This is a genomic window from Microbacterium sp. CIAB417 (assembly GCF_022788845.1).
In genome coordinates this window covers 965,656-1,022,174 of record NZ_JAHZUT010000002.1, presented here as the reverse complement: position 1 = coordinate 1,022,174, position 56,519 = coordinate 965,656, and the positions used below count along the sequence as shown (strand labels likewise).

The following is a 56,519-nucleotide window of genomic DNA, read 5'->3' as shown; positions in this document are numbered from 1 at the left end:
ACTGTCACCGCGCGACCCACGGCGACCGTCATTGAGAGGCCTGCGGGGCGAGCTCCAGCACCGAGGCGACCTCCGAGACGGAGTTGTCGACGACGGTGGGAGCGACCTCGCCGCCGGATGCGTCGCGCAGGGCCCACTGCGGGTCCTTGAGACCGTGGCCGGTGACGGTGAGCACGACGCGGGCGCCGGCGGGGATCACTCCGGCCTCAGCGCGATCGAGCAGACCCGCGACGGAGATCGCGGATGCGGGCTCGACGAAGACGCCGACCGTCTCGCTCAGCAGCTTCTGCGCGGCGAGGATACGGTCGTCCTCGATGGCGCCGAACCAGCCGTCCGTGGCGTCGCGTGCCTCGAGGGCGAACTGCCAGGAGGCGGGGTTTCCGATGCGGATGGCGCTGGCCACCGTCTCGGGGTTCTTGACGACCTCGCCGCGCACGAGCGGTGCGGAACCTGCCGCCTGGAGCCCGAACATCCGCGGCACCTTGGTGGAGACGCCGCGCTCGGCCTCTTCGGTGTAGCCGCGCGTGTAGGCGGTGTAGTTGCCCGCGTTGCCGACGGGGACGATGTGGAAGTCGGGGGCGTCGCCCAGCTGGGAGACGACTTCGTAGGCGGCCGTCTTCTGACCGTCGATGCGGTCGGGATTGACCGAGTTCACGAGGTGCACCGGGTAGTTCGCGGCGAGCTCGCGCGCGATCTCCAGGCAGTCGTCGAAGTTGCCGCGGATCTGGATGAGCCTGCCGCCGTGGGCGACGGCCTGGCTGAGCTTGCCCATCGCGATCTTGCCCTCGGGCACGAGCACGGCTGCGGTGATGCCCGCGTGCGCCGCGTAGGCCGCGGCCGATGCCGAGGTGTTGCCCGTGGAGGCGCAGATGACGGCCTTGGCGCCGTGCTCCACCGCGCGCGAGAGCGCGACGGTCATGCCGCGGTCCTTGAACGAGCCGGTGGGGTTCATGCCCTCGAACTTGACCCAGACCTCGGCACCGGTGCGGTGCGACAGTGCCGGTGCCGGGATCAGCGGGGTGCCGCCCTCGCCGAGCGTGACCACCGTGGAGGCGTCGGTCACGCCGAGGCGGTCGGCGTACTCGCGGAGGACTCCGCGCCAGAGGTGTGCCATGTCAGTCTCCTTCTACCCGCAGGACCGAGACGACCCGCTCGACGACGTCGCTGTCCGCGAGTCGGTCGACCGTGTCGCTGAGATCCTGCTCGCGTGCTTTGTGCGTTCCGATGACCAGGCGTGCCCGGCCCGAGTCTGCGCCGTCCTCGGCGATGACCGTCTGCTCGACCGTCGCGATCGAGACGTGCCCCTCGCTCAGCGTGCCGGCGATGTGGGCGAGCACGCCCGCCTGGTCGCTGACCTCGAGCGTGATCTGGTAGCGCGTCTGCGCGTGGCCGATCGGCAGGACCGGCAGGTTCGCGCGCGTGGACTCGCCCACCCCCACGCCGCCGGCGATGTGTCGACGGGCCGCGGAGACGACGTCGCCCAGCACGGCGGACGCGGTCTGCACCCCGCCGGCGCCGGCGCCGTAGAACATGAGCGAGCCGGCGGCCTCCGCCTCGACGAAGACCGCGTTGTTGGCCCCGTGGACGCTGGCGAGCGGGTGCGAGCGCGGCACCAGCGCCGGGTAGACCCGGACCGAGATCGCCTCGCCCGTGGGCGAATCCTGGCCGGTCAACCGTTCGCAGACCGCGAGCAGCTTGATGACGTAGCCGGCGTGACGAGCCGCATCCATCATCTGCGTGGTGATGGCGGTGATGCCCTCGCGGTGGACGGACTCGAGCGGGACGGCGGTGTGGAACGCGAGCGAGGCGAGGATCGCGGCCTTCTGCGCGGCGTCGTAACCCTCCACATCCGCGGTCGGGTCCGCCTCGGCGTAGCCGAGCGCCTGCGCCTGCGACAGGACGTCGGCGAACTCCGCTCCCTCGGTGTCCATGCGGTCGAGGATGTAGTTCGTGGTCCCGTTGACGATGCCCATGATGCGCTGCACGCGGTCGCCGGCCAGCGAGTCGCGCAGCGGGCGGATGATGGGGATGGCGCCGGCCGCCGCCGCCTCGTAGTAGACCTGCGCGCCGACCTGATCGGCGGCGTCGAAGATCTCGGAGCCGTAGGTCGCCAGCAGCGCCTTGTTGGCCGTCACGACGTCTGCGCCGGAGTTGATCGCCTGCAGCAGGTGGGTCCTCGCCGGCTCGATGCCGCCGATGAGCTCGATCACGATATCGGCACCGACGATCAGCGACTCGGCGTCGGTCGTGAAGAGCTCCTGCGGCAGGTCCACGTCGCGCGGGGCGTCGACATCGCGCACGGCGATGCCGGCGAGCTGGAGGCTCGCTCCTGCGCGGTCCGCGAGCTCGTCACCGTGCTTGAGCAGGAGCGCTGCGACCTGCGACCCGACAGCACCGGCTCCCAGCAGAGCGACGCGGAGGTGGCGATGGTCGATCATGAATCACCTTTCTGCGCGAGGACGGCATCGCGGGCGAGAAGATCATCGACCGTCTCGCCGTGCACGATGACACGCGCCTCGGCGTCACGCACCGCGACCACCGGGGGCCGCGGCATGTAGTTGTAGTTGCTCGACAGCGAGAAGCAGTAGGCGCCGGTGGCCGGCACTGCGAGCAGGTCGCCGGGGGCGACGTCGGCGGGGAGGTACTCGGCGTTCACGACGATGTCGCCCGACTCGCAGTGCGAGCCGACCACGCGCACGAGGGCGGGAGCCGCGTCGCTGACACGGGAGGCGATGCGGGCGGAGTAGTCGGCGCCGTAGAGCGCGGGACGGGCGTTGTCGCTCATCCCGCCGTCGACGCTGACGTAGGTGCGCACAAGCCCGTCGCCGAGGGCCACGGGCTTGACCGTTCCGACCTCGTACAGCGTGACACCCGCGGTTCCGACGATCGCGCGCCCGGGTTCGAACACCAGGGTCGGCACGGGCACGTCGAGGCGCGCACACGTCGAGGCGACCGCATCCACGATGGCATCCGCGAGATCCTCGATCACGGCGGGCCGCTGGTCACGGGTGTAGGCGATGCCGAAGCCGCCGCCGAGGTTGAGGACGTCGAGACCGCCGAGCTCCGCGTGGAGGGCGACCAGACGCTCGGCGGATGCGGCGAAGCCCTCCGAGCCGAAGATCTGGGAGCCGATGTGGCAGTGCAGCCCGACGAGCTCGACGCCGGGGATGGCGCGCACCAGAGCCGCCGCCTCACGGGCGCCGTCCAGAGAGAAACCGAACTTCTGGTCTTCGTGCGCCGTGGCGAGGAAGTCGTGGGTCTCGGCATGGATGCCCGTGTTGACGCGGATCAGCACCGGCTGCCTGCGGGAGGCGCCGTCGGTCACGGACGCGAGCCGGACGATCTCGTCGACGCTGTCCACGATGATCGTGCCGATGCCGATCTCGACGGCACGTGCCAACTGGCTCGCGGACTTGTTGTTGCCGTGCAGACCCAGCAGCGCAGGCTCCGCGCCCGCGGCCAATGCCACCGCGAGCTCGCCGGGGCTCGCGACGTCGATGCGCAGTCCCTCCTCGAGGACCCACTGCGCGACCGCCGCCGACAGGAAGGCCTTGCCCGCGTAGTAGACGCGCGCCTCGGCTCCGTGGCGGGCCGCGGCCCGCTGGAAGGCCGCCAGTGTGCGGCGGGCCCGGCCGCGCACCTCGTGCTCGTCGAGCACATAGAGAGGGGTGCCGAAGCGTGCGGCGAGCTCGCCCGCATCCACGCCGCCGATCTGCAGTCGACCATCCCGGCGGGAGGCGGATGCGGGCCACACGACGGGCGCGAGGTCGTTCGCGTCATCCGGCACGAGGAGCCACTCTTCGGCGGCGGCGCGGTCGTGCGAGGAGGACACTACGAGACCCAATCGGTGGTGAAGGGCGGCGGGATTCTCAGCGGCGGCGGAGCCGTCACGACACCCGACGCGAGTCCCTTGAAGTCTAGGGCACCGCCCATGCCGCTCCCGCCATGCGTCAGGCGCAGCTGCCCTTCTCCCTCGCACCGGCATCGCTCAGCAACTCGCCCGCGATGTCGAAGTCGGCGGAGAGCCGATCGCCGTGCACGGCGACCCGGCTGAGAGTGAGGCCGCGAGGCAGGTACTGCGCGACGCACACCCGGTACCCGGCCAGCAGAGGATCGGCGACGGAGCCGAACTGCGCCCGCAAGCCGTCCGCGGTCACCTCGGCACCCGCGACGCTCAGCGACACCGGAGTCAGCACGAGCTGCCCGTCCGCGGACGACGGGGTGAGCGCGACGTCCACCGGCACCGCGACACCGAACACCGACAGCTGCGAGGAGGCACGGACGTCGGGCTCGGCGATCGTGAGCCCGTCGATGGACACCGGCGCGGCCTCGGCCAGCAGCGGTTGCAGCTGCTCGGCGTCGAGGGACACCGTCGCCTGACCGGAGCCGAGCGTGAAGGGTGCGCGGATGCCGAGATCGTGGAGAGTCACCGAGACGTCGCCGGTGAACTCTCCGATCGTCACGTCGTCGGCCGAGATGCGCACCTCTCCCACCTGGCCCAGCGCGAGATCCAGCAGCAGCGAGGGGTCGGCGATGTCCACATCGATCTGCTGATCCGCGGCAAGGTCGAGCCGGGAGACGAGCTGCTGCTTGACGGCCTTGGTCACGAGGTCGCGTGCCACCCACTCCCCCGCGAAGAACGCGGCGACGATAAGCAGCAGCACCACCAGCACCGCGACGAGCCACGGCCACCGGCGGCGGCGCGCGGTGCGGGGCGCGTCGTCCTGGTCGTCGAACAGCCCCATCACCTCGCTCATGTCACATCCGCTCGGGGGCGCTGACGCCGAGCAGGTCCAACCCGTTGCGCAGGACCTGACCGGTGGCGTCGTTGAGCCACAACCGTGTGCGGTGCAGATCGGTCACGTCGTCGTCGCCGAGCGGGATCACCCGGCAGTTGTCGTACCAGCGGTGGTAGAGCCCGGCGAGCTCCTCGAGGTAGCGGGCGATGCGGTGCGGTTCGCGCAGGTCGGCGGCGAAGGCGACCAATCGCGGGAACTCCTGCAGCGCGCCCAGCAGAGCCGACTCGGTCTCGTGCGTGAGCAGTTCGGGCGCGAACGCCGTGCGCTCGACCCCGGATGCGGCCGCGTTGCGCGCCACGTTGTGTGTGCGCGCGTGGGCGTACTGCACGTAGAAGACCGGGTTGTCGTTCGTGCGCTTCTGCAGGATCTCCGGATCCAGCGTCAGCGGGGAGTCGGCGGGGTACCGCGCCAGCGAGTAGCGCAGCGCATCCGTCCCCAGCCAGGCCCGCAGATCGTCCAGCTCGATGATGTTGCCCGCGCGCTTGGACAGGCGGGCGCCGTTGATCGAGACGAGCTGACCGATCAGCACCTCGATGTCCTTCTCGGGGTCGTCGCCCGCAGCTCCCGCCAGCGCCTTGAGCCGGTGCACGTAGCCGTGGTGGTCGGCGCCGAGCAGGTAGATCTTGTGGGCGAAACCGCGATCGCCCTTGTTGAGGTAGTAGGCCGCATCCGCCGCGAAGTAGGTGTACTCGCCGTTCGAGCGACGGATGACACGGTCCTTGTCGTCGCCGAAGTCCGTGGTGCGCACCCAGACGGCGTCGTCCTGCTCGAAGACGTGGCCCTGCTCGCGCAGACGCTCGACCGCCTCATCGACCAGACTCGGGGACCCGGCGTGCAGCACCCGCTCGGAGTACCAGACGTCGAAGTGCACGTTGAACTGCTCGAGGGATGCCTGGATCTCGCCGAGCTGCAACGCGTACGCGAGCTCGGTGGTGAATGTCAGCTGCTCCTCGGGCGAGGCGAACAGCACGCCGCCGGGCTCGCCGTTGAAGTCCGCCGCGCGCACGCGCTCAGCCAGGTCCTGGATGTAGGCGCCGACGTAGCCGTCCTCCGGAGCCGGCTCGCCCTTCACCGCGGCGAGCACGGAACGGCCGAAGCGCTCCATCTGGGCGCCCGCGTCGTTGATGTAGAACTCGCGCACGAGGGTGGCGCCGCTGGCCAGCAGCAGCCGGGCGATGGCATCGCCGAGGGCTGCCCAGCGGGTGTGGCCGATGTGAAGCGGGCCGGTCGGGTTCGCGCTGACGAACTCCAGGTTGATCGAGTTGCCGCGCTGGGTGGTGTTGGAGCCGAACGCCGCGCCCGCCTCGACGATCACGCGTGCGAGCGCACCGGCGGCCGCGGCATCCACACGGATGTTGATGAAGCCCGGGCCGGCGATCTCGACGGAGGCGACGCCGGGAACCTCACCGAGAGGGCCTGCGATCTCCGCGGCCAGCTCCCGCGGGTTCGCTCCCACCTGCTTCGCGAGCTTCAGTGCGATGTTCGACGCCCAGTCGCCGTGGTCACGATTCTTCGGACGCTCGAGGACGATGTCCGACACCGCCACCTCGACGCTTGGGCGTCGCGCCTCGACGATCGGGGCGACGACGGCGTGCAGGGCTGCGGAGAGCTGTTCGGGATCCATAGGCGTCCCATTCTACGTTCGTCGGCAGCGACGCCCCCCGGCCGCGCAGGCCGCGCGCTCAGGACATCGACACGAGCGACACGTGATCGTCTACGGTCTCGGGCGCGTCCTTGACCGTCGCGTCCACCTCGAGCCGCTCCAACCCCACATATCCGCCGTGGTAGCTCAGGAACGCGCAGTCCGCCGCATCCCGGCCTGTCCCGATCCGCACGAGAGAGGTTCGCGGGGCGAGCCGAGTGGCATCCACGACGCTCCATTCGCCCTCGACGAGAACCTCCGCGACCGCGTGGAAGTCCATGGGATCGAGGCGCGGCGCGTAGCAGGCGACGTACCGCGCGGGCACATCCATCGCGCGCAGCAGCGCGATGACGAGATGGGCGTAGTCGCGACAGACGCCCTGCCCGCTGGCGAGGGTCGTGACGGCACTGTCGGTGCCGAGACTCATACCCGGGGTGTAGGTGACGCTCGTGGCCACGAACTCGGAGACGGCCTCCACGAGAGCGCGACCGCTCAACCCGCGGAACAGTCGCCGCGCCGTAGCGAAGACCTCGTCGGACTGGGCGTAGCGGCTCGGGCGCAGAGCCGTGATGGTGTCGATCTCCGTCGTCGCAGGCTCCGCCCCGGCGCCCACGACCGCCTCATACCGCACCTGAAGGGGGCCCGCCTCACCCGTCAGGCGGTGCAGGCGGTTGCCGGCCGCGTCCATGAGCTCCCTCGGCCGCAGCTCGCGCCCGTCCTGCATCACGCTCAGCCGCTCGCTCAGAGCCCCCGCCGAGCGTGCCACCGCGATCTGCAGAATGAGGTCGACGGAGGAGCCCAGTTCGAGGTCGAGCTCGGCTCTCACATGGCGCTGCACCGGCCCATCCTCGCACGCCCATCGAGGCCAGAGGCCCGCCGCATCCGGCTCCCGCACCCACGGCGGGCCCTCGCGCCGTACGCTCGTGTCATGACCCGATCCGCTCGGCTTTCGCCGCGCCGCTCGATCGCCGTGCTGGCTGTGCTTGCGGCGGCCATCGCGTGCATCTGCGCACTCGCGTTGACGCGTCCCTGGGCGGCCGGAGCGCTCTCGGTCAGTCGCGCGGACGCGGGTGGCACCGCACCCGCGACGGTGGCGGCGATCTCGCTGCCCGAGCATCCTCGAATCCTCGTCTTCGGCGACTCCTGGACCTATGGTTCAGCCGCCTCCGCGCCCACACTGGGCTACGCATACCTCCTGGGCCCGCTGATGGACGGCGAGTCGAGTGTGAACGGGTCACGCGGCAGTGGATACCTCGTTCCTGGCATCGACGGCGGCACCTTCTCCGAGCGCATCGCCGAGCTGGATGCGTCCGCCCAGCCGGATCTCGTCGTCGTCCAGGGATCGATCAACGATCGAAAGGTCCCGCTCGACGGCTACGACGACGCTGTGCGCACCGCGTGGGACTCGCTCGCCGCGCTGTACCCCGGCGCGCAGATCGTCGTTCTCGGACCGGCTCCCCAGATCCTCCCGGTGGAAGCGGCCACCGCCGAGATCGACGAACGGCTCAGCCTGGCCGCGGCCGCGCGCGGCTGGCCCTACATCTCCCCCGTCCGGGATCAGTGGATCACGCCGGAGAACTACGCGTGGATCATTGACACCGGGGTGGTCGGGCGAAATCACCCCACGACCGAGGGCCATGCGTACCTGGCGCAGAGGCTCGCCGCGGCGATCGAGGGTCTGCGCGGCGACTGAGTCGTCCTGTGCGGGCGGGCATTATGCACCCTTTTGCGGGGCAGGACCACCGAAGCTCTGAGAGCCCGTCCGCTGGCTATCGTGAACGCTGGGGGCACGGCGACCCGCCGCGCCCGTGCCCGGGCGCCGGCCCCATCGTCGCCGTCCGGGAATCCACCTATCGGGCAGGTCCCGGGGCAGGAGTCGTGAACATGGGTATTGGAAGCGGAATCGCGCTGTTCGTGATCGGAGCGATCCTGGCGTTCGCCGTCAACGTCGACCTCGGCGGCTTCGTCAACCTGAGTCTCATCGGGTACATCCTGATGGGCGCGGGCGTTGTCGTCTTTCTGATCAGTCTCATCCTCGTCATGCGTCGCCGTTCGAGCGTGTCCACCTCGCGCACCGCCGTCGACCCCGCCAGCGGTGAGCGTGTCACGACGCGTCGCACCACGGACAACGGCGAACCCCTCGCCTGAGTACGTGTCCGATATCCTCGACGCCGTCCCCGCGGGAACGGGATCACTTCTCGCCGGCCGCTACCGCCTGATCGAGCGCGTCGGCAGCGGCGGCATGGGAACGGTCTACCGCGCCCGAGACGAGCTGCTCGGCCGCGATGTCGCGGTCAAGCTCTTCCACTCGGAGCAGGGGGACGGCGTCGAGGAGCGTCGGAAGGTCGGCGAGGCGACCATGCTCGCCTCGCTGTCGCATCCGTGCCTGGTCACCCTCTTCGACGCGTGCATCGGATCGCAGCCGCCGAACTATCTGGTCATGGAGTACATCGCCGGCCCCACCCTGCGTCAGCGCCTCGTGGAGGGACCGCTGCAGCTCGACGAGGCGGCCGCGATGGCGAGCGATCTCGCCGCGGCGCTGGAGGCCGTGCATGCAGCGGGTATCGTGCACCGCGACGTGAAGCCGTCCAACGTCATGCTCCGCGCGCGGGGCCGCGGGGCGGCGGGCCGTCTCGGCTATCAGGCCGTGCTGGCGGACTTCGGCGTCGCCCACCTCGTGGACTCCACCAGGCTCACGACCCCCGGCGATGTCATCGGCACGGCGGCCTACCTCGCACCGGAGCAGGTGCGCGGTCACGCGCCGGTTCCCGCATCCGACGTCTACTCGCTCGGTCTGCTTCTCATCGAGGCCATCACGGGCCGCCATCCCTTCGCCGATGCGCCGGCTGCCAGCATGCTGTTGGCTCGGCTCAGTCGTCAGCCCGACGTGCCGACGGGAATCGGCTACGCGTGGCGCTCCCTGCTCACCGCGATGACGGTGCACGATCCCGCCTCCCGACCGAGCGCGGGTGAGGTGCTCGAGCGGGCCCGCGCCCTTTCCGCATCGCCGGCGACCGCCACGTCGCTCCCCCTGGATGAGGCGCTGCTCGTCGCGACCTCACCGATCGCCCTCGCGACTGCCCCGGCGCAGATCACCGAACCGCTCGCCGACCCGACTCCGGTCTCGCCACCGCGCCGGCCCCGACGCCGTCGCCGCGGGCTCGTGGCACTCACGGCGGCTGCCGGCGTTCTCTTGGCCGGGGCCGCCGCGGTGGGCATCACGAGCGTGCTCGCTCCGGCACCGGTGGCCGAGGAGTCCGTCGTCCCCGCGCAGGTGAACACCGTCCCCGCCGACGACGGATCGGACCAGACACCCGCAGAGACGGTGGATTCCGGGGACCAGAGCGTGCAGCCGACCGATACCGGCACTCCGCAGCCGGGGCCGGTCACCGATCCGCAGCCGCGGCCGGCGTCGGAGAACGGGTCGAATCGCGGCCCGGGCAACAACAACGGCAACGGAAACGGCAACGGAAACGGCAACGGCAAGAAGCCCTGACGACGTAGGAACGCCACATTCCGACGTCGTCCCGCCGTCCTCGATACCGGGGACCGATGAGGCGAGACGCCGTGCTCGACACTGGGTGAGAGACGAGGAGTCCCATGCCCTACGACATCGACGAGCTACTGCGTCCCCCCTCCGCCACCGCCGCGCTCGCTCTCGAGGCGGCCGAACGGTGGTGTTCCCCCGTCGTGCTGCGGCACAGCCTGCGCTCCTGGGCGTGGGCGCGTGCTCTCGCGGATGCGGAGGGTGTGCACTACGACGCGGAGCTGCTGTTCACGGCTGCCGCGCTGCACGACATCGGTGTGGCCGAGCCCTTCGACGCGCACCGGACGGCGTTCGAGGGCGCCGGAGGCGCCGCGGCGTGGGTGTTCGCGACAGGCGCGGGTTGGCCGGCCGAGCGCCGTGTCCGGCTGCAGGAGGTCATCGAACGCCACATGTGGGTCGAGGTCGATCCGGCCGTGGACATCGAGGGCCACCTGCTGGAGGTGGCCACGAGCCTGGACGTCGCCGGCGTGGGCGCGTCCAGGTGGGATCCGCGGCTGCTGCGCGCGGTGACCGAGCGACTGCCTCGAGCGGAATTCGCGGCTGAGTTCGACACGGCGATCCGCGATCAAGCCCGGCGCAAGCCCGCGTCGGCTGCGGCGCGACTTGCGCAGAGCGGCCGCATCGCCGACGGCGAGCGCGCCTGGCTCTCCCTCGTGCGCTGACCCGGCGGACGAGGGCCCGGTCCGCCGGTGGTCACCCCGCGTGCGCGAACGGGCGCGAGGCATCGATGATGCGCCGGAGCGACACCGCCGCTTCCCACCGATCAAGCGCCCTCGCATCCGACGAATGCCGGATGCGGCGGCGATAGGCGGCGAGCGCCGCATCCGCTGCTCGGAGTCGTTCAGCGAACGCTGCATGCTCGATGGGAGTCGACGTATGCTCCGCGCACGCCGCGACGGCCTCGGCCAGCGCACGGCGCTGCCGATTCCCGAGTTCGGTCTCGACGGTCAGTCGCGTGAGGCTCTCGGCCAGCTCGCCCGTCGCCGCGGCGACGGCGCGCAACGCGTCGAGGCGCCGTCGCCCCGTCTCCACATCCGCACGGGCACGCCGCGCCCGGGGATTGCCGCGTTGGGACCTGACGGCCTCGGCCACCTCGGCCGCCACGGCATCGGCCGTCGCCGTCAGCTCGGCGATCCGATGCCGCAGCCGCTCGGCGTCCACCGCGCGCTCGCCCAGCGCCTGAGCCGCCTCCCGGAGAACCTCACCGATCTCATCGCGCAGTGCGTTCAGGCGTGCGGTCGCTCGCCCGATGTAGAGCGGCGGCACGACCACGAGATTGACCACGAGACCGACGACGACGCCGAAGGCGGTGGTGATCAGGTACGACGATGAATAGCTCTGGACGTCGGCGTTACCCACGAGCAGGACGAACAGACCGGCGATGGGGATCCAATCCCGGCCGCTGCCGAGCACGCTCAGCCCGGCGCAGACCGTTCCCGCACCGGTCACCACCGCGACCGCCACAAGGCTGGGCGCTCCGGCGATCAGCAGAGCGATGCCGACGAAGCCCCACGCGATTCCCACGGCGAGTCCCGCGAGCGTCTCGAGCCCCGCTCGCACCGAGCCTGCCAGCGTGGAGTACATGCTGATGAGCACACCCAGCGGCGCGTAGTACGAGTACTCGCTGTCGGTGAACGGCACGAAAGGCGCCAGCGTCCAGGCGATCGCGGCGGCGCCCGCCACCTTCGACGCGAGAAGTAGACGCGGAGGATCCACCAGTTCGGACAGCCGACGGCGCAGAGCGAGCGCGGGGCGAGGCATCCCCCGACCGTACGTAGGCGCCATGACCGTCGGAGGGGCCTTGACGGCACCGGGCAGACCCCGCACGCGCCCGGGCACGCGGTACCAGGACCCGCGCCGGTCGACAACCCCGTCGTCGCCGGCCATGCCCGGTCGCCGGGTGGGGCGCACCCGAGCGATGACCTACCGAGGCCCCTACAAGGTCCGTGTCGAAGAGAAGCCCGACCCGCAGATCGAGCATCCCAATGATGCGATCGTGCGAGTGGAACGCGCGGCGATCTGCCGGTCGGACCTCCACCTCTTCCACGGCATGCTCCCGGACACGCGCATCGGGCACACGTTCGGACACGAGTTCATCGGACGGGTCGAAGAGGTGGGCGCGTCAGTGCGCAACATCTCGGTCGGCGACCGGGTCATGGTGCCGTTCAACATCTGCTGCGACACCTGCTTCTTCTGCGCTCACGGCCTCTTCTCCAACTGCCACAACGTGAACGCCAACGCGACGGCCGTCGGCGGCATCTACAAGGACGTCGTCGTCGCCCTCAAGAAGCTCACCGACGGCCTCGGCGCCGACGTCGTCATCGACGCTGTCGGCGCCGAGGCGGACGGGCATCTCGTGCAGCACGTGAGCTCTGCGAAGCTCAAATTGCAGGGCGGCTCCCCCATCGCGCTGAACTGACCTGGCCTACATGGCCGTCGTCCCCGCAATCCAGCGTGCTGAGCATTCCATCCGCTGCGCCGAGCCGCGCGCCCGCCGCCGGCCTTCGCGTCCCCCAAGCGGCCGACAGACAGCTCACTCCCGGCAGCGTAACGTCGCAGGAATCGGGGAGGTCGGGTGGATTCGAGGCAGCGGGACGCAACGACGACCACGCGCCCACCGGGGTGGCGCGAGATCACAGCCGGGATCGTCTGGGCCTCGATCGGTTTGTGCGTCTTCGCGCTCTGGCAGCTGTTCGCCCGGGAGTTCGGCGGCGCCGTCGGCACGGCTCTGCATTCCCCACTCTCCCGGGAGAGTCGCGTCCCGGCCTTCTGGGGCTTCGTCGTCGTCGCGGCGGTGCTGCTGGTGTGCGCCGTCGGCGCCCTCGCAGCACGCCGCTGGCTGGCCCTGCCGATCGCTCTCCTGCTCGCTTTCGGCGCGGTAACGATCGCGTCGGGCATGTATCCGCAGGTTGCGCCGTTCGTCTTCGGGCGTGAAGAAGGCCCCGATCCGCGAAAGGATCGAGGCCTCTCGTACGCCGTGCCCCCGGAGGGATTCGAACCCCCGACCTACGGTACCGGAAACCGGCGCTCTATCCCCTGAGCTACGGAGGCGTACCGATCGAGACTATCACCGCCGGCTCCGGCCCCGTGACGACGGGTCAGGGATATCCGCGCGTCCACAGACCGTAGACGGCGAAGAACTGCAGGACCACGAGGGCGATCAGGATGCCGTTGCGTGTGCGCTTGGAGGCGGAGAGTCGTTCGTGCGCGAGGAGCGGAGACATCGGCATGAGCAGACGGAACGTGCTGGCCTGCGGCAGGAAGACGCCGAAGATGTAGAGCCCGTAGCTGAGCCCGTACGCCGCGACCACGATTCCGAGCTTGCGCACCGGCCGCGACCAGATCAGCATCGCGAAGCCGACCATCAGCGCGATCACCAGCAGCCACCCGAAGACGCTCAGGTACTCGCCCATGAATCGGAACCACGGGGTGAGGGGCAGGAAATCGCCGTTGCCGACGAACGGGCGCCACCAGGCTGTCTCCGTGAGCACGTAGGCGTGCGGGGTTCCGGTCGCCGCATCCGCGATCCACGACCAGGCGAGTCCGGCGAGCGCGGTGACGCCGCCCGCGACGAGCAGTCCGACGACTTCGCCACGAGGGAACGGATCGACCTTCCGGCGCCACCAGCGCACGAGGAAGACGATGCCGAGCGCCAGCGCAAGCGCGAGAGCGCCGGGTCGCGTGAACGCCGCGACCAGCGCGATCGGAGTGATCCACACGTACTTGCGCTTCACAGCCAGCAGGAGCGCGGCGAAGGTCAGAGTGAGCACGAGAGACTCCGCGTACGCGATGACGAACACGAACGACAGCGGCGCGAAGGAGAAGAAGATGACGGCCCACTTCGCCTGGCGTGGCGAGGTGACTGCCCGCAGCAGCAGGAACAGCAGCACGGTGGCGGTAGCGCTGAAGAAGATGCTGAGTCCGATGCCGGCCGCGCGCCAGTCCGAGCCGACGATGTCGCCCACCACACGTTCCAGCCACGGGTAGATCGGCAGGAAGGCCCAGTCGTTCTCGAGCACGTTGCCGTTGGGGCCGATGGGGATGACGGGCGGATACCCGATCAGCGAGATGCGGCCGTACCTGTCCGCGTCCCACCCCGTCAGGAAGGCGGCGAACGTGACGACAGGTCGGTCCTGCGCGCCGAAGCCCCACCCTGCGGCCGTGGACACCAGGTACCAGAAGAGCAGGAACGCCAGGTTCATCCCGCGGGCGATCGCCCAGTAGCCCAGAACCTGCGCGAGCTCGATCCGTCGGACCGCGCGCACGCTCGGATCGGGGCGGGACGCATCCTCGACCCAGCCTCGGGCAGCCTTCACCGCGCGCCGCCACCGCGGCGTACGCGTGCTCTCCGAATCGGCATGCAGTTGCGAACCGGTCACCGTCACGACTTTCCTCTCCCCGCGTGGCGCGAGCGATCCTAGGCGAAGCGGCTATGCCGGCCCCCACAGGATGCTCCCATCTTCGAGCGCGGAGCAAAAGCCTGGGAACTCAGGATGCGTCGCCGGTAAGCTTCAGCCCGATCACGCAGCCGACCAGCCCGGCGATCAGCAGCAGTCTCACGATCGTGAACGGTTCAGCGCCGGTGACCATCGCCCAGATCACCGTGAGCGCGGCTCCGATGCCGACCCACACGGCGTATGCCGTACCGGTGGGGATCTCCCGCATGGCTAACGCCAGACCGCCCATGCTCAACAAGAGCGCCACGGCGAACACGATGCTGGGCAGAGGCTTCGACAGCCCCTCGGACCGGCCGAGCGCGCTGGCCCAGACGGCCTCCAGCACTCCCGAGACGATGAGGACGATCCACGACATGACGTGCCTTCCGGCCAGTCTTGTCGCTCACCGGGTACTGATCCCTCGTCCGGGAGTCCGGTCGGGACTCAGGGCGAGCCTACCCGTGCCGTCTGAGCAGGGGCTCAGAGCAAGAAGAGGGCGTCGAGCAGACCGGGATTGTGTGCGTGGACGAGCACCCCGAACACCACCGCGTCGAACAGGAGGTGCACCGTGACGACGTAGGCGAGCGAACGGGTGCGCAAGAAGATGTAGCCCTGCAGCAGCGCGAACGGGATCGTGAGGACCGGCCCCCAGGCGCGGTAGCCGAGCTCCCACAGGAAGGAGACGAAGACGATCGCCTGCACGAGGTTGGCGGTCAGATCCGGCAGATGCCGGCGCAGGAGCGCGAAGACGGTGCAGATGAAGAACAATTCGTCCCAGATCCCGACCGCTCCGACTCCGACGAAGAGGCGGGCGATGAGATCGGGCGCGTCGACGACGGGCCAGTTCTGATAGACGCCGGAGCTGATGAAGTAGAAGGGCAGGATGAGCCAGCCGAGCATGAGCACCGCGACCAGCCATATCCACTGGAACCGCGTCCAGCGCCCGCCCCCGCGCCACGGGAAGCGGATCGCGCGGTCGCGGTAGACGAACCGCGACACGAGATACGGCACCGCGACCGCTCCCCCCAGCGCGAGGGTGAATCGCACCATCGCGGCGTCATCGAGCTCCGCAGCCAGCGGGATGGCGCTGACGATCAGCATCCCCGCCGCGATGAGCGATAGATCGCGCAGCAGCGACGCTTCGCGCCCGTGACGCCGATCCGCCCACCAGGCCGTCACAAGCCCCGCAGCGAGCAGGGTCCACCCCAGCCACGGAGTGAGCAGCACGAAGAACGCCGGTGCGGCGAGCGCCACCAGCAGCGAGGCCGTGAGCGGCCACGCCCGCAGCGGAGTGCGACCGACCGTGTCCGCGGCGGGCACCTCAGCCGCCCGATCGCCGGTAGGCGAGGTCGCGGATCGCGCGCCCGACTCGCTCGCCCTTGCGCTCGAAGGCCGTGACGACACGGCCCTCGAAGCGCGGCGCCCAGTCCCCCTCGAACGCGCGGTCGAACGTCGTCGCCTCATCGAGCACGGCGCGCATCTGCAGCGCGTAGTCCTCCCAGTCGGTGGCCAGGCGCAGTATGCCGCCGGGGCGGAGCGCGCGCGAGAGCGTGGGCACGACATCGGGCTTCACTAAGCGTCGCTTCGTGTGCTTCTTCTTGTGCCACGGGTCGGGGAAGAAGATCCACACCTCATCGACTGACCCCGCCGGCAGCAGGTGTTCCAGCACCTCGGGGGCGTTCGCCTCGACCAAGCGCAGGTTGCCCACACCGGCGCGATCGGCGTCGAGCATCGTGCGCGCGAGTCCCGCGCGGAAGACCTCCACCGCGAGGAAGTCGGTATCGGGTCGCGTGGTCGCCGCGTGCACGATGGCGTGACCCTGCCCCGAGCCGATCTCGACGATCAGCGGGGCCTGCCTGCCCCACACCGCCGCCACGTCGATGTGCGCGTCAGCGGCGACGGACGTGGCGGCGTTGTCTCGCGGGACCGGAAGCATCAGGTGAGGCCCGAGCTCGGACCAGGCGCGCTCCTGAGCCTCGGACATCCTCCCGCTGCGGCGCACGAACGAGACGGGGCGATCGCGGAAGACGCCGGATGCGGGATCGGTCATCCTCCCAGGATACGAAGGGCCTCAGGCGGTCACGAAGTCGATGAGCTCTTCGACGCGCCCCAGCAGCGCCGGTTCCAGGTCGCGATAGCTGTGGACGCTCGCGAGGATCCGCTGCCACGCGCGTGCGAGATCGGCCTTGTCGCGCGCCGGCCAGCCGAGTCCCCGACAGACGCCGGTCTTCCAGTCGATCCCCCTCGGCACCTCCGGCCAGGCCGTAATCCCGACCGCGCGCGGTGTGACGCACTGCCACACATCGATGAACGGGTGCCCCACGATGCGCACGTGGGCACCGTGCCGGCCGCGCGCGACATCCGCCGCGATCCTCGACTCCTTCGATCCCGCGACGAGGTGGTCGACGAGCACGCCGTATCGACGTTCGGCCGTGGGCGGCTCCGCCTCGAGGAGGTCCGAGAGCAGGTCGATCCCCTCGAGGTACTCGACCACCACGCCCTCCACCCGCAGATCGTCCCCCCACACCTTCTCGACGAGCTCGGCGTCGTGCTTGCCCTCGACGAGGATGCGGCTCGGGCGGGCGATGCGCGCGCGCTGATCGGCGACCGCGAACGATCCGGATGCGGTGCGCGCGCGCCCGCCGGTGGCCCGGGCGACGGGGGGCGCGATGAGTCGGACGGCTACCCCGTCGATCAGGAAGCCCGGGCCCAGCGAGAACATGCGTCGCCTGCCGGTGCGATCCTCCAGCTGGACGAGTCCGCCTTCGACCGCCGTGACCGCGCCGCAGAATCCGTCCTCGGCGACCTCCACCACCGTGTCGCGCTCGGCGGCGACCTCGGCGAGGGTCTTCGCGTTCCGCTCGCGCCAGCCGGCGGCGAGCACATCCGTGGGGTACCGATCATCCATAACGCCGAGCAGCGTAACCAGCGCGAGCATGCACATCCGGCAGCGACCCGCATCCATGGCGTACACAGACTCGCCCTTAATAGACTCGGACGAGGGCGGAGTCCGCCCCCGAGGGAGGCCATCGATGCGACCGCGCTGGGCATATGCACTGGTGGCCGCGCTGGCCGCCGTCTTCCTGGTCGCGGCCCCGGCTGCCGCAACGCCGCCGGTGGAGCTCGGCGCGTCGTACGTGAATGACCAAGCGGGGGTCCTCGGCGACGCGGAGCGCGCCCAGGTCGAGGACCGCCTCGAACGCCTCGCCGAGACCGACAACCTGAACCTGTGGGTCGTCTACGTCGACCGCTTCAGCAACCCGTCGGATGCCGAGGACTGGGCGACCCGGACCGCAGAGCAGGGCGGCCTCGGGCCCAACCAGTACCTGCTGGCCATCGCCGTCGACGCCCGCCAGTACTGGATCTCCAGCGACACCTCGGGCCCGCTGAGCGAGAGCCAGATCACCGCCGTCGATCAGGACTGGGTGTATCCGGCCCTGCGCAACGGTGACTGGGCGGGCGCCGCCATCGCTGCCGCCGACGGGATGTCCGCGGCCCGCAGCGGCGCGGGAGGCGGTGGCGACTCCGGCGGCGGCGGTGTGCCCGGCTCGGGTTCGTCCGGTTCGGGTTCCGGCTCCGGCGGTGCGGTGGGCATCGTGATCATCGTCGTGTCCGTTCTGGCGCTGGTGGCCGTGGGCGCATACTTCGTCATCCGCGCGGCTCGGCGGCGCGCCGCATCCCGTCCCGCGGAGAGCACCGAGGATCTCGGCAAGCGCGCGGCCGCGGCTCTCGTCGCCACCGACGACGCCCTGCGAGAGGCGGAACAGGAGCACGGGTTCGCCGCCGCGCAGTTCGGCGAAGAGGCCACGAGAAGTCTGCGCGACGCTCTGACGACGGCACGCGCGGAGTTGGAGCAGGCCTTCACCGTGCGTCAGCAGCTCGACGATGAGATCCCCGACACCGACGAGCAGGTGCGCGCCTGGCACGAGCAGACGCTGCAGCTCGCGTCGACCGCCGGCGCACGAGTGCAGGCCCAGCTGGACGCCTTCGCCGACCTCCGACGCATCGAACAGGATCTTCCGGCCACCCGGGAACGCCTCCGCTCGGCGCCGGCCGAGGCGACTACCGCCCTTCAGAACGCCGAGGAGCGTTTCGCCCAGCTCGCGGCCACCTACCCGGCCGCGGCCCTGAGCACCATCGCCGACAACACGGCACAGGCAGCGGACCGGCTCGCTCTCGCCGATGGCCAACTGTCTGCGGCGGATGCCGCGGCCGCCACCGGTGACACGGGCAAAGCCGCCGTCGCCCTGCGTACCGCCGAACAGGCCATCGCGCAGGCGCGACAGCTGGCGGATGCGGTCGGCGCGCACGGTGACCGCATCGCCGGCGCCGCCGCCGAGATCCCCGCGCTGCGCGCCGAACTCGCACGGGACATCGCCGCCGCCGAGACCCTGCCCGACCCCGACGGTCGGCTCGCAGCCGCATCCGCCGCCGCTCGCGCGCAGCTCGACGCGCCGGCCGAAGACCCCGTGGCAGCGCTCGCGGCGCTGCAGCGGGTCGACGAGGAACTCGACGCACTCCTTCGCTCCGCACGCGACGCGGCGGCGCGCGCCGAGCACGCTCGCCAGGTGCTGCCGCCGACGCTTGCACACGCGCAGGCGCAGATCGGTGCCGCCGAGGACTTCATCTCCGCCAGACGCGGTGCGATCGGTGCCACCGCCCGCACGCGTCTCGCCGACGCCCGCGCATCGTTCGCCCTGGCCGAGCAGCAGGCTCAGGCAGCGCCCGAGCAGGCGCTGGATGCGGCTTCGCGCGCCGCGCGCCTCGCGTCCGACGCCATCTCCGCCGCCCAGTCGGACGTCTCCGGCTTCTCCGGAGGATCCGGCGGCGGGGGCGACTTCGGCGCGCTCCTCGGCGGCATCCTGATCGGCTCCGCACTGGGAGGCGGTCGCCGACGCGGCGGCGGCTTCGGAGGCTTCGGGGGCGGCAGCTTCGGGGGCGGCAGCTTCGGGGGCGGCGGCTCGCGCGGTGGCTTCGGCGGAAGCTTCGGCGGCGGGGGCTCCCGCGGCGGCAGCGGCGGCAGATTCTGACGGACTTCACGAACCACGACGAAAGGAAACACGATGGCCAAGCAGTCCATCTTCGGACGCATCTCGACCCTCGTCCGGGCGAACATCAACGCGATGATCGACCAGGCCGAGGACCCGCAGAAGATGCTCGACCAGCTCGTCCGCGACTACACCAACAACATCGCCGACGCAGAAGCGGCGATCGCCGAGACGATCGGAAATCTGCGCCTTCTCGAGCGCGACCACCAGGAGGACGTGCAGGCGGCGGCCGAGTGGGGCAGCAAGGCGCTCGCGGCCAGTCGTCGCGCCGACGAGATGCGCCGCGCCGGCAACACGACCGACGCCGACAAGTTCGACAACCTCGCCAAGATCGCCCTGCAGCGCCAGATCTCCGAAGAGAACGAGGCCAAGGCATCCGCGCCGCAGATCGCTGCGCAGACCGAGGTCGTCGACAAGCTGAAGGACGGCCTCAACGGCATGAAGCAGAAGCTCGAGCAGCTTCGTTCCAAGCGCAGCGAGCTCCTCGCCCGCGCGAAGGTCGCCGAGGCCCAGAACAAGGTGCACGACGCCATCAAGAGCGTCAACGTCCTCGACCCCACGAGCGAGCTCGGCCGCTTCGAAGACAAGATCCGTCGCCAGGAGGCACTGGCCGCCGGCAAGGCGGAGCTCGCCGCATCCAGCCTCGACGCCCAGTTCGAGAGCCTCGAGGACGTCGGTGAGCTGACCGAGGTCGAGGCGCGCCTGGCCGCGCTGAAGGCGGGCGGGTCCACGCAGGGCGCGCTCGGCGCCGGCGCGACGAGCGACGAACTCAGCCAGCAGCAGCAGCTGCCCCAGCAGCACCAGCAGTGAGAAGACGGAGGGGCCGCGCGGAGCGCGGCCCCTCCCCCATCCGGGAGTCGAGATGACACGGTTCCTCATCACACCCGTGTGGCAGGGTTCACCCTCCGCACGCGCGATGCAGCTCGTGGACGGTGCGGAAGCCATCGCGGGCGATCTGCCGCGCGCGGCATGCACGAACGTGCCGGTTCCGCTCGGTGCGGGAGAGGCGCTCGACACGGGCGTGCACCGCTACAGCGCGCTGCGCCAGGTGCAGCACGATCTGCGTGACGCCCTCGCCGCGTCCGACGAGCGCGCGCTCACGGTCGGTGGCGACTGCGCCGTCGGCGTCGCCGCCGTCGAGCGTTCGGCGCGCGCCGGGCGGATCGCGGTCGTCTGGGTCGATGCGCATCCGGATCTGCATACGCCGGAGTCCTCTGCCTCTCACGCGTTCGGCGGGATGGCGCTGCGCGCCGCGCTCGGCGACGGTGCGCCCGATCTCGCGCTGCCCCCGGGCACCGTCGCGCCGGCCGATGTGGTCCTCGTCGCCGCGCGTGCCATGGACGACGCCGAGCAGGAGTACATCGCCGCGCACGGCCTCACCGTGATCGATGCGGCCGCACTTTCCGATCCCGCCGTCCTCGCGCGGACCGTCCAGCAGCTCGGCGTCGATGCCGTGCACGTGCATGTCGATGTCGACGCGCTCGACCCCGCAGAGATGCCCGGCGTCAAGGACTCCGAGCCCTTCGGCGCCTCGCTGGCCGAACTGGTCGCGGCTCTGAAGGCGCTGCGCGACGCGGTGCCGCTGGCCGGCGCCTCGCTCGCCGGGTTCGCCCCCGCATCCCCCGCCGCCGCGACCGACGACATGGGTACACTCCTGCGACTGGTCGGGGCCCTCGCGTGAGTGCCGCGAGGCCGCCCGCCGGGTGGCGGCAGCGGGCCGACCGCGCGGTCGCACGATCACGCGCCCTGGAGCGCTGGATCCCGTCCTTCCTCCTGGACTCGCCCGTCAGCGCACTGGGTTACGCCTATGGATGTGCGGTGGGGTGGGTCTGGGGAACGCTGTGGAGCCGCGGGCGTATCGAGCGACACGGCCGTCTGTTCGTGTTCCGCGGGATGCCGTCGTGGGCGTTCCCGCGCGGCGGGGTGTGCGTGGGGCATTGCTTCCTCACCGGCGACGGCCGCATCGACGACCGGCTGATCGCGCACGAGTCCGTGCACGAGCGGCAGTGGCGCCGGTTCGGGATCCTGATGCCGATCCTGTACAGCATCGCCGGGCGCGACCCGCTGCGGAACCGCTTCGAGATCGAAGCCGGTCTCGCCGACGGTAACTACATCCCGCGCTGACCCGCTTCCGTTCAACAGGAGATATCCGTCCCACAGGAGGATTCCAGGCCGATCGTCCTGTCGAGGGGATTTCTCCTGCGCAGCGGACGCGCCGGAGACGGCGCGCTCAGGCGGTAGCGAGCCCGAAGCGGGCAGGCGTGTGGATGCGGGTGGCATCGATCCCGCGGCGCTCCACGAGGTGGTCGAAGATGTCGGCGGTACCGAGGTATCCCCCGAGCAGAGTGACCGCCGTGCCGCATCCGTCGTCGTCGCACAGCATCTCGTCGGCCCAGGCCACGACCGCCCGGCTCAGCGCCTCGCCCGGCGCGCACGAGCGTCCGGTACCCGGAGCGCCGGAGCGGCTGTCGCGGGTCAACCACGTGATCGTCATGCGGGCCGGGACACGGATCTCGGCGATGTGCGCCGCGTCCGGAACCTCGACGAAGACCCGACCGGTCGAACACATCGGCAGCGTCGCGAGCAGCATCTCGAGGTCGTCCAGGGACGACTCGTCAGCGGTCACCAGGTGCTGCGCGCGGGCGTGCTTGGACGCACGGCACGCGTTCGCGTTGTGGACGTCGTTCTCGGGCATGATGAGGCGAGTATACGCCCGTCAAGGAAGGTATGCCTCACCTTGGGCGGATCGCTACGCGATCAGGATGCGGCGCAGCTCAGCGAGCTCGGCGTCGGGGACCCCCGCGGCGGAGAGGTACTCGCCGACCGATCCGTACTGTGCCCGCAGCCGACCGAGCAGGGCTCGCATGACCGGCGCCGGCGACGCCGTGGCGAGTTCCTCGGCATGGCGGGCCTCGGGGTGGGCCGCACGCAGCCACGCCACCACTCGACGGTTGCGCGCGACGGGCAAGGATGCGGCGGTGCGGGCGTAGTCGGTGACCACGGCGTTTTCGTCGACACCCGCCGCCGCGAGGATCAGCGCGATCGAGACTCCGGTACGGTCCTTGCCCACCGTGCAGTGCACGAGGACGGGCTGCGCTTCCACCACCGCGCGCACGACGGCGGCGAGCGCGGGGGCGGCGTCGTCGACGAGTCGGTCGTACATCGCTGTCAGACTCACGTCCTCGACGAAGAAGGATGCGACGGACCCGAGGAACAGCGGCACGCGCACGGTCTCCGGCGCATCCGCTCCGAGGAAGGTGGGATCAGTGCGCACCTCGTCGTCGTCGCGCAGATCCACGATGCGCCGCAGGCCGAGCCCCGCGATGCGACGGCGGGTGCCTTCGTCCAGACGGGCGAGGTTGCCGGAGCGGAACAGCACGCCGCTGCGGGTAATCCTCCCGCCCGCGGGGAGCCCGCCGATGTCGCGGAAGTTGACGGCTCCGGCGATGAGACCGCCGGGCTCGCTCATGGTGTCGGCGCGGTGCGCGGCGGCACCGGATACCGCCCGGCGATGGCGAGACGGTTGAACGCGTTGATGGAGACGACGATCCAGCTCACGGCGACGTACTCGGCCTCGGAGAGAACGAACCCCACCCGGTCGTAGACCTCGTCGGAGACCCCCTCCTCGTGGATGAAGGTGAGCGACTCGGTGAGCTCCAGCGCCGCACGCTCGCGGTCGGTGAAGACGCCCGACTCTCGCCACGTCGGCAGCTGCGCGACGGTGTCGACGTCGAGACCCGCCTTCATGCCCCGGTCGAGGTGCACCCGCACGCAGTAGGCGCAGCCGTTGAGCTGCGAGGCGTGCAGCTGCACGAGCTCCTTCAGCCGCGGCTCGACGCCGGCATCCGCCGCGAGCGCGCCCACCTGCTTGGCCATCGCGTCGATCGCCTGATAGACCTCCGGTGCCGCCTTCGACAGGTGCACGCGCCGCTGATCACCCATGCGGCCCACCCTACCCACGCCGGAAGCCCTACGGCGCGGTTCCGGAATGGGACGCGTACGCGCCCACTATCGGAGCGCGCGCCGTAGCATTCGGGGGTGACCGACGACGCTTTCGACGAGTTCTCCTTCCTGCCCGCCCAGGCCGAGAGCCTCGGACTCACGGGGCCGCTGCCCACGGCCGAACGGCGGAATCTGACGCTGCCGGACGGCAGGACGCTCTCCGCCCTCCGTTACGGCGACGAGACCCCGGTCGTGACGTTCCTCCACGGCGCCGGCCTCAATGCGCACACCTGGGACACCACGATCCTCGCGCTGGGGCTTCCCGCGCTCTCCATCGACCTCGCCGGGCACGGCGACTCCTCGTGGCGTGACGACGCGCAGTACGTCGCGCGCACGCTCGCCCAGGATGTGGTGCCCGCCCTCGAGTCGTGGACCCGGGTCCCGCAGGTGCTGGTGGGGCATTCCCTCGGCGCGCTCACCGCGACCGCGGTGGCGGCGGCGCGCGGCGACCTTGTGCGCAGCCTCGTGCTCATCGACCTCACCCCCGGGGTGGATCCCGCCGCAGGCCCCGCGCAGATGCGCGCGTTCTTCTCCGGCCCGACGGACTGGGCCGACCGGGAGGAGCTCGTGGAGCGAGCACTGTCCTTCGGGCTCGGCGGCTCGCGCGAAGCAGCCGCGCGCGGCGTGTACCTGAACTCGCGCGTGCGCCCCGACGGTCGAGTGGAGTGGAAGCACCACTTCGCCCACCTCGCGGCGGCGGCCGCATCCGATACCGGGGCTTCGGCGCCGGACGCCATGCGAGAGCTTCTCGCCGTCAGCGGATGGGACGACCTCGCCGCCGTGCGCGGGCCGATCACCCTCGTGCGCGGCGACGCGGGATACGTCACCGAAGCGAATGCGGAGGAGTTCCGCGTGCGCCGTCCGGATGCCGACGTGATCGTCGTGCCCGCGCACCACAACGTTCACGAGCAGATCCCGGATCGACTCGCGGCCCTGCTGCGTCGGATCGTCGAGGAAGGATGACGCAGTCGAATTGTGACGTGACGCAGCCTCCCCCAGCCCCGGCGGCGATCTAGGCTGGTACACCGCACCGCCCCGTCCTCCCTCCATGCCCCGCGTCCGCGGAAAGGACCACCCATGCATCGCCGAACGCCCCTCGCCCTCGCAGCGCTCGTGGCCGCCGCCGTCCTCTCCCTCTCCGCCTGCACGGCCTCGACGACGCCGACGCCGACGGGCTCCCCGGATGCGGACTCCTCCGTCGTCGTGCGGCTCGCGCTCGAGCCCACGAACCTCGACATCCGTCAGACCTCGGGCTCCGCGCTGGACCAGATCCTCATCGACAACCTGTACCAGGGCCTCGTCGCACGCACGCCGGAGCAGGAGATCGTGCCGGCGCTGGCCAGCGATTGGACCGTCTCGGACGACCGCCTGACCTACACCTTCACGCTGCGCGAGGGCGTCACCTTCCACGACGGTCAGCCGTTGACCCCCGAGGACGTCGTCTCCTCGCTGACGCAGCACCGCGACAACGCGGAATGGGTCGACGCCGCAAACCTCGCGAACGTCACGGGCGTGACGGCCGACGGCCAGAAGATCACGCTGACTCTCTCCCAGCCCGACTCGCAGCTGCTGTGGAACCTCAGCGGCCGCGCCGGCATCATCCTCAAGGAGGGCGACAGCGTCGATTATCAGACGGCAGCCAACGGCACCGGCCCCTTCACGCTCGAGCGCTGGACGCGCGGCGACAACATCACGTTCGCCCGCAACCCCGCCTACTGGGGCACGCCCGCCAAGGCGGCGGAGGTCGTCTTCGACTACATCCCGGACAATCAAGCAGCCCTCAACGCCGCCCTCGCCGGCGAGGTCGACGTGGTGACGGGCTTCGATGCGAACCTGAAGACGCAGATCGAGGCGAACGGCGACTTCTCGCTCGTCGTCGGCGACTCGACCGACAAGGGCACGCTCGCCTTCAACCAGACGTCCGGCCCGCTCGCGGACAAGCGCGTGCGACAGGCCATCCGCCAGGCGATCGATCACGACGCCTTCGTCGAGGCGCTCGGCGCGGGCAAGACGATGTACGGCCCGATCCCGTCCCTCGACCCCGGCTACGAAGACCTGTCGGAGGTCGCTCCGTACGATCCCGACGCCGCCAAGAAGCTCCTCGCTGACGCCGGCGCCTCGGACACGACGCTGACGCTCACGATCCCCTCGTTCTATCCGGCGACGATCTCGCAGCTGCTCGTCTCGGATCTGAATGCCGTCGGCATCACCCTGAAGGTCGACTCGGTGGACTTCCCGACCTGGCTGAACGACGTCTACATGAACCACGACTACGAGTTGAGCTTCGTGCTGCACACCGAGGCGCGCGACTTCATCAACTGGACGAACCCGCAGTACTACTTCACCTACGACAACCCGCAGGTCACCGAGCTCTACGCGCAGGCGCGTGCGGCCACGACCGATGAGGCGGCGGCGGAGCTTCTCGCTCAGGCGGCACGCATCGTCTCCGACGATGCAGGCGCGGACTGGCTGTACAACGGAGCCAGCGTGGTCGCCGTCGGCACGAACGTGTCGGGCTTCCCCTCGGTCAACGTCAACGAGCGGCTCAACGTGACCGAGCTCGGCAAGAGCGACGGGTGATCCGATACGCGCTGATGCGACTGGCCCTGCTCGCTGCGGGGCTGGTCGTGGCCAGCGTGATCATCTTCTTCACCCTGCGCATCCTGCCGGGCGATGTCTCGCAGCTGATCGGCGGCACGAACTCCACGCCGGCGCAGATCGCCGCCATCCGTGACCGGCTGAATCTCGATGCGCCTCTTGCCACGCAGTACCTCGACTGGATCGGCGGGGTGCTGCGCGGCGACCTCGGCACCTCTTTGCTGACCGGAACGCCGGTGTCCGCGGAGCTCGCCGAGAAGGCGCAGGTCACCCTTCCGCTCGGGGGGCTCTCGCTCATCATCGCGCTGCTGTTCGCCGGACCGCTCGGCGTCGTCTCGGCGCTCCGGCGCTCACGGCTGGGCGGCACCGTCATCGGCGTGGGCGCTCAGACGCTGGCGGCGGTCCCCGTGGTCTGGGCCGGGATGATGCTCGTGGTCGTGTTCGCGGTCTGGTGGGGTGTGCTTCCGGCGCAGGGCTTTCCCCGCGACGGCTGGAGCGATCCGGGGGCGGCGCTTCGTTCGCTCGTGCTGCCGGCATTGACGATCGGCATCGTGGAGGGCGCGATGCTTCTGAGATTCGTGCGCAGCGCCACACTGCAGGCCATGGGACAGGAGTACGTGCGCACAGCCGCCTCGCAGGGCCTCACCCGCACGCGAGCACTCGTCCGGCACGGGCTGCCGGGCGTCGGTCTGTCCGTGGTGACGGTGCTGGGACTGCAGGTCGCGGGCATCATCGTGGGCGCCGTGGTGATCGAGCAGCTGTTCTCGCTGCCCGGCGTCGGACGGATGCTGGTGCGCGACGTGTCTGCGCGCGACCTGCCGATGGTGCAGGGCGAGCTGCTCGCTCTCACGGCTTTCGTGCTGGTGGTCGGCTTCATCGTCGATCTCGTGCACCGCGCGATCGATCCGCGTCAGAGGGAGTCTGCGGCATGAGTGCTCCTCGTCGCTCGTGGTGGCGTCGGCTGCTGTCCGAGCCCGCCGGTGTCACCGGCGTGGTCATCGTCCTCACCCTGCTGGCGGTCGCCGCCCTTGCCACGTTATGGACGCCATACGACCCGCAGGCCGCGGATGTGGCCGGTCGGTGGGCGGGCCCAAGTCCGGCGCATCTGCTCGGCACCGATGCGACCGGTCGAGACATCCTGAGCATCCTCATGGCGGGCTCGCGCACGACGGTCGCGGTGGCCGTCGGCGCTGGTGTCATCGCGACGATCGTGGGGCTCTCGCTCGCCACGCTCGGCGCCCTCACCCACCGCTGGGTGCGGGAGTCCGTCGCGGTTCTCGTCGACATGCTCGTCGCCTTCCCGGTGCTCCTGATCGCCATGATGATCTCCGCGGTGTGGGGCGGATCGCTCGCCGTCGTCGTGTGGTCGGTGGGGATCGGCTTCGGTGTCAACATCGCCAGGGTGAGTCGACCGGAGCTGCGTCGGGCGCTGCACAGCGACTTCGTCGTGGCGGCGCGCGCGTCGGGCCTCTCCGGATGGCAGAACCTCACCCGGCACCTGCTGCCCAACGTGGCTCCCGTGTTCATCGTGCAGCTGTCCTGGTCGATGGCGGTCGCGGTGCTCGCCGAGGCGGGGCTCAGCTACCTGGGCTTCGGAGCGCCCGTGACGGATCCGTCGTGGGGGGTGCTGCTGTCGCAGCTCCAGCAGTACCTCACCGTCTATCCGCTCTCGGTCCTCTGGCCCGGTCTCGCGATCACCGCCACCGTCCTCGGGTTCAACCTGCTCGGCGACGGACTCCGCGACGCCACCGACCCGACGCTGCGCACCCGCAGCGGGTCGGCCCGGCGTGCGCGCACCCATCTGCCGGAGGTCGTCGCATGAGCCTGGAGGTGACCGAGCTCGTCATCGAGATCGACGGCGTCCGCGTGGTCGACGGGCTCAGCTTCCACGTGGCCGACGGCGAGCGACTCGGGATCATCGGCGAGTCCGGATCGGGCAAGTCGCTCACGGCGCTCGCGGTCCTGGGGCTGCTTCCCGAGGGAGCGACGGCGAGCGGCAGCATCCTCCTGAACGGCCGCGAGGTGATCGGCGCGCCCGAGCGGGAGCTCGCCCGCATCCGCGGTGACGAGGTGGGAATCGTGTTCCAGGAGCCGCAGAGCGCCTTGAACCCCATCCGCACGGTCGGACGCCAGATCGCCGAGGCACCCCGTATTCACCGGGGCCTCGGCCGCGCAGCACGGCGCGAGGTCGCCGTGGCCGGCGCCCGGCGCGTGGGACTTCCCGAGCCCGAACGCATCGTGGACCGCTACCCGCACCAGCTCTCGGGCGGACAGCGTCAGCGGGTGGCCATCGCCATGGCTCTCGCCCTGGATCCGGGCCTGCTCATCGCCGACGAGCCGACGACCGCGCTCGATGTGACGATCCAGGCGGAGATCCTCGCCCTGCTGCGCACACTCGTGGCGGATGCGGGGATGTCGCTCGTGTTCATCACGCACGACCTCGCGGTGCTGGCGCAGATCGCGACGCACGCCGTCGTGATGGACCGCGGCCGCATCGTCGAACAGGGCCCGGTGTCGACATTGCTGACCGCACCGCGTTCGGCGACGACCCAGGGACTGCTGCGCGACGCGCGGGCGACCCTGTGGCGGCCCGACGGGAAGGAGGAGCGATGACGGCCCTGCTCTCCGGCCGCGGTCTCTCGCGCACCTACCGCGCACCGCGCACCGCGCCTCTCGCGCCGCGAGGGCTGACGCACGCGCTCGACGGGGTCGACATCGATGTGCACGAGGGCGAGTCGCTGGGCGTGATCGGCGAGTCGGGCTCGGGCAAGTCGACGCTCATCCGTCTCCTGCTCGCGCTCGACACCCCCACCTCCGGCACCGTGAGCTTCGAGGGCCGCGACGTCGACCCGACCGCATCCGCGCGCCGGCTGCACTGGCTCCGGCGCCAGACGGGCATCGTCTTCCAGGACCCGTACGCGTCGCTCGACCCTCGGATGCGGGTGGGCCGTATCGTGGGAGAGCCGCTGTGGGCCCTCGGCATCGCGGGCGACCGCGAGAAGCGCGTCACCGAGGTGCTCGAGGACGTCGACCTCCCGGCCGATGCCGCCGCGCGCTACCCGCACGAGTTCTCGGGCGGACAGCGTCAGCGGATCGCTCTCGCCCGCGCCCTCGTGCACCGCCCGCGCCTGCTCGTCGGAGACGAGCCGCTGTCGGCACTCGACGTGACGGTGCGCGCGCAGATCATCCGTCTGATCGACCGTCTGCGCAGCCGCGACGGCCTGAGCCTGCTGATGGTCTCCCACGACATCGGTGTGGTGCAGGCGCTCTGCGATCGCGTCATCGTGTTGAAGGACGGCCGCATGGTGGAGGAGGGCCCGACCTCGCGCGTCCTGCAGCATCCGAGCGCGCAGTACACGCAGCGGCTGCTGGCCTCTGTCCCGACGCTCCCCGAGGCCTGAGCACGTCAGCGCGAGAACAGACCGCGCTTCTTCTTGGGCTTGAGCGACTTCTGCAGGTAGACCGTGCCGAGCCAGCGCCCGAACTTGAACCCGACGCGTCCCATGCGCCCGACCTCGGTGAAGCCGAGCTTCTCGTGGAGGCGGATGGAGCCCTCGGCGCCCTTGTCGCTGATGACCGCGACGAGCTCGCGGATGCCCTTGTTCTCGCAGGCCTCGATCAGCGCCGCCAGGAGAGCGGTTCCCAGCCCCTTGCCCGAGGCCGCCTGACCGAGGTAGATCGAGTCCTCGACCGTGTAGCGGTAGGCGGACTTGCCCGCCCAGGGCTGCACGAGCGCGTATCCCAGGATCTGCCCCGACGGACTCTCCGCGACCAGGAACGGCAGTTCGAGCTTGCGCAGATGATCGAACTTCTCCCGCCACTTCGCCAGCGACCACTTCTTCTCATCGAAGGTCACCACGGAGTTGGTCACGTAGTAGTTGTAGATCTCGCGGATGTCGGGGATGTCGGCCGTCGTCGCCTCGCGGATGCGGAACTCGAAGCCGCGCTCGGGCGGAGCCTGGCGGCGCAGGTGTCGCGGAAGCCGCCGACGGCGCTGGTATTCCTCTTCGAGCATGGCGCCCAGCCTACGCGGGAAGACGCCAATCGATGCCCGTGGCGCCCTGCGCGATCAGCAGCTCGTTGACCCGGGAGAACGGACGCGATCCGAAGAATCCCCTGCTGGCCGACAGCGGCGACGGATGCGGCGACTGGATACTCGGCACGTCGCCGAGGATCGGGGTGAGGCCCGCCGCATCCCGCCCCCAGAGCACCGCGACCAGGGGTCCTCCACGCTCGGCGAGGACGCGGATCGCGTGCTCGGTGACCTTCTCCCAGCCCCAGCCACGGTGGGATGCGGACGCGCCCGGCGCGACGGTCAGCACCCGGTTCAGCAGCATGACGCCCTGCTCGCTCCACGCCGAGAGGTCACCGTGGGCCGCCGGCGGGACGCCCAGGTCGTCGTTGAGCTCGCGGTAGATGTTGGCGAGGCTGCGCGGGATCGGCCGCACATGCGCGTCGACGGCGAACGAGAGACCGATCGGGTGGCCGGGCGTCGGGTACGGGTCCTGCCCCACGATGAGCACTTTGACGCCCTCGAGCGGGCGCTGGAAGGCGCGCAGGACTCGATCTCCGGCGGGCAGGTAGGAGCGTCCGGCAGCCGCCTCCTCACGCAGCCGCTCCCCCAGCGCGGCGATGTCGGCGGCCACCGGGGCGAGGGCTTCGGCCCAGCCCGCATCCATGAGACCGGCCGCGGCGAGCTCGGGCAGCGTCTTGGCCATCGGTCAGGCGGAGCCGGGAAGGCCCTGGTCCTCTTCGATGACCGAACCCTGCCACGACCAGGGGAAGTCGATCCACAGGTCGGTGTTCTTCCAGCTGAAGTCCGGCTGGATGATCGTCGTCGGCTTCGTGTAGATCACGGCCGAGCGCACGTCCGCGCCGCGCTCGACGAGCAGGCGCACGGCGAGATCGAGTGTGCGGCCGCTGTCGGCGACGTCGTCGACCAGGAGCACACGACGCCCGTTCAGGTACGTCATGTCGAGCTCAGGGGGAAGCAGCTCCGGAGCCTCCAGCACGGTGCCGATGCCGGTGTAGAACTCGACGTTGATCGCGCCGCAGTTCTTCACACCGAGTCCGTACGCGATCGCTCCGGCCGGTAGCAGTCCGCCGCGGGCGATCGCGACGACGACCTCGGGCACGAAGTCGGCCGCGATCACGTCGCGGGCGATGTCGCGGCTCGCTTCGCCGAACAGGTCCCAGGTCAGCGTTTCGCGTTCGGGCGCCACGGCGCTCTCCTCGTTCGTCACCGTCCCAGCCTAGAGCGCGGCGCGGTGTAGCGTTTCGCCATGACCGGCACCCGCGCCCCCGGTCGATCGGCGCTCGGCATCACGGCGGGCCTGATCGGCTGGTTCATCCTCGTCGAGATCGTCAGCGGCATCCTGCAGGGCTACTACGTGCCCCTGTTCAGCGACATCGTGGTGCATCTGGGCGTCCACGACGCCGACGTCAACTGGTTCGAGGCCGCGCAGCTGCTGCTGTCGGCACTCGTCGTTCCGGTCATGGCGAAGCTCGGCGACATGTACGGGCACAAGCGCATCCTGTTGGTCGCCACGATCCTCACCGCCGGCGCCACGTGGTGGATCGCCTTCGCGGGCACCTTCTGGAGCTTCCTGATCGCGTGGGCGCTGCAGGGCTTCTACGTGGTCTGGCTGCCGCTCGAGATCGCGCTGATCTTCGAGCGCGGCCGCCGGCAGGGCCGCGGGGTGTCCGCCACCCGCCGAGCAGCCGGTCTTCTCGTGGTGGGACTTCAGGCCGGCGCCATCATGGGTGCGCTGGCGGCCGGGCGTCTGTTCGCAGCCACGGCCGAGAACCTGTCTCTGACCCTCATGCTGCCGGCGATCGCCGTGACGCTGATCGGCGTCGTGATCTGGCTGGGCGTTCCCGAATCCGAGCCGGTTCCCGGACGCCGACTGGATGCGGGGGGCTTCGTCATCCTCGCACTCGCGCTGCTGCTCGTCACCGGCGCCCTCACCTTCCTCCGCATCAACGGCCCCGGCTTCGTCTGGACGTGGCTGCTGCTCGCTGCGGGCATCGCCGCCTTCGTCTGGTTCGTGCGGTTCGAGCTTCGCCAAGAGGATCCCGCCGTCGACATCCGCGTCCTGCGCAGGCCTGAGATGTGGCCGGTACAGGCCACGGCCGCCCTGGTGGGCATCAGCCTGCTCGGCGCGCAAGGTCCGCTGTCGACGTACGCGGGCACCGATGCCTCGCTCGGCTACGGACTGGGCCTCGATGCCACCGGGCGCTCCAATGTGATCGGCGTGTATCTGGTCTCCCTCATCGTCGGCGCCGTGATCTTCTCGATCACCTCTCGGCGAGCCAGCCCGCGCATCGTGCTCATCGGAGCGGCTCTGCTGGTGGGCGTCGGCTACCTGCTGTTCCTCCCGCTGCATCGGGAGCTGTGGCAGGTGCTCATGAGCCTGTCGATCGCGGGCCTCGGCTCGGGCGCGCTCGTGGCCGCACTGCCCGCCGCCGCTGCGGCCGCGGCGCCGCGGGGCCAGACCGGCATCGCCTCCGCGCTGACCAACACGACCAAGACGATCGGCGGCACTTTCGCCTCGGCCGTGTTCGGCGTCGTGCTCGCGGTCGGCGCGGGTGCCGTCGCGAGCTCGACCGCCGCATCCCTCGGCGGTTACATCACGGTGTGGATCGTCTGCGCCGCCGGTGGTTTCGCCGCCGCCGCGGTGCTCGTCGTCGTCCCCAAGGTGGCCTTCGCCGACACCGACACCGAGGCCACGGCGCACGCGGCCGCATCCGGGGGCACGACCGCGCGCTGAGCCCGAGGATCAGTCCGCGCGGCGACGCTCCCGCTCCTCGAGCCTGTCGACCACGGCGGCCGTGACGCGGAGGATCTCCGACCACTCGTCGGGGTCCGTCGTCACGACGTCCCGAGAGCGCGTCATGAGCAGTACATCGTCGATGATCTCGACGTCCCACCCTTCCATCTCGGCCAGGAGGGCCCGCGCGAACGAAAGGTTGTCCTCCTCGAAAGGCTCGCGCTGTGCGGGCCCGGGTTCGGTGGCCAGGGCGCGCGCGTCGCTGTGCGCCGGCCGAAGCACGGTGCGGGGCAGCGGACGGCTAAGACCGATACGGATCCACCCGCCGAACTGGTTGTGGCCATACGCGCTCGTCCCCCAGTCCTGCTCGAAGTCCGACCACTCGATGAGGCGTCCCGCGGGCGTAGCCCGCCGCAGGGCGCGCGTCTGGACGAGCCGACCGCGATAGCTCCGTGTCGGCAGCCCGGCAGGAAACGGTCCGGGGTGGTAGGTGCTCGCGCCCTCCGGGCCTCGCGGTCAGCGCGTCGACGCCGAGCGCCGGTGCGCTCACGCGCTCAGCCCTCGCGCACGCGCAGCGGCTCGCGGGCGACGAGGTGCTGCGCGGACTGCGCGACGGGTCGCACCGTCACGAGGTCGAGGTTCACGTGGCCCGGCGCGCCCAGCGCGTACGCGATGACGTCGGCGACGTCGTCCGGGGTCAGCGGGTTCTCGACGCCGCGGTAGACAGCGTCTGCCGCATCCCGATCGCCGCCGAGCCGGTTCAATGAGAACTCCTCGGTGTAGACCATCCCCGGAGCCACCTCGCTCACGCGGATCGGTTCGCCGTTGAGCTCGAGTCGCAGCGCCTTGACGAGCATGCTCTCGGCCGCCTTCGCGGCGTTGTACCCGCCGCCGCCCTGGTACGCGACCTGCGCGGCCGTCGAGGTCACGAACAGCGTGTCGGCGTGGCCGTCGGATGCGGCCGCCCGCCGCAGCTGGGGCAGCAGCAGCGCGACCAGGCGCTGGGTCGACAGCACGTTGGCCTCGTACATCCATCGCCAGTCGTCGGGATTGCCGTCGGCGACGTCGTCGACGCCCCGCGCGCCGCCGGCGACCTGCACGAGAGCGTGCAGCGGGCCGGATGCGGCGAGCCAGGCGGCGAGCGCCCGCACATCGGCCTCGACGGTCAGATCGGCCGCGTACGCCACGGCGCCGGTGTCGGCCTCCAGGGCGGCGAGCCGCTCGGCGCGACGCGCGACAGCGACCACCTCCCACCCGTCGGCGCGGAGGCGCCGTGCGGTCGCCTCGCCGATCCCCGTGCTCGCACCCGTCACCACTGCTCGTCTGTTCGCCATGCACTCACGCTAGGCCCTCGCGGTGAACCGGGTGTTACACGGCCGGCCCGCGCCGTTGTTACCCCGCGTTTCTCGGACGTTGTCGCCCGCGCCGCGCCCCTCTAGCCTCGTGATGTCCGCGACAGCCGCCGCGGCACCCGCAGACTTAGGAGCACGTGATGTCCGCACCCGAGAACTGGCTCTTCGAGACCAAGCAGATCCACTCCGGCGCCGCACCGGATCCCACCACCAAGGCCCGCGCGACCCCGATCTACCAGACCACGTCGTACGTGTTCGACAACGCCGATCACGCCGCGAACCTCTTCTCGCTGGCCGAGCCTGGCAACGTCTACACCCGCATCATCAACCCCACGCAGAGCGTCGTTGAGGAGCGCGTCGCCGCGCTCGAGGGAGGCACGGCAGCGCTGCTGGTCGCCTCGGGTCAGGCGGCCGAGACGTTCGCCGTGCTGAACATCGCCGGAGCGGGCGACCACATCGTGTCCTCCAGCTCGATCTACGGCGGCACCTACAACCTCTTCAAGTACACGCTCGCCAAGCTGGGCATCACCACGACCTTCGTCGAGAACCAGGACGACCCCGAGGAGTGGCGTCGCGCGGTCCGCCCCAACACCAAGCTGTTCTTCGCCGAGACCGTCGGCAACCCGAAGATCAACGTCCTCGACATCCGCACGGTCTCCGACGTCGCGCACGAGGCCGGCATTCCCCTGATCGTCGACAACACGATCGCCACCCCGTACCTCATCCGTCCCTTCGAGTTCGGCGCCGACATCGTCGTGCACTCCGCGACGAAGTTCCTCGGCGGTCACGGCACGACGATCGGCGGTGTCATCGTCGACGGCGGCCGCTTCCCGTGGTCGCAGCACGTCGACCGCTTCCCCGAGCTCACCGAGCCCGACCCCTCGTACCACGGTCTCAGCTACACGGGTGCGCTGGGCGACGGCGTCGCCTACGTCACCAAGGCCCGCGTGCAGCTGCTGCGCGACCTCGGCGCCGCGATCGCCCCGATCAGCGCCTGGCTGCTGCTGCAGGGCATCGAGACCCTCTCGCTGCGGGTCGAGCGCCACGTGCAGAACGCGCAGGAGATCGCGGAGTGGCTCGAGAACCAGGACGACGTCGCCTCGGTGAACTACTCGGGTCTTCCGACCTCACCCTGGTATGCCGCCGCCAACCAGTACGCCCCGAAGGGCGTCGGCGCGGTGCTCTCGTTCGAGCTCAAGGGCGGCGTGGGCGCCGGACGCGCCTTCGTCGACAACCTCACGCTGTTCAGCCACCTCGCCAACATCGGCGACGTGCGCTCGCTCGTGATCCACCCCGCCTCCACGACGCACTCGCAGCTCACGCCTGAGCAGCAGCTCACGGCCGGTGTCACGCCGGGCCTCGTGCGCCTGTCGGTCGGCCTCGAGAACGTCGCCGACCTCAAGGCGGACCTCGAGAGCGCGCTCGCCGCCGCCCGCCGTGCCTCGGAGGCCGCGCGCGCCTGAACCGCCTGACACGAACGCCCCGGATGCCGCATCCGGGGCGTTCGTGCGTTCCGGCACCGCGGCTGTGACGTAACACGGACGCGGACGCGCGAGGACCCCGGGACAATGGAGGGATGGACTGGCAGACCTCCGAGGACACGGTGCCCAGCGCTCCTGTCACGGAGGCGGACGCCCGGCTCGCCCGCGGCCGGCCGCCGGCCAGCGGGGCGTGGCGCGACGGCGACCCGGCAGGAGACCGCCGGTTCGCGGCCTTCCGCGGCTTCCGCACCGAGAACGGGGCCGTGCTCCCCGTCGCACGCCTGGCGTATGAGACGTGGGGCGAGCTCTCCCCCGCGGGCGACAACGCGATCCTCATCCTGCACGCGCTGACCGGTGACAGCCACGTGCGCGGCGAGGCCGGCAGAGCCCACCCCACCGACGGATGGTGGGACGAGATCGTCGGTCCGGGTGCGGCGATCGACACGGACCGCTGGTTCGTCGTCGCCCCCAACATGCTCGGCGGCTGCCAGGGTTCGACCGGGCCCGCGACCATCGCGCCCGACGGCACCGAATGGGGTGCGCGCTTCCCGTACCTGACGATCCGCGACCAGATCGCGGCCCAGGCGCTGCTGGCGGACGAGCTCGGCATCGGCAGCTGGCGCGCCGTCGTCGGCGGCTCCATGGGCGGCATGCACGCGCTCGAGTGGGGCGCGAGCTACCCCGAGCGGGTCGAGCGCCTGGCGGTTCTCGCGGCTCCCCCGCTGACCACGGCCGACCAGATCGCCCTGAACTCGGTGCAGCTCGAGGCCATCCGCATCGACCCGGGATACGCCGGCGGCGACTACTACGACGCGCCCGCCGGCGAGGGACCCCACCGGGGTCTCGCGCTCGCGCGGCGCATGGCCCTGCTGAACTATCGGAGCCCCACCGAACTGAACCTGCGCTTCCAGCGCTCCTGGCAGTCCGGGGTGAGCCCGCTGGGGCGCGGCGGCCGGTTCGCGGTGGAATCCTACCTCGACTTCCACGGCAACAAGTTCACGCGCCGCTTCGACGCGAACAGCTACCTCACCCTCGTCGAGGCGATGAACTCCCACGACGTCGGACGCGACCGCGGCGGCGTCGAAGACGCCCTGGGACGCATCACCGCCACCACCCTCGTGCTCGGAATCGACAGCGACCGCCTCTTCCCCGTCGAGGGACAGCACCGCATCGCCCACGGCATCCGCCACACGCTCGACGGCGACCGAGCAGTCGTCATCACGAGCGACTACGGCCACGACGGCTTCCTCATCGAGACGGATGCGGTGGCCCACCACCTGGGCCGGCTTCTGGGCGCCTAGGCTCCGCCGTCACTCAGCGGACGTCGAGGAGTGCGCGTAGACGATCGGAACACCCCGGCGACGTTCGACCCCGTACGCGGTGAAGGCGATCGCGAGTCCCGCGGCGGCGAGAGCGGCCCCCACCCAGGGCGGCGCCACGAAGCCCCAGCCCGCGGCGATGACCGCACCGCCCAGAGCGGCGCCGAGGCTGTTGCCGATGTTGAGCGCCGAGTGGTTCAGCGCGGCGGCGATCGACTGGTTGTCGCCCGCCACATCCATGAGTCGCGTCTGAATCGCGGGGCTGAGCGCCGACGAGACGGCACCCACCACGAACACCATGATCGCGAGCGCCCAGATCCAGACGGCGGTCAGGGCGAGAACGGCCAGCGACACGGCCAGCACGGCGAGCCCGAGCAGCAGTGTCCGGCGCAGATTGACGTCGGACAGGTGCCCGCCCAGCAGATTGCCGACCGTCATCCCGAGTCCCATGCCGACGAGCACGAGCGGCACGACCGCCTGCGGCGCATCGGCGACCTCGGTCACGAGCGGGGCCACGTAGCTGTACACCGCGAAGAAGCCGCCGAAGCCGATCGAGCCGATTCCGAGGGTGAACCACACCTGCGGGATGCGGAAGACGCCCAGCTCCGCCCGGAGCGTGCGCCCCGGCCGTCCCGGCGCGCGCGGCACGAAGAGGGTGATGCAGATCGTGGCGAGCGCGAAGATCGCGGCGACGACGCCGAACGCGACGCGCCATCCGAACTGCTGTCCGAGGTAGGTCCCCGCGGGCACTCCGATGACATTCGCTACCGTGAGCCCCGTCAGCACGAAGGCGACTCCCTGTGCGCGCCGGCCGGGACCGAGCACGTCGGCCGCGACCAGCGCACCGATGCCGAAGTACGCACCGTGCGGGAGCCCCGCCAGAAAGCGCGAGACCGCGACGAGCTCGAAGTTCGGTGCGATCACGGTGAGGGCGTTGAACACGGTCAGCGCCAGGGCGAGGACGACCATCACCCGGTGGCGCGGGAACCGCGCGACGAGCCCCGCGATCGTCGGCGCACCGACGACGACGCCGAGCGCGTAGAGGCTGATCAGCCAGCCAGCCTGGGCGATGGCGGCGTCCGGGTCCGCAGCCGACTGACTCGGCAGAAGCGCACCCGCGATGTCGGGCAGCAGCCCCATGACCGTGAACTCGGTCATGCCGATGCCGAAGCTGCCGATGGCGAGAGAGAGGAGCGCCCACATCGCCGCCCCCTTCGTCCGTGTCGAAGAGGTCACCGGAACATGCTAGTCACGCGGACCACGGTCGCCGAATCGTTTCGCCCAACGGACCGCATCCGTACTGCTAGTCGATACAGCTAGAGTCGAGCTCGCGGGTGGATGGTGGGCGCACGCGCTGGACTGCATGCGCGAGCAATGTGGGCATGTCTGCGACCGGCCGGGACCCGACTTCTCGGGGCACCTCTACCTCAGCGTATTGAAAGGGGAGGCACCCGTGCTGAGCACACTTTGGACCGATGAGGACATTGCAGCGGCGAACGCTGCCTTTCAGAAGCGGTTCCCTGCCGGACGCGGGATGGGGGTCTGGACAGCCTCGGCGGACGGCACACGTGAGTGGGCGGGAACCAGCAAGGGCCTCAGCAGCCTCGATACGCGCCACCCGATCAAGAACAATGCCGAGTACCACGGCATGGAGCTCTACGCGTGGCAGTTCATGGCTACTGCCCAGTACGAGGACGCGTTCGAGCACTTCTACAGCGCCGCCCTCTGGCGAGAGAGCGACCATGACCAGATCGAGGCGTCCAACCCGAACGCGGGCGGAGACTCGGGCCACGTCAAGGCAATTGATATGTGCATTCGGATGGCACGGTTCGCCAGAGCACTCTGGTCTGCCCAGATCAACAATGCGCCCTACCCGCCCACCAGCGACTTCGATCTGGACGAGGCCTGGGTGGCCCGACGAGAAGCGAAGGCGGAGCAGGCCCTCTCCGCGGCCATGTCAGGACTGCCCGGCGACTGACTTGAACCTCGAGGCAGCGGCGCCCGTTCGCGCGGCGATCGGTGAGACGGGGTCGCGAAGACTCAGCCGGCCGCATCCTCTATCGCACGCTCGAGGCGCTCGATCTTGCCGTCCAGCTCGCCCGTGTAGCCGGGCCGGATGTCGGCCTTCACCACGAGCGAGACGCGCGAGCCGAAGGGCAGCACGGCGTCGGTGGCCGCCTTCACGACGGCGAACACCTCATCCCACTCCCCCTCGATCTCGGTGAACATGGAGCCGGTTCGGTGGGGCAGCCCGGAATCGCGCACGACCTTCACGGCTGCGGCGACGGCGTCGTGCACGGAGCCGTCCGCGCGGCCCGTGCCGCTCGGGGCGACGGAGAAGGCGATGAGCATGCCGGTCCTTTCGTCAGCCGGCGAAGACGCCGGGCTTGCGGGCGAAGCTGGAGCGCGTACGCACCCGAGCGAGCTTGACCACCGCCCATGCGGCGATCACGACGAGCAGGATGTTGCGGATCGTGATGACCACGACCGGGAACGGCAACGCCACCAGCAGGTCGAAGTAGACCATGGGGTAGATGATCTGCGTCGCCCCGGCGATCGCGAGCACGAGAACGGCGGGACCGAACCAGCGCCTGCGATCCAGCACCAGGGCGATCACCAGCGGCACGCTCAGCCAGACCATGTACTGCGGCGAGCCGACCTTGTTCAGAGCGATGAACGCCGCGACGAGGGCGAGCGAGAGCGTGGGGAAGACGGCGCTGAAGTGAGCGCCGCGCCACATCTTGTACGCACCCAATGCGGCGATGCCCAGCACCCCGACGGCCAGCAACGGCGTCATGACGGCGATCACCGGGTTGACGGCGGGCCCCGACACCTCGAACGTCAGCAGATCGGGGTCGTAGAAGATCTGCGAGGGTCCGCCGAGCATCGCGTCCCACAGGTAGAAGGTGCTGACGGGCGACTCCACCTGCAGACCTCGACCGGTCTGATCGCTGACGAAGCCGAAGGCGTACGCCGCGCCGCCCAGCAGCACGACGGCCCCGAGGGTCACGCCGCTGACGGCGGCGGCCGCACCGATCACGGCAAGACGGCGACGGACGGCGATGACCGCGGCCGCCAGGATGGCAGCCGGCCACACCTTGATCCACGTCGCCACCGCGAGAAGCGCGGCGCCGAGCCATGGGCGACCGACCAGCCACAGCGCTCCCATGATGCCCAGCGGCACCGTGACCGCATCCAACCGGTACAGCGCGACCGGGCCCATCAGCGCGATGAACGCGAGCCAGAACCAGGCCGCCGTGACGCGGCCGCGCGAACGTGCGCGTCCCACGAGGACGGCGAACGCCGCCGCGTCCACGAGGCCCACCATGATCGCCCACGCCGGCGTGTATGAGACCGCCCAGGCGAACAGCCACGTGGCGAGCATCGGCAGCATCGCGAGCTGCGGATAGACCCACGCGTCGGTGAGCCCGACGAAGCCGTAGTACGCGCTGACCTGCTGGCCCGTCGCCGTGTCGATCTGCGGCCACCAGCCGCCGTTGAGGTATGCCCCCGACCACGGCTCGTACACCCGATAGACGTCGCCCATGGGTTCGTTGGGCATGACCCATCCGAGAACGGAGACCCCGATATGGACGACGAGGAAAGCAATCCACAACAGAGCCCGTCTCGACACGCGCCTCATCCTACGGGGCACGCTGTGGAGCTTCCTGATCAGCGGTGGGAGGCGAGCGCCTCCGCGACCGCGCGCGGCAGGTGGTCTGCGACATCCAACGCAGCGATCGGACCGCCCCGGCTTCCCCACCGCCCGGAGGCCAGCGCGCCTGCGCGCCCGTGCAACCAGGCAGCTGCCGCTGCCGCATCCGCGAGGCGTTCCGGGGTGGCATCGCCCACGGCGACCGCGCCCGCGACGAGCGCACCGATCGCGCCGGCGAGCACGTCTCCCGTGCCGGCCGTGGCGAGCCACGGCACCCCGGACCGGATGCGGCGAAGGCCGCCGTCGGGATCCGCGACGAGAGTGACGGCGCCCTTCAGCAGCACGACCGCCCCCATCTCGTGAGCGGTCTGGCGGGCCTCTGCCTCCCGGTCGCCCATCGGCGCGAGCCCGATGGCCTCACGAAGCCGGGCGAACTCCCGCGCGTGAGGGGTGAGGATCCTCGCAGCCGTGGCATCGGGCGCCAGATCCAGCGCGCCCGCGTCGACGACGACGGGCTCGCGGCCTGCGAGCACCGCGCGCAGGGCCTCGGTCTCGGCGGCGTCGCGGGACGCGGCATCCGTGCCCGAACCGATCACCCAGGCCTGAACCCGGCCGGGCGCCGTGACCGTTTCGGGTCTGCGTGCGAGCACCATGTCGGCGGCTCGAGAGGGGCCGATGTAGCGCACCATCCCGCATCCGGTGTGCCACGCAGCGCTCACCCCGAGCACCGCCGCGCCCGGGTAGTCCGCCGAGCCGGTGCGCAGGCCCACCACGCCCCGGGAATACTTGTCATCGTCCGCTGTTGGCATGCGAAGGATGCGCGCGGTGCGCGCCGCATCCTGTTCGATCGCCGTCATGGCGCCACCCTATCCGCGAAGGAGTACCGTGACCGCGCTGTTCAGCCCCTACACGATCCGAGGCGTCGAGTTCCGCAACCGTCTGTGGGTCGCACCCATGTGCCAGTACAGCGCGAAGGACGGCTTCCCGGGCGAGTGGCACCACGTGCATCTCGCCCAGTTCGCCTCCGGCGGCGCGGGGCTGGTCATCAGCGAGGCGACCGCAGTGTCACCCGAGGGCCGGATCTCCCCCGAGGACACGGGCATCTACTCCGACGAGCAGCGCGACGCCTGGGCGCCCATCGTGACCGCGATCCACGCCCGTGGCGCGGCCGCCGGCATCCAGCTCGCCCACGCCGGACGCAAGGCATCGACCTACTCGCCCTTCTCGGGGCACCGCGGCACCGTGCCGGCCGAGGCCGGCGGGTGGGAAGCCGTCGCGCCTTCGGCGATCGCGTTCGAGGGCTATGCCACCCCGCGCGAGCTCACGCTCGACGAGATCGATGCGCTCGTCGCCTCCTTCGCCTCCGCCGCACGCCGCGCCGTGGAGGCGGGCTTCGACGTCCTCGAGGTCCACGCGGCGCACGGCTACCTGTTGCACGAGTTCCTCTCGCCGCTGTCCAACCACCGCACCGACGAGTTCGGCGGTCCGCTCGTCAACCGGGCACGCCTTCTGCTGCGTGTCGTCGCCGCGGTGCGCGAGGCGGCGGGCGAGCTTCCGGTGTTCGTCCGTTTCTCCGGCACCGACTGGGCTGAGGGCGGCTGGGACATCGAGGAGACCGCGCAGGTCGCCGTCTGGGCCGCGGAGGCAGGAGCCGACTTCTTCGACATCTCCTCCGGCGGACTCGTCGCCCACCAAGACATCACCGTCGGCCCCGGCTACCAGGTGCCGCTGGCCAGGCGCGTGCGCGACGAGGGACTCGCCGTCAGCGCCGTCGGGCTCATCGAGACCGGCGCGCAGGCCGAGCAGGTGCTGCAGGACGGCGACGCGGACGCGATCATGGCCGCCCGGGAATGGCTCCGCGATCCGCACTTCGCACTCCGCGCAGCCGACGAGCTCGGCGTCGTCGGCCCCTGGCCGCCGCAGTACGAGCGCGCCGCGCGGCGCCGCTGAGACCTGCTCAGCGGCCGCGGCGCGTCGCGTCCTGCACTTCGCCGATCAGCTCCTCGATGACGTCTTCCAGGAAGAGGACGGCGGTCGTGTTGCCCTGAGCGTCGCGCACCTGGGCGAGGTGACGCCCCGCCCGGCGCATGGCCGCCAGCGCATCCTCGAGGTCGGTCGTCTCCTGCACCTGCACCATGTGGTGGATCCGCTTGGCCGGGATCGGACGATCGACCGAGGGGTCGACACCGTCCTCGGCGACACGCAGCACATCCTTCAGGTGCACGTATCCGACCGGCATCCCCTCGTCGTCGACGATCACGTAGCGCGAGAAGCCGTGCCGGGCGACAGCGCGTTCGATCTCGTCCGGAGTCGTCAGCTGCGGCAGCGTCACCAGATCCGCGAGCGGGACGGCGACGTCGCCCGCATCCTTGTCGGTGAACTCGACGACCGCCGAGACCGTTCCCGAGGCGTCCTCGAGAACGCCCTCGATGCGCGACTGGTTGACGATCGTGGCCACCTCTTCGAGCGTGAAGGTCGAGGCGGCCTCGTCCTTCGGCTCCACACGGAACAGGCGCACCACGTGGTTGGCGATCCAGTTCAGCGTGACGATGACGGGGTGGAACACCCGCGACACCCACACGAGCGGCGGCGCCAGCATCAGCACCGCCCGGTCGGGCACGGAGAAGGCCAGGTTCTTCGGCACCATCTCGCCGAAGACAACGTGCAGGTACGACACCAGCACGAGCGCGACGACGAACGCGATGACGTCGACGGCTGCCTCGCCCCATCCGGTCAGCTCCAGCGGCACCGCCAGCAAGTGGTGGATCGCCGGCTCCGAGACGTTCAGGATCAGCAGCGAGCAGATCGTGATGCCGAGCTGGCACGTCGCGAGCATGAGCGTCGCGTGCTCCATGGCCCACAGTGCGGTCTTGGCAGATCGCGAGCCCTTCTCTGCGAGCGGCTCGATCTGCGAGCGCCGCGCCGAGATGACGGCGAACTCCGCACCGACGAAGAACGCGTTGAACGCCAGCAGCACGACCAACCAGAGGATTCCCGCCCAGTCGTTCATCGGGTCCGCTCCTGCTCGTCGGTGTCCGCATCCTCGGGGACGGGCTTGGGGGTGAACCGCACACGGTCGACACGGCGACCGTCCATGCGCACGACGGCGAGGGTGCCGTCTTCGATCTCGACCTCGTCGCCGACGGCCGGGATGCGGCCGAGCTCGGCCATGAGGAAGCCGCCGAGCGTGTCGTAGACCTCACCCTCGGGCACGCGGATGCCGGTGCGATCGAGCACCTCGTCGGGGCGCAGCGCCGCCGACACGGTGAGCGAGTCCGCCCCGCGCACGATCTCGGCCCGGCGACGGTCGTGTTCGTCGAGCACCTCGCCCACGATCTCCTCGACGAGGTCTTCGAGGGTGACCACCCCCGCCGTCCCGCCGTACTCGTCGAGCACGACCGCCATCTGATAGCCCCGGGCGCGGAGCTCGGCGACGAGCTGATCGAGGTGCACGGTCTCCGGCACCCGCAGCGGCTCGGTGGCGAGGGCGGCGGCCGGCACCTCGGTGCGGCGATCTCGCGGCACACCGACGGCGGCCTTCAGGTGCACGATCCCGACGATGTCGTCCATGGACTCGCCGAAGACGGGGAAGCGGCTGTGCCCGGTTTTGCGGGCGAGCTGGATGACGTCGTTCGCCGAGTCGGATGCGGCGACCGCGTGCACGCGGGGACGCGGCGTCATCACGTCGTCGGCGGTCAGTCGCGCGAAGGTGAGGCTGCGATCCAGCAGCGACGCCGTGTCCTCCTCCAGCACGCCGGCGCTCGCCGATCGGCGCACGAGGCTGGAGAGCTCTTCGGCGGTGCGTGCTCCCGAGAGCTCTTCCTTCGGTTCGATGCCGATGGAGCGCAGGATGCCGTTCGCGCTGCCGTTGAGCACGGACACCGCGGGGCGGAACACGGTCGTGAACGCGACCTGGAACGGCATGACCAGCTTCGCCGTCTGGCGCGGGATCGCGAGCGCGAAGTTCTTGGGGACCAGCTCGCCCAGGATCATCGAGAAGACCGTGGCGATGGCGATACCGATCGTGGCCGCGAGCCCGACCACGATCGCCTCCGGCACGCCCCACCCGGCCAGCACGGGGCGCAGGAGGTTGGAGATCGCCGGCTCCATCGTGTAACCGGTGAGCAACGTCGTCAGCGTGATGCCCAGCTGCGCGCTCGACAGATGGGTCGAGGTGATGCGCAGCGCGCTGATGGTCATCGCGAGCCGCGACTCACCCGCATCCCTGCGCGCTTCGAGGTCGGCACGGTCGAGGTTGACCAGCGCGAACTCGCTGGCGACGAACAGACCGGTTCCGATCGTGAGCAAGAGCCCCACGCCCAGCATGACGTAATCCATCACACGTCACCTCCCTCGGGGGAGGCGGGTCGGTGGGGCCATCGTCTGCAACTGGGAGGGTCGTCCATCGTGCCGGACAGTCTACGGGAGCCCCGCCCCCGCCGTTCCGTTCCTGTGCACTCCGCGGCCCGCCCGCCCCGCCCCTTCTGCCCGAGTTGCGTCGCATGTGCGCAACCGCCACAGTTCTGCGCACTTGCGACAGATGATTCCTGTGGCAGTTGCGCACATGTGTAGCCCGAGGCGACAGGCGAAACACGCCCATACGTACTGACCCCTCCTCCCCCGTCCGACGGATGCGGCGCGTCCTCCTACGGGGACGGATGCGGCGCCCGCCGACCTCGCGGCGCACCGCACCATGGCCGCATGACGTGGCGCGACACTCCTCCGCTCACCGGACTCCGCCGACGACGCGACGAGCCCTTCGACCGGCTCGACGAGCGGCAGCTGCGACGAGAGATCGACACCGGGGACGTCGTGCGTGCCGCACCCGGCGTCTTCGTCGACGGCGCCAGGTGGCGCGAGCTCACGCCGATGGCCCGCCACGCACAGCGCGTCTGGGAGGCATCGGTCCGCGTCGCCTCGGGCACCGTCTTCAGCCACCACGCCGCAGCCGCGGTGCACGGCATCGACACGCTGGGCGAGTGGCCGGCGCGGCTGGATGTCTCCGTCGAGGCGGATGCGGGAGGACGCTCCACCGGACTGATGCGACGGCACACGCGAGCGATGGCGGAGGTGGAGATCCTGCCCTGGGGCGACTGCTTCGTGACCAGCCCGGCGCAGACCGCGGTCGATCTCGCCGCATCCGGTCCGTTCCTCCAGGGAGTCGCCGCGATCGACCAGGCGATCTGGAGCGGGCGTTCCGGTGGGGCGCTCGCCACGTTCGCGCAGGTGCACGAGCGTGTGGTCGCACGACGGCGCCGCGGGCTGGCCCGCATCCATCGCGCGGTCGCGTTCGCGCGGGACGGCGCGGCCAACGTCCGCGAGAGCCAGAGCAGAGTGCTGATCGCGGAGCTCGGATTCCCGCAGCCGGTGATCCAGCACCGCATCCGCCTCACCGACGGCGCGCTGTACATCGCCGACTTCTTCTGGCCGCAGCACGACCACATCGGCGAGTTCGACGGCCTCGGCAAGTACTTCACCCGCGCTCGCGAAAGCGGACGCACGCCCCTGCAGTCCCTCGCGGCGGAGAAGGATCGAGAGGACGCCCTGCGGCGTGTCGTCAGCGGGTTCTCGCGGTGGCGCACCGGTGATCTCGACGACCCGCGGCGCCTGTACGACATCCTCCGCGGCGCCGGACTCCCGACATCGCGGCCTCGTCCGCTCGGCTAGCCGCTGCCGCCACACTTCTGCGCAACCGCGCCTGTCATTACCTGTGGCGGATGCGGAAAAGTGGCGCATCTGCGCATATGCGACGCAACTCGGGCATGGAGGACTCGAGCCCTGACGGGTCACCAGCTGACGGGAAGGGCCTTGCCCTCCTCGTAGCCGGCGGCCGACTGCAGCCCCACGAGCGCGCGCTCGTGGAACTCGGGCACCGTCGCCGCCCCCGCGTAGGTAAAGGAGGACCGCACGCCCGACGTGATCATGTCGAGCAGATCCTCGAGCCCCGGCCGCAGCGGGTCGAGGTAGATCTTCGATGACGAGATCCCCTCGGCGAACAGCTCCTTGCGCGCGAGCTCGTACGCGTCCAGGCCACCGAACCGCGCGTGCACCGCCTTCGTCGAGGCCATCCCCCAAGACTCCTTGTAGACGCGCCCCCGCGCGTCCGCGAACAGCTCGCCGGGCGCCTCGATCGTTCCGGCGAACCAGGAGCCGACCATGACGGATGCGGCACCCGCCGCCAGCGCGAGCGCCACGTCCCGCGGGTAGCGGACGCCGCCGTCCGCCCACACGTGCGCGCCGAGCTCACGCGCCGCCGACGCGGTCTCCAGCACGGCCGAGAACTGCGGACGTCCGACGGCGGTCATCATGCGCGTGGTGCACATGGCCCCGGGCCCCACACCGACCTTCAAGATCGACGCGCCCGCAGTGACGAGATCGTGCACGCCGTCCGCGGTGACGATGTTGCCCGCCACGAGAGGAAGTCCCAGGCCCAGATCCGCGACCGCGCGCAGGGCGCGGAGCATGCCCTCCTGGTGTCCGTGGGCGGTGTCGAGCACGAGCACATCGACACCGGCGGAGGCCAGGGCGCGCGCCTTGGCGACGACGTCGCCGTTGATGCCGACGGCCGCGGCGACGATCAGACGCCCGTCCGCATCCACCGCGGGGCTGTAGAGCGTCGAGCGCAGGGCGCTGCGCCGCGAGAGCGTTCCGACGAGATGGCCCCGCTCCACCACGCACACGGTCTCCGCATCCGCCGCGACGATCAGGTCGAACGCCTGCCGCGGGTCGGAGACGTCGTCCGCGTCGATCGCGACCGGTCGCGCGCGCACGAGGTCACCCAGGGTCGCATCCGCCAGCGCGGTCGCGAGGCGCGTGGCGGGCACGACGCCGACGACGTCGGCGAGGTCGAGGGATGCGGCCGACGGATCGGCCACGACGATGCCGTATCCCTCCGTCGCGGGCAGGAGCTTGGCGGCGTCCGCCGCCGTCGCCGTCGGAGGCAGCACGATCGGGGTGTCCCAGGGCACCGGCTGACGCTTCACCCACCGGATGGCGGCATCGAGCTCCTGCAGCGGCATGTCCTGCGGGAGCACACCCAGCCCGCCGCGCCGAGCGAGTGTCGCCGCGAGCCGCGCGCCGGTGACGGAGTTCATGTTGGCCGAGACGAGGGGGATGCGCATCGCGGTGCCGTCGCGCGGCGAGAGATCCACGTCCAGGCGGCTCGTCACATCCGAGCGCCGAGGCACCAGGAAGACGTCGGAGTAGGTGAGGTCGGTCTCTGGTTGCGCGCCGTAGAACTCCATGTCTGCAGAGCGTACGCCGCCCACACTCCGCCGAGGCTGTCAACCGCGACGCGCCGGGAGCGAACCCTCGGATACTCGACTAGGCTTGCGTGTCGTGCGTGTGGGCCCACGTCGGCCCCGCATTGCGGATGAATCTCACGAAAGCGGGCGATCGAGAGTGTCGAGCCAGGTGACGGGCGTCGGAGTATCGAACGAAGGAGAGTTCGGAGCCAATGAATGGCTCGTCGAGGAACTCTACGAACAGTTCCTTGTCGACCGTAACTCGGTCGACAAGTCCTGGTGGCCGGTCCTGGAGGCCTACCACTCGCAGGCCGGATCGGGCGGCGCCGCCAAGGCCGCACCCGCGGCGCCCGCCGCATCCGAGCCTCATCCCGTGACCGCACCGATCCCCGTGATCGGTTCGCAGCCGGTCGCGCGCACGACCGGAAAGCCGGCCAAGCCGCAGCCGATCCCGGCGCAGGTTCCCAAGGCGCAGCCCTCAGACCCGGCGGGCGAGGTGCAGGAGGACGTCGTCACCACCCTCAAGGGGATGACGAAGACCCTCGCCGCCAACATGGACGAGTCGCTGACGGTGCCCACCGCGACGAGCGTGCGCACGGTCCCGGCGAAGCTGATGATCGACAACCGCATCGTCATCAACAACCACATGTCCCGTACCCGCGGCGGCAAGGTGAGCTTCACGCACCTCATCGGCTGGGCGCTCATCCAGGCCTTGAAGGAGTTCCCGAGCCAGAACGTCTTCTACGCCGAGGTCGACGGCAAGCCCTCGGTCGTCGCTCCTGCCCACATCAATCTGGGCATCGCGATCGACCTCCCCAAGCCCGACGGCACGCGCGCTCTCATGGTGCCGAGCATCAAGCGCGCCGAATCCCTCACGTTCAACGAGTTCCTCGCCTCCTACGAAGACCTCGTCAAGCGCGCCCGTACGAACAAGCTGACGGCGGCCGATTTCCAGGGCACCACACTGTCGCTCACCAACCCGGGCGGCATCGGCACCGTGCACTCGGTGCCCCGCCTCATGAAGGGCCAGGGCTGCATCATCGGTGCCGGCGCCCTCGAGTACCCCGCGGAGTTCCAGGGCTCGAGCGAGAAGACGCTCGTCGAGCTCGGCATCGGCAAGACCATCACCCTGACGAGCACCTACGACCACCGCGTGATCCAGGGCGCCGGCTCCGGCGAGTTCCTCAAGAAGGTCCACGAGCTGCTGATCGGGCAGCGCGATTTCTACGAGGGCATCTTCGCGGCGCTGCGCATCCCCTACGCCCCCATCCACTGGGCCAGTGACATCAACGTCGACCTGGCCGAGCGCATCGACAAGGGCGCGCGCGTCCAGGAGCTCATCAACTCGTACCGGGTGCGCGGCCATCTGATGGCGGACATCGACCCGCTCGAGTACGTGCAGCGCACGCACCCCGACCTCGAGATCGAGAGCCACGGCCTCACGTTCTGGGACCTCGACCGCGAGTTCGTGGTCGGCGGCTTCGGCGGCAAGCGCCAGATGAAGCTCCGCGACATCCTCGGCGTGCTGCGCGACTCCTACTGCCGCACGCTCGGCATCGAGTACATGCACATCCAGGACCCGGTGCAGCGCAAGTGGTTCCAGGACAACGTCGAGGTGAAGTACCAGAAGCCCGGCCACGACGAGCAGCTGCGCATCCTCTCCAAGCTCAATCAGGCCGAGGCGTTCGAGACGTTCCTGCAGACCAAGTACGTGGGGCAGAAGCGGTTCAGCCTCGAGGGCAGCGAGTCGGTCATCCCGCTGCTCGATGAGATCCTGCAGGGCGCGGCCTCCGCGGGCCTCGACGGCGCGGCCATCGGTATGGCGCACCGCGGCCGCTTGAACGTGCTGACCAACGTCGCCGGTAAGACCTACGGCCAGGTCTTCCGCGAGTTCGAGGGCACGAGCCTGCCCGGCAACAAGCGCGGCTCGGGCGACGTGAAGTACCACCTGGGCACCGAGGGCACGTTCCAGTCGGATGCGGGCACGGAGCTTCCCGTGATCCTCGCCGCCAACCCCTCGCATCTCGAGACTGTCGACGGGGTGCTCGAGGGCATTGTGCGCGCCAAGCAGGACCGCAAGCCCATCGGCACCTTCGCCTGGCTGCCCATCCTGGTCCACGGCGACGCGGCCTTCGCCGGTCAGGGCGTCGTCGTCGAGACGCTGCAGATGTCGCAGCTGCGCGGGTACCGCACCGGCGGCACCGTGCACGTGGTCATCAACAACCAGCTCGGATTCACGACGCTGCCGGTCGATGGACGCACCTCGGTCTACGCGACGGATGTGGCCAAGACCATCCAGGCCCCCATCCTCCATGTGAACGGCGACGACCCGGAGGCGGTCGTGCGCGCGGCAGAGCTCGCCTTCCGGTACCGCCAGGAGTTCCACCGCGACATCGTTATCGATCTCGTCAGCTACCGCCGCCGCGGTCACAACGAGGGTGACGACCCGTCGATGACGCAGCCGCTCATGACGAACCTCGTCGAGGCGAAGCGTTCGGTCCGCCGGCTCTACACGGAGTCGCTCGTCGGTCGCGGCGACATCACCGAGGAAGAGTACGAGCAGGCCAAGCGCGACTTCCAGGACCGCCTGGAGGTGGCGTTCGCCGAGACGCACGAGGCCGAGACCGGCACCCACCCGGTGGTGGCCGAGAGCGTCGAGGTCGAGCGGGCCGTGGGCGAACCCGAGACCACCGGCGTGTCGACGGATGTCGTGCAGCTGATCGGCGACGCCTTCGTGAACAAGCCCGACGGCTTCACGGTGCACGCCAAGCTGCAGCAGCTGCTCGACAAGCGGCACACCATGAGCCGTTCTGGCGGTATCGACTGGGCCTTCGGTGAACTGCTCGCGTTCGGCTCGCTCCTCGTCGAGGGAACGCCGGTGCGCCTGGCGGGCCAGGACTCGCGCCGCGGCACGTTCGTGCAGCGCCACGCCGTCTTCCACGACCGCAACAACGGTCAGGAATGGCTACCGCTGACGAATCTCAGCGAGGGCCAGGGGCGCTTCTTCGTCTACGACTCGCTGCTCAGCGAGTATGCGGCCGTCGCCTTCGAGTACGGGTACTCGGTGGAGCGCCCGGATGCCCTGGTGCTGTGGGAGGCGCAGTTCGGCGATTTCGCGAACGGCGCCCAGACCGTGATCGACACCTACCTCTCGTCTGCGGATCAGAAGTGGGGCCAGCAGTCGAGCGTGGTCCTGCTGCTCCCGCATGGCTATGAGGGCGCCGGCCCCGACCACTCGTCCGCACGCATCGAGCGTTTCCTGCAGATGTGCGCGCAAGACAACATGACGGTCGCACGTCCCTCGACGCCCGCGTCCTACTTCCATCTGCTGCGCCGTCAGGCGTACGCCCAGCCGCGCCGTCCGCTCGTGGTGTTCACCCCGAAGGCCATGCTGCGTCTGCGCGACGCGGTCAGCCCGGTCGAGGCGTTCACGCAGGGCAAGTTTGAGCCGGTGCTGGACGACGAGCGCGGCATCGACAAGAACGCCGTCACGCGGGTGCTCCTGCACGCCGGCAAGATCCACTGGGATCTGCGCTCGGAGCTCGACAAGAACCCTGACGACCGTGTCGCGCTGGTCCGTGTGGAGCAGTACTACCCCGCCCCGATCGACGAGCTGAACGCCGTCATCGACAGCTATCCGAACGCGGAGCTCGTGTGGGTCCAGGAAGAGCCCGAGAACCAGGGCGCATGGCCCTTCATCGCGCTCGAGGTCGTCAAGCACCTGCACGACCGTACGATCCGTGTCGTCTCGCGGGCCGCATCCGCCTCACCCGCTGCCGGCTCCGCGAAGATGCACCAGATCGAGCAGGCGGAACTCCTGCGCCGCGCGCTCACGTTCTGAGTCCGATCATGTGAAGGCGGGCCCCGGGATTCCGGGGCCCGCCTTCACGTGTGCGCAGAAGCTCACCCCGTCACGGGCGCCGCGAGACCGAGACGAGGCGCCAGTGCGGCGATCGCGTAGTCGAGTCCCTTCTGGAGCACGGGTCCCGTGTGTCCCTCTCCCGGGATGGTCTCGGTGAGCACCGCGAACCCCGCCGCGTGCGCACGCGCGGCATTCGCCACCTGCCCCGGACCGAACTGCCCGTCCTGCTCCCCGTGCGTGAAGACGGCCGCATGTCCGTCGTACTGGCCCGGATGTGCGGCGAGTAGAGCAGCCGGGGTGGCGGCGTCGAACGCTGCTCGATTCCCGCCGAAGACGTCCTTGACGGTCTGATCGACGTGTTCCGAGCCGGGGTACTCGTTGCCCGAGATGTCCATGATGTTGCCCCATGTCTGCGGGAACTGGGCGCCATACATGAGAGCGCATGCTCCCCCGTTCGAGTAACCGCCGATGACCCAGTACGCCGGGTCGTCGACGATGTTCAGGTGCGCCCGCGCGTATGCGGGGACATCGACGTTGAGATACGTCGAGACCTTCCCGTACGTCGCGGAATCCGCGCACGCGGGGTCGACGTTGACCGAGCCGAGTTGATCGGCGACGATCGCGATCGGGGCGAGTCCGTTGTGCGCGGCGGCGAAGGCGTCCAGGCTCTTGGCCAGCACAGTCGGGTCGGGAGTGCCGGGCTGGCCCATCATGAACACCAGAAGCGGAAGGCGCGGCGGGTTCGGAACGAGAGCCGCGGGCGGCAGGTACAACGCCGCATCTCGCGCCTGGAAGCCGGTGGCGGGGATCCTCTGGTCGCCCGACAGCGCACTCACCCGACCCGTCGAGGGCATGCCGGCGGGCGGTGTCCACGTCTGGTAGAGGGTGGCGGCGTCTCCCGAAGCGGCAGAGGTCCCGGGCAGCGGTGCGCTATCCAACGCCTGGATGCCGAGAATCGCCGCGAGGTTGCCGGTGAGCCCATAGGCGGCGTTGACGCTCAGCCCCATTCCGATCGCACCGGCGACGATCAGCAACCCCGCCACCACCCGACGCCACCACGGTCGGATGAACAGTCCCGCCGCGCCCATGGCCACTGTCGCGACGCCCACCGCGATCCATACGGCGGCATGCACCGGAAGGGGACCCTGAAACACGTCCCACGCCTCCAGGAGGTGGGTACCGGCGTAGCCGATGACGGCGCCCACCGCCGCGGTGATCAGCAGACGGCGGATGCGGCGTGGCGGCACGACGAGCAGGACGAGCGCGCACACGGCGACGAACGACCAGACGACCCATCGCAGCGGGCTGTTGATGAGTTCGAGTGTCAGCAGCCACTGGATCATCTGTCTCCTCCTCGAGCACTGCGCAGCAGCGCCAGCACATCACGAACAGTGGCGTCGGGCAGGTAGGCCCGACCAATCGCGGTGCCGATCCGCGGGAGATCGACCGGGTCGCCGTAGGCCAGCCAGATCGTGCGATACCGAGGATGGAACTTCCGCTTGAACCGGAAGAGAGAGTCGAAGCCGTACGCGGGCTCGAGGGTCTGAGCCAGCCAGCCGAGCACTCCCGAGAGGATCGTCGTGTCGCCGGGTGCCTCGACGTCGGGTTTGACCGCCATCGGAGCGCCCGAGAGGCTGAGCTCCCCCACCCCGTCGGCCGCGGCCTGCTGGGCCGCACGCGCGATCGCGAACTCCATCAGACCGTTGGGCCCGTCGGCGCGGCGGCGCATGAAATCGAGCGTCCATCCGCTCGGCACGCCGTCACGCCAGGAGGGCATCCAGCTCGTCACGACCTGGATGCGGTCGGCGTCGTCGACCGCGAGCAGCAACGCCACTTCCGGGTCGGTGATCTCCTCCAAGGTGCCCAGAGTGAACCCCATCTCCGGCAACGCCTTATCCGCGACCCATTGCTCGTCGATCTCGCGGATCTGCGAACGCTCGGCGGCGCTGAGGTCGGCCCACCGCGTCCAGACCGCCGTCATACCCTCGCGTTCCGCGCGGGTGACGGGCTGGCGCACCTTCTGCCACTGCTTGCCCTCGAGGGTCACCTCGAAGGCGACCAGCACGGTCTCCTCCCCCACGGAGATGTACTTCCATCCCATGTCGTCGAAGACCGGAAGTGCCTCGTCGTGAATGCTGTAGAACGCCGCCGTCCACCCCGACTCTGCGCAGAAGTCGACGAAGCCCCTGATGGCCCGCGCCTGCTCTCCGTGCGGTGCGAGCGGGTCGCCGACCGCCAGGGCGACGTCACCCACGAGCCGGTACGCGACCGCGCAGGCGCGGTCCGCGCTGTACCAGTAGCGCGTTCCGCGCCAGGTTCCGAGGAACGAGAGGGTGCCGCCGCCGCGGCGCAGCAGATCGCGGTAGAGGCGCGCGTCCGCATCCTCGGGCGGACGGACGCTTCGATAGAGGCGGACGAGAGCGAGCACGACGATCGCCCAGAACACGACGCCCACCCACTGATAGATCCACAGCGCGGCGCCGTGACGCGGGAAGGGCGGCTGTCCGATGCCCTGCAGGAAGGCGGGCGGCACGAACCTGCGCCACGACTCCACCACGATGTCCGTGAGCGTCGGAGTCACATCGAACGACTGACGGAGCAGGGTCTCGCTCGCCACGAAGAGGGCACCGCAGGCGAGAAAGGCGATCAGCACGGTCGCCGCGAATGTCCGGGCGGCGTGGCGGGTCGCACGCACCGGGAACCGGTGGCGCACGAGGATCAGGGTCGTGGCGCTCGCGACGGGCACACCGATGGAGGCGACCGCCCACAGCACGTACTCGAGCCCGGATCCATCGGCCCAGGGCTCGATCGCCAGCTCGCCGCTGACGAGCGCGTAGAGGGCGAGCACGGCCAGCGCGCCCTGGACGCAGACGGCCAGGACCAGGCCCGCCCGGCGTCCGCGTCGAAGACCCAGTGCGGCCACGATCAGCAGCGCGAGCGGAACGAGGGCGAGGAGCACGGGACCGACGCCGCGTGTGAGCACGAGCGCGAACTCGTGGTCGCACACCGGTCGGTAGCTCACCTCGCACCGATCGACGAGATGCTCGTCGAAGGCGAGGAACGACGAGGCCACGAGGGAGAACGGGCCCCGTCCGCCGCCGGCGATCACTGCGGCGAGCGGCCCGAGACCGGTGATCGCCACGAGCACCGCCATGAGCGCGCGCACCTCGCGCGACGAGGATCGATGCCAGTCCAGCCGCGGCCTCCGCCGCGCCAGGAGCGAGCCGGCCGCCAAGCCCAGCAGCGCTGCGATCAACCGATACCAGGAGTCGGCGTCGCCCGCGTAGAGCGCGAACATAACGACGGTGGCGAGCGCGACGAGTCTGATGCGCCGCCGCCAGAGTGCGGACGCGAGCGCGGATGCCGCCAGCACGGCGGCGAAGATCCCCATCGACGGATCCAGCGCGGGATCGTTCGATTCCAGGGGGCGCAGTTCGTCGAGACCCCACAGCGCGGCGTGCGCGGTCGCGCCGAGAAGGATCGAGAGGACCCCGCCGAACACGAAGACGATCGCGGATCGCAGGTGACCCAGCAGCGACTCCGCATACGCGAATGCCGTGAGCACGAGCAGAAGGCTGAGGAAGACCTCGACCGTCGAATCGGGGACCACGAGCGCGGCGAGGAGGGACCACCACCGGCCGTCGGCGAGCGCGGCCGCGCCGCTGCCCCAGGCCGTGACATCCGCGCCCCAGAGGGAGCCGGTAGCGAGCGACGCGGCCAGGACCAGGGCGGCGAGGCCGAGGGCGACCGGATGACGCGCCGCGTACCGACGCACCTGCGCCGCCGTGATCACGTGGCGCCGAGCGCGCGACGAGTCCGCCTGTGACACGCGACCTCCCACGGACTCAGAGTGCCGCCGTCACCTTATCGACCAGGGATGGTCCGCGGGAGCAGAACTCTGTGCGTCAGTGATGAGTCGCCTGTGCGGCGCGGAGCCGCTCGAGCACCTGGTCGCGAAGCCGGTTGGGCGCCGTCTCCTTGCACGCCCGCGCGACGACCTCGGTGAGCGTGGTCGCCACGAGCGCCTCGTCGCGGCACTCCGCGCAGGTCTCGAGATGCTCGCGGATATCGCTGTGCTCCACGTGGCACATCTCGTTGCGGAGGTACTCCTCGAGATCGCGCCGGGCCTTCTCGCAGCCGCAGTCGGTCATTTCTTGCTCCTGGGTGCAGACGGGGCGATGCCCCGTTCCTTCGCGTAGTCGGCGAGCAGATCACGAAGCATGCGCCGGCCGCGGTGCAGGCGGCTCATGACCGTGCCGATAGGGGTCTTCATGATGTCCGCGATCTCCTGATAGGCGAAGCCCTCGACATCGGCGAGGTACACCGCCAGCCGGAAGTCCTCGGGGATCGACTGCAGCGCCTCTTTCACGATCGACGCCGGCATGTGGTCGATCGCCTCCGCCTCGGCGGAGCGGGTGCTGGTAGCGGTGGTCGACTCCGCGCCGCCCAGCTGCCAGTCCTCGAGATCGTCGATGGCGCCCTGGTAAGGCTCGCGCTGCTTCTTGCGGTACACGTTGATGTACGTGTTGGTCAGGATGCGGTACAGCCACGCTTTGAGGTTCGTGCCCTGCGTGAACGTCGCCCACGAGGAGAACGCCTTGACGAAGGTCTCCTGCACGAGATCGGCCGCATCGGAGGGATTGCGCGTCATGCGCATCGCCGCCGCATACAGCTGGTCCATGAACGGCAACGCCTGCTCCTCGAATTGAGAGCGGGTGTCCACGGCAGAGCTGGTGTCGTCCATCGTGGGCAATCCTACGCGTT

General features: G+C 70.2%; 53 protein-coding genes, 1 tRNA gene, 1 pseudogene and 1 riboswitch (1 of these 56 running past the window's edge). Of the genes and pseudogenes, 22 read left to right on the top strand and 33 right to left on the bottom strand.

The annotated features are described in order from the left end of the window. The 7 genes from thrB to KYX17_RS11400 all read right to left on the bottom strand — a co-directional run. Positions 1-32: the 5' portion of a homoserine kinase gene (gene thrB, locus KYX17_RS11430; protein ID WP_243227096.1), read on the bottom strand. 913 nt of this gene lie to the left of the window's left edge; only the first 32 of its 945 coding nucleotides appear in the window; its start codon is at positions 30-32; the stop codon falls past the left edge of the window. Beyond that, the gene (thrC, locus tag KYX17_RS11425) at positions 29-1,114 is read right to left on the bottom strand and encodes a threonine synthase (RefSeq protein WP_243227095.1); all 1,086 of its coding nucleotides are present in this window, start codon (positions 1,112-1,114) and stop codon (positions 29-31) included. The genes thrB and thrC overlap by 4 nt, the downstream gene beginning before the upstream one ends. A 1-nt stretch (position 1,115) precedes the next feature. Next, the gene (locus tag KYX17_RS11420; protein WP_243227094.1) at positions 1,116-2,438 is read right to left on the bottom strand and encodes a homoserine dehydrogenase; all 1,323 of its coding nucleotides are present in this window, start codon (positions 2,436-2,438) and stop codon (positions 1,116-1,118) included. Then, complete coding sequence (gene lysA, locus KYX17_RS11415) at positions 2,435-3,832, bottom strand: diaminopimelate decarboxylase (protein WP_243227093.1); 1,398 nt, start codon at positions 3,830-3,832, stop codon at positions 2,435-2,437. Before lysA ends, KYX17_RS11420 begins: the two co-directional genes overlap by 4 nt. Positions 3,833-3,950: 118 nt before the next feature. Beyond that, positions 3,951-4,757, bottom strand: coding sequence for a DUF2993 domain-containing protein (locus KYX17_RS11410; protein WP_243227092.1), 807 nt, complete (start codon positions 4,755-4,757; stop codon positions 3,951-3,953). Position 4,758: 1 nt separating this feature from the next. Continuing rightward, positions 4,759-6,423: an arginine--tRNA ligase gene (locus KYX17_RS11405; protein WP_243227091.1), complete on the bottom strand. Its 1,665-nt coding sequence runs from the start codon at positions 6,421-6,423 to the stop codon at positions 4,759-4,761. A gap of 58 nt (positions 6,424-6,481) precedes the next feature. Then, on the bottom strand, positions 6,482-7,279 hold the full coding sequence (locus KYX17_RS11400; RefSeq protein WP_243227090.1) for a transglutaminase family protein: 798 nt from the start codon (positions 7,277-7,279) through the stop codon (positions 6,482-6,484). Positions 7,280-7,369: 90 nt separating this feature from the next. Between KYX17_RS11400 and KYX17_RS11395 the strand changes: the two genes are divergently transcribed. The 4 genes from KYX17_RS11395 to KYX17_RS11380 all read left to right on the top strand — a co-directional run bounded on the left by KYX17_RS11395 (position 7,370) and on the right by KYX17_RS11380 (position 10,650). Further along, on the top strand, positions 7,370-8,134 hold the full coding sequence (locus tag KYX17_RS11395) for an SGNH/GDSL hydrolase family protein (RefSeq protein WP_243227089.1): 765 nt from the start codon (positions 7,370-7,372) through the stop codon (positions 8,132-8,134). Between the two features lie 191 nt (positions 8,135-8,325). Then, positions 8,326-8,589 (top strand): DUF6458 family protein, encoded by a 264-nt coding sequence (locus tag KYX17_RS11390; protein ID WP_243227088.1) that lies wholly within the window; start codon positions 8,326-8,328, stop codon positions 8,587-8,589. A 4-nt stretch (positions 8,590-8,593) separates the two neighbouring features. Beyond that, positions 8,594-9,937, top strand: a complete 1,344-nt coding sequence (locus KYX17_RS11385) for a serine/threonine-protein kinase (RefSeq protein ID WP_243227087.1) — start codon at positions 8,594-8,596, stop codon at positions 9,935-9,937. Positions 9,938-10,041: 104 nt separating this feature from the next. Then, positions 10,042-10,650 carry an HD domain-containing protein gene (locus KYX17_RS11380; RefSeq protein WP_243227086.1) on the top strand — a complete coding sequence of 203 codons (609 nt, stop codon included), beginning with the start codon at positions 10,042-10,044 and terminating at the stop codon, positions 10,648-10,650. A 31-nt stretch (positions 10,651-10,681) separates the two neighbouring features. On the opposite strand, the gene KYX17_RS11375 is transcribed toward KYX17_RS11380, so the two are convergent. Further along, entirely contained in the window at positions 10,682-11,749 is a 1,068-nt protein-coding gene (locus KYX17_RS11375; protein ID WP_243227085.1) for an FUSC family protein, read from the bottom strand. 157 nt (positions 11,750-11,906) lie between these two features. Here KYX17_RS11375 and KYX17_RS11370 point away from each other — a divergent pair. Next, positions 11,907-12,404: pseudogene (locus KYX17_RS11370) on the top strand (alcohol dehydrogenase catalytic domain-containing protein); the annotation flags it as partial. Between the two features lie 562 nt (positions 12,405-12,966). On the opposite strand, the gene KYX17_RS11365 reads toward KYX17_RS11370, so the two are convergent. The 6 genes from KYX17_RS11365 to KYX17_RS11340 form a co-directional block, all read right to left on the bottom strand. Continuing rightward, positions 12,967-13,039: transfer RNA gene (locus KYX17_RS11365), tRNA-Arg, on the bottom strand. Positions 13,040-13,086: 47 nt separating this feature from the next. Continuing rightward, entirely contained in the window at positions 13,087-14,373 is a 1,287-nt protein-coding gene (locus KYX17_RS11360; protein ID WP_243227084.1) for a hypothetical protein, read from the bottom strand. Positions 14,374-14,476: 103 nt separating this feature from the next. Next, positions 14,477-14,800 (bottom strand): multidrug efflux SMR transporter, encoded by a 324-nt coding sequence (locus KYX17_RS11355; RefSeq protein ID WP_243227083.1) that lies wholly within the window; start codon positions 14,798-14,800, stop codon positions 14,477-14,479. Between the two features lie 9 nt (positions 14,801-14,809). Next, positions 14,810-14,873, bottom strand: a riboswitch (guanidine-III (ykkC-III) riboswitch). A 31-nt stretch (positions 14,874-14,904) separates the two neighbouring features. Then, complete coding sequence (locus tag KYX17_RS11350; RefSeq protein WP_374208939.1) at positions 14,905-15,744, bottom strand: CPBP family intramembrane glutamic endopeptidase; 840 nt, start codon at positions 15,742-15,744, stop codon at positions 14,905-14,907. Between the two features lies 1 nt (position 15,745). Then, the gene (trmB, locus tag KYX17_RS11345) at positions 15,746-16,474 is read right to left on the bottom strand and encodes a tRNA (guanosine(46)-N7)-methyltransferase TrmB (RefSeq protein ID WP_243227082.1); all 729 of its coding nucleotides are present in this window, start codon (positions 16,472-16,474) and stop codon (positions 15,746-15,748) included. Between the two features lie 21 nt (positions 16,475-16,495). Next, on the bottom strand, positions 16,496-17,332 hold the full coding sequence (locus KYX17_RS11340; RefSeq protein ID WP_243227081.1) for a DUF3097 domain-containing protein: 837 nt from the start codon (positions 17,330-17,332) through the stop codon (positions 16,496-16,498). A gap of 124 nt (positions 17,333-17,456) precedes the next feature. Between KYX17_RS11340 and KYX17_RS11335 the strand changes: the two genes are divergently transcribed. The 4 genes from KYX17_RS11335 to KYX17_RS11320 are packed head-to-tail and all read left to right on the top strand — an operon-like array spanning position 17,457 to position 21,596. Next, positions 17,457-19,454, top strand: coding sequence for a TPM domain-containing protein (locus KYX17_RS11335; RefSeq protein ID WP_243227080.1), 1,998 nt, complete (start codon positions 17,457-17,459; stop codon positions 19,452-19,454). A 33-nt stretch (positions 19,455-19,487) separates the two neighbouring features. Then, positions 19,488-20,282: a PspA/IM30 family protein gene (locus KYX17_RS11330; RefSeq protein ID WP_243227079.1), complete on the top strand. Its 795-nt coding sequence runs from the start codon at positions 19,488-19,490 to the stop codon at positions 20,280-20,282. Between the two features lie 52 nt (positions 20,283-20,334). Further along, positions 20,335-21,153 carry an arginase family protein gene (locus KYX17_RS11325; protein ID WP_243227078.1) on the top strand — a complete coding sequence of 273 codons (819 nt, stop codon included), beginning with the start codon at positions 20,335-20,337 and terminating at the stop codon, positions 21,151-21,153. Continuing rightward, entirely contained in the window at positions 21,150-21,596 is a 447-nt protein-coding gene (locus KYX17_RS11320) for a Fe-S oxidoreductase (protein WP_243227077.1), read from the top strand. Before KYX17_RS11325 ends, KYX17_RS11320 begins: the two co-directional genes overlap by 4 nt. Positions 21,597-21,702: 106 nt before the next feature. On the opposite strand, the gene KYX17_RS11315 is transcribed toward KYX17_RS11320, so the two are convergent. Genes KYX17_RS11315 through KYX17_RS11305 form a run of 3 tightly spaced genes read right to left on the bottom strand, consistent with a single transcriptional unit; the run spans position 21,703 to position 23,414 of the window. After that, positions 21,703-22,167: an SIP domain-containing protein gene (locus KYX17_RS11315; protein WP_243227076.1), complete on the bottom strand. Its 465-nt coding sequence runs from the start codon at positions 22,165-22,167 to the stop codon at positions 21,703-21,705. Between the two features lie 54 nt (positions 22,168-22,221). Then, positions 22,222-22,941, bottom strand: coding sequence for a tyrosine-protein phosphatase (locus KYX17_RS11310; protein WP_243227075.1), 720 nt, complete (start codon positions 22,939-22,941; stop codon positions 22,222-22,224). Beyond that, entirely contained in the window at positions 22,938-23,414 is a 477-nt protein-coding gene (locus KYX17_RS11305; RefSeq protein ID WP_243227074.1) for a carboxymuconolactone decarboxylase family protein, read from the bottom strand. The genes KYX17_RS11310 and KYX17_RS11305 overlap by 4 nt, the downstream gene beginning before the upstream one ends. A gap of 96 nt (positions 23,415-23,510) precedes the next feature. On the opposite strand from KYX17_RS11305, the gene KYX17_RS11300 reads away from it, so the two are divergent. From KYX17_RS11300 to KYX17_RS11275, 6 genes are all read left to right on the top strand, one after another. Beyond that, positions 23,511-24,437, top strand: coding sequence for an alpha/beta fold hydrolase (locus tag KYX17_RS11300; protein ID WP_243227073.1), 927 nt, complete (start codon positions 23,511-23,513; stop codon positions 24,435-24,437). Between the two features lie 114 nt (positions 24,438-24,551). Further along, positions 24,552-26,054: an ABC transporter substrate-binding protein gene (locus tag KYX17_RS11295; protein ID WP_243227072.1), complete on the top strand. Its 1,503-nt coding sequence runs from the start codon at positions 24,552-24,554 to the stop codon at positions 26,052-26,054. Further along, the gene (locus tag KYX17_RS11290) at positions 26,051-27,004 is read left to right on the top strand and encodes an ABC transporter permease (RefSeq protein WP_243227071.1); all 954 of its coding nucleotides are present in this window, start codon (positions 26,051-26,053) and stop codon (positions 27,002-27,004) included. Before KYX17_RS11295 ends, KYX17_RS11290 begins: the two co-directional genes overlap by 4 nt. Continuing rightward, on the top strand, positions 27,001-27,894 hold the full coding sequence (locus KYX17_RS11285) for an ABC transporter permease (RefSeq protein WP_243227070.1): 894 nt from the start codon (positions 27,001-27,003) through the stop codon (positions 27,892-27,894). The genes KYX17_RS11290 and KYX17_RS11285 overlap by 4 nt, the downstream gene beginning before the upstream one ends. After that, the gene (locus KYX17_RS11280; protein ID WP_243227069.1) at positions 27,891-28,685 is read left to right on the top strand and encodes an ABC transporter ATP-binding protein; all 795 of its coding nucleotides are present in this window, start codon (positions 27,891-27,893) and stop codon (positions 28,683-28,685) included. The genes KYX17_RS11285 and KYX17_RS11280 overlap by 4 nt, the downstream gene beginning before the upstream one ends. Then, positions 28,682-29,473 carry an ABC transporter ATP-binding protein gene (locus KYX17_RS11275; RefSeq protein WP_243227068.1) on the top strand — a complete coding sequence of 264 codons (792 nt, stop codon included), beginning with the start codon at positions 28,682-28,684 and terminating at the stop codon, positions 29,471-29,473. The genes KYX17_RS11280 and KYX17_RS11275 overlap by 4 nt, the downstream gene beginning before the upstream one ends. Positions 29,474-29,478: 5 nt before the next feature. Here the strand turns inward: KYX17_RS11275 and KYX17_RS11270 are convergent, their stop codons facing one another. The 3 genes from KYX17_RS11270 to KYX17_RS11260 are packed head-to-tail and all read right to left on the bottom strand — an operon-like array spanning position 29,479 to position 31,294. After that, a complete protein-coding gene (locus tag KYX17_RS11270; protein WP_243227067.1) occupies positions 29,479-30,087 on the bottom strand; it encodes a GNAT family N-acetyltransferase in 609 nt (202 codons plus the stop codon). A 10-nt stretch (positions 30,088-30,097) separates the two neighbouring features. Next, positions 30,098-30,790: a uracil-DNA glycosylase gene (locus KYX17_RS11265; protein WP_243227066.1), complete on the bottom strand. Its 693-nt coding sequence runs from the start codon at positions 30,788-30,790 to the stop codon at positions 30,098-30,100. A 3-nt stretch (positions 30,791-30,793) separates the two neighbouring features. Further along, positions 30,794-31,294: a phosphoribosyltransferase gene (locus KYX17_RS11260; protein ID WP_243227296.1), complete on the bottom strand. Its 501-nt coding sequence runs from the start codon at positions 31,292-31,294 to the stop codon at positions 30,794-30,796. A 60-nt stretch (positions 31,295-31,354) separates the two neighbouring features. Between KYX17_RS11260 and KYX17_RS11255 the strand changes: the two genes are divergently transcribed. Next, positions 31,355-32,842: an MFS transporter gene (locus KYX17_RS11255; protein ID WP_243227065.1), complete on the top strand. Its 1,488-nt coding sequence runs from the start codon at positions 31,355-31,357 to the stop codon at positions 32,840-32,842. A 9-nt stretch (positions 32,843-32,851) separates the two neighbouring features. Here KYX17_RS11255 and KYX17_RS11250 read toward each other — a convergent pair whose 3' ends face one another. Further along, the gene (locus tag KYX17_RS11250) at positions 32,852-33,124 is read right to left on the bottom strand and encodes a hypothetical protein (protein WP_243227064.1); all 273 of its coding nucleotides are present in this window, start codon (positions 33,122-33,124) and stop codon (positions 32,852-32,854) included. A 272-nt stretch (positions 33,125-33,396) separates the two neighbouring features. Then, the gene (locus tag KYX17_RS11245; RefSeq protein WP_243227063.1) at positions 33,397-34,176 is read right to left on the bottom strand and encodes an SDR family oxidoreductase; all 780 of its coding nucleotides are present in this window, start codon (positions 34,174-34,176) and stop codon (positions 33,397-33,399) included. A gap of 158 nt (positions 34,177-34,334) precedes the next feature. On the opposite strand from KYX17_RS11245, the gene KYX17_RS11240 reads away from it, so the two are divergent. Together KYX17_RS11240 and KYX17_RS11235 are read left to right on the top strand one after the other, a co-directional pair. Then, a complete protein-coding gene (locus tag KYX17_RS11240; protein WP_243227062.1) occupies positions 34,335-35,657 on the top strand; it encodes a bifunctional o-acetylhomoserine/o-acetylserine sulfhydrylase in 1,323 nt (440 codons plus the stop codon). 113 nt (positions 35,658-35,770) lie between these two features. Beyond that, complete coding sequence (locus KYX17_RS11235) at positions 35,771-36,976, top strand: homoserine O-acetyltransferase (RefSeq protein WP_243227061.1); 1,206 nt, start codon at positions 35,771-35,773, stop codon at positions 36,974-36,976. Positions 36,977-36,985: 9 nt separating this feature from the next. Here the strand turns inward: KYX17_RS11235 and KYX17_RS11230 are convergent, their stop codons facing one another. After that, positions 36,986-38,197, bottom strand: coding sequence for an MFS transporter (locus KYX17_RS11230; protein ID WP_249223561.1), 1,212 nt, complete (start codon positions 38,195-38,197; stop codon positions 36,986-36,988). A gap of 250 nt (positions 38,198-38,447) precedes the next feature. Between KYX17_RS11230 and KYX17_RS11225 the strand changes: the two genes are divergently transcribed. Then, positions 38,448-38,972, top strand: coding sequence for a hypothetical protein (locus KYX17_RS11225; RefSeq protein ID WP_243227059.1), 525 nt, complete (start codon positions 38,448-38,450; stop codon positions 38,970-38,972). 62 nt (positions 38,973-39,034) lie between these two features. Here KYX17_RS11225 and KYX17_RS11220 read toward each other — a convergent pair whose 3' ends face one another. The 3 genes from KYX17_RS11220 to KYX17_RS11210 form a co-directional block, all read right to left on the bottom strand. Beyond that, on the bottom strand, positions 39,035-39,346 hold the full coding sequence (locus KYX17_RS11220) for a thiamine-binding protein (protein ID WP_243227058.1): 312 nt from the start codon (positions 39,344-39,346) through the stop codon (positions 39,035-39,037). Positions 39,347-39,359: 13 nt separating this feature from the next. Then, positions 39,360-40,556 carry a hypothetical protein gene (locus KYX17_RS11215; protein WP_243227057.1) on the bottom strand — a complete coding sequence of 399 codons (1,197 nt, stop codon included), beginning with the start codon at positions 40,554-40,556 and terminating at the stop codon, positions 39,360-39,362. Between the two features lie 110 nt (positions 40,557-40,666). Further along, positions 40,667-41,506 carry an NAD(P)H-hydrate dehydratase gene (locus KYX17_RS11210; protein WP_243227056.1) on the bottom strand — a complete coding sequence of 280 codons (840 nt, stop codon included), beginning with the start codon at positions 41,504-41,506 and terminating at the stop codon, positions 40,667-40,669. Positions 41,507-41,534: 28 nt separating this feature from the next. Between KYX17_RS11210 and KYX17_RS11205 the strand changes: the two genes are divergently transcribed. Beyond that, on the top strand, positions 41,535-42,599 hold the full coding sequence (locus tag KYX17_RS11205) for an NADH:flavin oxidoreductase/NADH oxidase (protein WP_243227055.1): 1,065 nt from the start codon (positions 41,535-41,537) through the stop codon (positions 42,597-42,599). Between the two features lie 7 nt (positions 42,600-42,606). Here the strand turns inward: KYX17_RS11205 and KYX17_RS11200 are convergent, their stop codons facing one another. Continuing rightward, entirely contained in the window at positions 42,607-43,659 is a 1,053-nt protein-coding gene (locus KYX17_RS11200; protein ID WP_243227054.1) for a hemolysin family protein, read from the bottom strand. Next, complete coding sequence (locus KYX17_RS11195) at positions 43,656-44,987, bottom strand: hemolysin family protein (RefSeq protein ID WP_243227053.1); 1,332 nt, start codon at positions 44,985-44,987, stop codon at positions 43,656-43,658. Before KYX17_RS11195 ends, KYX17_RS11200 begins: the two co-directional genes overlap by 4 nt. A 363-nt stretch (positions 44,988-45,350) precedes the next feature. Here KYX17_RS11195 and KYX17_RS11190 point away from each other — a divergent pair, with 363 nt between their 5' ends. Beyond that, complete coding sequence (locus KYX17_RS11190; protein WP_243227052.1) at positions 45,351-46,316, top strand: hypothetical protein; 966 nt, start codon at positions 45,351-45,353, stop codon at positions 46,314-46,316. Positions 46,317-46,435: 119 nt separating this feature from the next. On the opposite strand, the gene KYX17_RS11185 is transcribed toward KYX17_RS11190, so the two are convergent. Continuing rightward, positions 46,436-47,893: a GuaB1 family IMP dehydrogenase-related protein gene (locus tag KYX17_RS11185; RefSeq protein WP_243227051.1), complete on the bottom strand. Its 1,458-nt coding sequence runs from the start codon at positions 47,891-47,893 to the stop codon at positions 46,436-46,438. A gap of 157 nt (positions 47,894-48,050) precedes the next feature. On the opposite strand from KYX17_RS11185, the gene KYX17_RS11180 reads away from it, so the two are divergent. Further along, positions 48,051-51,734: a multifunctional oxoglutarate decarboxylase/oxoglutarate dehydrogenase thiamine pyrophosphate-binding subunit/dihydrolipoyllysine-residue succinyltransferase subunit gene (locus KYX17_RS11180; protein ID WP_243227050.1), complete on the top strand. Its 3,684-nt coding sequence runs from the start codon at positions 48,051-48,053 to the stop codon at positions 51,732-51,734. A 62-nt stretch (positions 51,735-51,796) separates the two neighbouring features. On the opposite strand, the gene KYX17_RS11175 is transcribed toward KYX17_RS11180, so the two are convergent. The 4 genes from KYX17_RS11175 to KYX17_RS11160 all read right to left on the bottom strand — a co-directional run bounded on the left by KYX17_RS11175 (position 51,797) and on the right by KYX17_RS11160 (position 56,499). Continuing rightward, positions 51,797-53,098 carry an esterase family protein gene (locus tag KYX17_RS11175; RefSeq protein ID WP_243227049.1) on the bottom strand — a complete coding sequence of 434 codons (1,302 nt, stop codon included), beginning with the start codon at positions 53,096-53,098 and terminating at the stop codon, positions 51,797-51,799. Further along, positions 53,095-55,584, bottom strand: a complete 2,490-nt coding sequence (locus tag KYX17_RS11170; protein WP_243227048.1) for a bifunctional lysylphosphatidylglycerol flippase/synthetase MprF — start codon at positions 55,582-55,584, stop codon at positions 53,095-53,097. The genes KYX17_RS11175 and KYX17_RS11170 overlap by 4 nt, the downstream gene beginning before the upstream one ends. Positions 55,585-55,660: 76 nt before the next feature. Then, positions 55,661-55,906 (bottom strand): zf-HC2 domain-containing protein, encoded by a 246-nt coding sequence (locus KYX17_RS11165; RefSeq protein WP_243227047.1) that lies wholly within the window; start codon positions 55,904-55,906, stop codon positions 55,661-55,663. Beyond that, on the bottom strand, positions 55,903-56,499 hold the full coding sequence (locus KYX17_RS11160) for a sigma-70 family RNA polymerase sigma factor (RefSeq protein ID WP_192900669.1): 597 nt from the start codon (positions 56,497-56,499) through the stop codon (positions 55,903-55,905). The genes KYX17_RS11165 and KYX17_RS11160 overlap by 4 nt, the downstream gene beginning before the upstream one ends. Between the last annotated feature and the right edge of the window lie 20 nt (positions 56,500-56,519).

Bases quoted from the DNA above. Each gene is read 5' to 3' on its own strand.
- KYX17_RS11275 (WP_243227068.1), top strand. From the start codon at position 28,682: ATGACGGCCCTGCTCTCCGGCCGCGGTCTCTCGCGCACCTACCGCGCA.
- KYX17_RS11375 (WP_243227085.1), bottom strand. From the start codon at position 11,749: ATGCCTCGCCCCGCGCTCGCTCTGCGCCGTCGGCTGTCCGAACTGGTG.
- KYX17_RS11340 (WP_243227081.1), bottom strand. From the start codon at position 17,332: ATGGATGATCGGTACCCCACGGATGTGCTCGCCGCCGGCTGGCGCGAG.
- KYX17_RS11390 (WP_243227088.1), top strand. From the start codon at position 8,326: ATGGGTATTGGAAGCGGAATCGCGCTGTTCGTGATCGGAGCGATCCTG.
- KYX17_RS11335 (WP_243227080.1), top strand. From the start codon at position 17,457: ATGCGACCGCGCTGGGCATATGCACTGGTGGCCGCGCTGGCCGCCGTC.
- KYX17_RS11200 (WP_243227054.1), bottom strand. From the start codon at position 43,659: ATGAACGACTGGGCGGGAATCCTCTGGTTGGTCGTGCTGCTGGCGTTC.
- thrC (WP_243227095.1), bottom strand. From the start codon at position 1,114: ATGGCACACCTCTGGCGCGGAGTCCTCCGCGAGTACGCCGACCGCCTC.
- KYX17_RS11175 (WP_243227049.1), bottom strand. From the start codon at position 53,098: ATGATCCAGTGGCTGCTGACACTCGAACTCATCAACAGCCCGCTGCGA.
- KYX17_RS11160 (WP_192900669.1), bottom strand. From the start codon at position 56,499: ATGGACGACACCAGCTCTGCCGTGGACACCCGCTCTCAATTCGAGGAG.
- KYX17_RS11295 (WP_243227072.1), top strand. From the start codon at position 24,552: ATGCATCGCCGAACGCCCCTCGCCCTCGCAGCGCTCGTGGCCGCCGCC.
- KYX17_RS11195 (WP_243227053.1), bottom strand. From the start codon at position 44,987: ATGGATTACGTCATGCTGGGCGTGGGGCTCTTGCTCACGATCGGAACC.
- KYX17_RS11215 (WP_243227057.1), bottom strand. From the start codon at position 40,556: ATGCCCAACGAACCCATGGGCGACGTCTATCGGGTGTACGAGCCGTGG.
- KYX17_RS11235 (WP_243227061.1), top strand. From the start codon at position 35,771: ATGGACTGGCAGACCTCCGAGGACACGGTGCCCAGCGCTCCTGTCACG.
- KYX17_RS11315 (WP_243227076.1), bottom strand. From the start codon at position 22,167: ATGCCCGAGAACGACGTCCACAACGCGAACGCGTGCCGTGCGTCCAAG.
- KYX17_RS11190 (WP_243227052.1), top strand. From the start codon at position 45,351: ATGACGTGGCGCGACACTCCTCCGCTCACCGGACTCCGCCGACGACGC.
- KYX17_RS11420 (WP_243227094.1), bottom strand. From the start codon at position 2,438: ATGATCGACCATCGCCACCTCCGCGTCGCTCTGCTGGGAGCCGGTGCT.
- KYX17_RS11220 (WP_243227058.1), bottom strand. From the start codon at position 39,346: ATGCTCATCGCCTTCTCCGTCGCCCCGAGCGGCACGGGCCGCGCGGAC.
- KYX17_RS11245 (WP_243227063.1), bottom strand. From the start codon at position 34,176: ATGGCGAACAGACGAGCAGTGGTGACGGGTGCGAGCACGGGGATCGGC.
- KYX17_RS11230 (WP_249223561.1), bottom strand. From the start codon at position 38,197: ATGTGGGCGCTCCTCTCTCTCGCCATCGGCAGCTTCGGCATCGGCATG.
- KYX17_RS11305 (WP_243227074.1), bottom strand. From the start codon at position 23,414: ATGGGTGATCAGCGGCGCGTGCACCTGTCGAAGGCGGCACCGGAGGTC.
- KYX17_RS11165 (WP_243227047.1), bottom strand. From the start codon at position 55,906: ATGACCGACTGCGGCTGCGAGAAGGCCCGGCGCGATCTCGAGGAGTAC.
- KYX17_RS11240 (WP_243227062.1), top strand. From the start codon at position 34,335: ATGTCCGCACCCGAGAACTGGCTCTTCGAGACCAAGCAGATCCACTCC.
- KYX17_RS11325 (WP_243227078.1), top strand. From the start codon at position 20,335: ATGACACGGTTCCTCATCACACCCGTGTGGCAGGGTTCACCCTCCGCA.
- KYX17_RS11270 (WP_243227067.1), bottom strand. From the start codon at position 30,087: ATGCTCGAAGAGGAATACCAGCGCCGTCGGCGGCTTCCGCGACACCTG.
- KYX17_RS11280 (WP_243227069.1), top strand. From the start codon at position 27,891: ATGAGCCTGGAGGTGACCGAGCTCGTCATCGAGATCGACGGCGTCCGC.
- KYX17_RS11405 (WP_243227091.1), bottom strand. From the start codon at position 6,423: ATGGATCCCGAACAGCTCTCCGCAGCCCTGCACGCCGTCGTCGCCCCG.
- KYX17_RS11285 (WP_243227070.1), top strand. From the start codon at position 27,001: ATGAGTGCTCCTCGTCGCTCGTGGTGGCGTCGGCTGCTGTCCGAGCCC.
- KYX17_RS11210 (WP_243227056.1), bottom strand. From the start codon at position 41,506: ATGACGGCGATCGAACAGGATGCGGCGCGCACCGCGCGCATCCTTCGC.
- KYX17_RS11410 (WP_243227092.1), bottom strand. From the start codon at position 4,757: ATGAGCGAGGTGATGGGGCTGTTCGACGACCAGGACGACGCGCCCCGC.
- KYX17_RS11380 (WP_243227086.1), top strand. From the start codon at position 10,042: ATGCCCTACGACATCGACGAGCTACTGCGTCCCCCCTCCGCCACCGCC.
- KYX17_RS11185 (WP_243227051.1), bottom strand. From the start codon at position 47,893: ATGGAGTTCTACGGCGCGCAACCAGAGACCGACCTCACCTACTCCGAC.
- KYX17_RS11395 (WP_243227089.1), top strand. From the start codon at position 7,370: ATGACCCGATCCGCTCGGCTTTCGCCGCGCCGCTCGATCGCCGTGCTG.
- KYX17_RS11265 (WP_243227066.1), bottom strand. From the start codon at position 30,790: ATGGCCAAGACGCTGCCCGAGCTCGCCGCGGCCGGTCTCATGGATGCG.
- KYX17_RS11330 (WP_243227079.1), top strand. From the start codon at position 19,488: ATGGCCAAGCAGTCCATCTTCGGACGCATCTCGACCCTCGTCCGGGCG.
- KYX17_RS11355 (WP_243227083.1), bottom strand. From the start codon at position 14,800: ATGTCGTGGATCGTCCTCATCGTCTCGGGAGTGCTGGAGGCCGTCTGG.
- trmB (WP_243227082.1), bottom strand. From the start codon at position 16,474: ATGACCGATCCCGCATCCGGCGTCTTCCGCGATCGCCCCGTCTCGTTC.
- KYX17_RS11255 (WP_243227065.1), top strand. From the start codon at position 31,355: ATGACCGGCACCCGCGCCCCCGGTCGATCGGCGCTCGGCATCACGGCG.
- KYX17_RS11310 (WP_243227075.1), bottom strand. From the start codon at position 22,941: ATGAGCGAGCCCGGCGGTCTCATCGCCGGAGCCGTCAACTTCCGCGAC.